This is a genomic window from Actinopolymorpha sp. B9G3 (genome assembly GCF_040120725.1).
Classification (GTDB): Bacteria; Actinomycetota; Actinomycetes; order Propionibacteriales; family Actinopolymorphaceae; genus Thermasporomyces.
On sequence record NZ_JBEEAB010000035.1, the window covers coordinates 1 to 54089 of the forward strand.

The 54089-nt window shown below is 68.6% G+C and carries 44 protein-coding genes and 1 tRNA gene; 31 read left to right on the top strand and 14 right to left on the bottom strand.

Features of this window, described 5'->3' with window-relative positions:
* The first annotated feature begins 328 nt into the window (after positions 1-328).
* The 18 genes from ABNF93_RS32575 to ABNF93_RS32660 all read left to right on the top strand — a co-directional run bounded on the left by ABNF93_RS32575 (position 329) and on the right by ABNF93_RS32660 (position 31858).
* A complete protein-coding gene (locus tag ABNF93_RS32575; protein ID WP_349332112.1) occupies positions 329-1915 on the top strand; it encodes an ABC transporter substrate-binding protein in 1587 nt (528 codons plus the stop codon).
* 19 nt (positions 1916-1934) lie between these two features.
* Positions 1935-4244 (top strand): ABC transporter permease subunit, encoded by a 2310-nt coding sequence (locus ABNF93_RS32580; RefSeq protein WP_349332114.1) that lies wholly within the window; start codon positions 1935-1937, stop codon positions 4242-4244.
* Complete coding sequence (locus ABNF93_RS32585; RefSeq protein ID WP_349332115.1) at positions 4237-7383, top strand: MFS transporter; 3147 nt, start codon at positions 4237-4239, stop codon at positions 7381-7383. The genes ABNF93_RS32580 and ABNF93_RS32585 overlap by 8 nt, the downstream gene beginning before the upstream one ends.
* Positions 7384-7387: 4 nt before the next feature.
* Complete coding sequence (locus ABNF93_RS32590) at positions 7388-8428, top strand: AAA family ATPase (RefSeq protein WP_349332116.1); 1041 nt, start codon at positions 7388-7390, stop codon at positions 8426-8428.
* Between the two features lie 58 nt (positions 8429-8486).
* The gene (locus ABNF93_RS32595; protein ID WP_349332117.1) at positions 8487-9698 is read left to right on the top strand and encodes a DUF58 domain-containing protein; all 1212 of its coding nucleotides are present in this window, start codon (positions 8487-8489) and stop codon (positions 9696-9698) included.
* Complete coding sequence (locus ABNF93_RS32600; RefSeq protein ID WP_349332118.1) at positions 9695-12637, top strand: transglutaminase TgpA family protein; 2943 nt, start codon at positions 9695-9697, stop codon at positions 12635-12637. Before ABNF93_RS32595 ends, ABNF93_RS32600 begins: the two co-directional genes overlap by 4 nt.
* Positions 12638-12753: 116 nt before the next feature.
* Positions 12754-14757, top strand: a complete 2004-nt coding sequence (locus tag ABNF93_RS32605; protein WP_349332119.1) for a hypothetical protein — start codon at positions 12754-12756, stop codon at positions 14755-14757.
* Positions 14754-16544 (top strand): ABC transporter substrate-binding protein, encoded by a 1791-nt coding sequence (locus tag ABNF93_RS32610; protein ID WP_349332120.1) that lies wholly within the window; start codon positions 14754-14756, stop codon positions 16542-16544. The genes ABNF93_RS32605 and ABNF93_RS32610 overlap by 4 nt, the downstream gene beginning before the upstream one ends.
* Before the next feature lie 77 nt (positions 16545-16621).
* On the top strand, positions 16622-17905 hold the full coding sequence (locus tag ABNF93_RS32615) for an enolase C-terminal domain-like protein (RefSeq protein ID WP_349332121.1): 1284 nt from the start codon (positions 16622-16624) through the stop codon (positions 17903-17905).
* A gap of 53 nt (positions 17906-17958) precedes the next feature.
* Positions 17959-19791: an ABC transporter substrate-binding protein gene (locus ABNF93_RS32620; protein WP_349332122.1), complete on the top strand. Its 1833-nt coding sequence runs from the start codon at positions 17959-17961 to the stop codon at positions 19789-19791.
* Between the two features lie 317 nt (positions 19792-20108).
* Positions 20109-21509: a DUF5005 domain-containing protein gene (locus ABNF93_RS32625; RefSeq protein ID WP_349332123.1), complete on the top strand. Its 1401-nt coding sequence runs from the start codon at positions 20109-20111 to the stop codon at positions 21507-21509.
* Entirely contained in the window at positions 21506-21937 is a 432-nt protein-coding gene (locus tag ABNF93_RS32630) for a hypothetical protein (RefSeq protein ID WP_349332124.1), read from the top strand. Before ABNF93_RS32625 ends, ABNF93_RS32630 begins: the two co-directional genes overlap by 4 nt.
* A gap of 55 nt (positions 21938-21992) precedes the next feature.
* Positions 21993-22841: a metallophosphoesterase family protein gene (locus ABNF93_RS32635; RefSeq protein ID WP_349332125.1), complete on the top strand. Its 849-nt coding sequence runs from the start codon at positions 21993-21995 to the stop codon at positions 22839-22841.
* A 35-nt stretch (positions 22842-22876) separates the two neighbouring features.
* Complete coding sequence (locus ABNF93_RS32640; RefSeq protein WP_349332126.1) at positions 22877-25603, top strand: outer membrane protein assembly factor BamB family protein; 2727 nt, start codon at positions 22877-22879, stop codon at positions 25601-25603.
* Positions 25600-28719, top strand: a complete 3120-nt coding sequence (locus tag ABNF93_RS32645; protein ID WP_349332127.1) for an alpha-mannosidase — start codon at positions 25600-25602, stop codon at positions 28717-28719. Before ABNF93_RS32640 ends, ABNF93_RS32645 begins: the two co-directional genes overlap by 4 nt.
* Positions 28720-28944: 225 nt before the next feature.
* Complete coding sequence (locus ABNF93_RS32650) at positions 28945-30147, top strand: glycoside hydrolase family 183 protein (protein ID WP_349332128.1); 1203 nt, start codon at positions 28945-28947, stop codon at positions 30145-30147.
* A complete protein-coding gene (locus ABNF93_RS32655; RefSeq protein ID WP_349332129.1) occupies positions 30147-30776 on the top strand; it encodes a cupin domain-containing protein in 630 nt (209 codons plus the stop codon). The genes ABNF93_RS32650 and ABNF93_RS32655 overlap by 1 nt, the downstream gene beginning before the upstream one ends.
* A 5-nt stretch (positions 30777-30781) precedes the next feature.
* On the top strand, positions 30782-31858 hold the full coding sequence (locus ABNF93_RS32660; protein WP_349332130.1) for a Gfo/Idh/MocA family protein: 1077 nt from the start codon (positions 30782-30784) through the stop codon (positions 31856-31858).
* Positions 31859-31867: 9 nt separating this feature from the next.
* Here the strand turns inward: ABNF93_RS32660 and ABNF93_RS32665 are convergent, their stop codons facing one another.
* Positions 31868-32563 (bottom strand): SGNH/GDSL hydrolase family protein, encoded by a 696-nt coding sequence (locus ABNF93_RS32665; protein ID WP_349332131.1) that lies wholly within the window; start codon positions 32561-32563, stop codon positions 31868-31870.
* Positions 32564-32577: 14 nt separating this feature from the next.
* On the opposite strand from ABNF93_RS32665, the gene ABNF93_RS32670 reads away from it, so the two are divergent.
* Positions 32578-33678, top strand: coding sequence for a DUF5005 domain-containing protein (locus tag ABNF93_RS32670; RefSeq protein ID WP_349332132.1), 1101 nt, complete (start codon positions 32578-32580; stop codon positions 33676-33678).
* A 10-nt stretch (positions 33679-33688) separates the two neighbouring features.
* Here ABNF93_RS32670 and ABNF93_RS32675 read toward each other — a convergent pair whose 3' ends face one another.
* From ABNF93_RS32675 to ABNF93_RS35125, 5 genes are all read right to left on the bottom strand, one after another.
* The gene (locus tag ABNF93_RS32675) at positions 33689-34489 is read right to left on the bottom strand and encodes a GntR family transcriptional regulator (protein ID WP_349332133.1); all 801 of its coding nucleotides are present in this window, start codon (positions 34487-34489) and stop codon (positions 33689-33691) included.
* Positions 34490-34719: 230 nt separating this feature from the next.
* A complete protein-coding gene (locus tag ABNF93_RS32680; RefSeq protein ID WP_349332134.1) occupies positions 34720-35520 on the bottom strand; it encodes an SDR family NAD(P)-dependent oxidoreductase in 801 nt (266 codons plus the stop codon).
* A 2-nt stretch (positions 35521-35522) separates the two neighbouring features.
* Positions 35523-36296 (bottom strand): RraA family protein, encoded by a 774-nt coding sequence (locus tag ABNF93_RS32685; RefSeq protein ID WP_349332135.1) that lies wholly within the window; start codon positions 36294-36296, stop codon positions 35523-35525.
* Between the two features lie 2 nt (positions 36297-36298).
* Positions 36299-37294: a mannonate dehydratase gene (locus ABNF93_RS32690; protein ID WP_349332136.1), complete on the bottom strand. Its 996-nt coding sequence runs from the start codon at positions 37292-37294 to the stop codon at positions 36299-36301.
* A 192-nt stretch (positions 37295-37486) separates the two neighbouring features.
* Positions 37487-37771, bottom strand: a complete 285-nt coding sequence (locus tag ABNF93_RS35125; RefSeq protein ID WP_502877667.1) for a helix-turn-helix transcriptional regulator — start codon at positions 37769-37771, stop codon at positions 37487-37489.
* Between the two features lie 71 nt (positions 37772-37842).
* Here ABNF93_RS35125 and ABNF93_RS32695 point away from each other — a divergent pair, with 71 nt between their 5' ends.
* From ABNF93_RS32695 to ABNF93_RS32715, 5 genes are all read left to right on the top strand, one after another.
* On the top strand, positions 37843-38223 hold the full coding sequence (locus tag ABNF93_RS32695; protein WP_349332137.1) for a phosphotransferase: 381 nt from the start codon (positions 37843-37845) through the stop codon (positions 38221-38223).
* A gap of 304 nt (positions 38224-38527) precedes the next feature.
* Positions 38528-39040, top strand: coding sequence for a GNAT family N-acetyltransferase (locus tag ABNF93_RS32700; RefSeq protein ID WP_349332138.1), 513 nt, complete (start codon positions 38528-38530; stop codon positions 39038-39040).
* 5 nt (positions 39041-39045) lie between these two features.
* Positions 39046-39738, top strand: a complete 693-nt coding sequence (locus ABNF93_RS35130; RefSeq protein WP_502877668.1) for an ATP-binding protein — start codon at positions 39046-39048, stop codon at positions 39736-39738.
* Between the two features lie 194 nt (positions 39739-39932).
* Entirely contained in the window at positions 39933-41771 is a 1839-nt protein-coding gene (gene glmS, locus ABNF93_RS32710; RefSeq protein ID WP_349332140.1) for a glutamine--fructose-6-phosphate transaminase (isomerizing), read from the top strand.
* An 88-nt stretch (positions 41772-41859) separates the two neighbouring features.
* Entirely contained in the window at positions 41860-42384 is a 525-nt protein-coding gene (locus tag ABNF93_RS32715; RefSeq protein ID WP_349332141.1) for a class I tRNA ligase family protein, read from the top strand.
* 103 nt (positions 42385-42487) lie between these two features.
* Here the strand turns inward: ABNF93_RS32715 and ABNF93_RS35135 are convergent, their stop codons facing one another.
* The gene (locus tag ABNF93_RS35135; RefSeq protein WP_502877669.1) at positions 42488-42643 is read right to left on the bottom strand and encodes an NUDIX domain-containing protein; all 156 of its coding nucleotides are present in this window, start codon (positions 42641-42643) and stop codon (positions 42488-42490) included.
* Between the two features lie 395 nt (positions 42644-43038).
* On the opposite strand from ABNF93_RS35135, the gene ABNF93_RS32720 reads away from it, so the two are divergent.
* The 3 genes from ABNF93_RS32720 to ABNF93_RS35140 are packed head-to-tail and all read left to right on the top strand — an operon-like array spanning position 43039 to position 44234.
* Entirely contained in the window at positions 43039-43314 is a 276-nt protein-coding gene (locus tag ABNF93_RS32720) for a helix-turn-helix domain-containing protein (RefSeq protein WP_349331671.1), read from the top strand.
* Between the two features lie 20 nt (positions 43315-43334).
* Positions 43335-43817, top strand: a complete 483-nt coding sequence (locus ABNF93_RS32725) for a DDE-type integrase/transposase/recombinase (RefSeq protein WP_349332142.1) — start codon at positions 43335-43337, stop codon at positions 43815-43817.
* Positions 43818-43868: 51 nt separating this feature from the next.
* Positions 43869-44234, top strand: coding sequence for a hypothetical protein (locus tag ABNF93_RS35140; RefSeq protein WP_502877670.1), 366 nt, complete (start codon positions 43869-43871; stop codon positions 44232-44234).
* Between the two features lie 66 nt (positions 44235-44300).
* Here ABNF93_RS35140 and ABNF93_RS32735 read toward each other — a convergent pair.
* The 3 genes from ABNF93_RS32735 to ABNF93_RS32745 form a co-directional block, all read right to left on the bottom strand.
* A tRNA-Arg gene (locus ABNF93_RS32735) sits at positions 44301-44373 on the bottom strand.
* Positions 44374-44445: 72 nt separating this feature from the next.
* Positions 44446-45369 (bottom strand): D-isomer specific 2-hydroxyacid dehydrogenase family protein, encoded by a 924-nt coding sequence (locus ABNF93_RS32740; protein WP_349332144.1) that lies wholly within the window; start codon positions 45367-45369, stop codon positions 44446-44448.
* Positions 45370-45404: 35 nt separating this feature from the next.
* The gene (locus tag ABNF93_RS32745; RefSeq protein WP_349332145.1) at positions 45405-46184 is read right to left on the bottom strand and encodes a phytanoyl-CoA dioxygenase family protein; all 780 of its coding nucleotides are present in this window, start codon (positions 46182-46184) and stop codon (positions 45405-45407) included.
* 120 nt (positions 46185-46304) lie between these two features.
* Between ABNF93_RS32745 and ABNF93_RS32750 the strand changes: the two genes are divergently transcribed.
* Both ABNF93_RS32750 and ABNF93_RS32755 read left to right on the top strand, forming a co-directional pair.
* Complete coding sequence (locus ABNF93_RS32750; protein WP_349332146.1) at positions 46305-46970, top strand: alpha-ketoglutarate-dependent dioxygenase AlkB family protein; 666 nt, start codon at positions 46305-46307, stop codon at positions 46968-46970.
* An 80-nt stretch (positions 46971-47050) separates the two neighbouring features.
* Positions 47051-47770 carry a helix-turn-helix transcriptional regulator gene (locus tag ABNF93_RS32755; protein WP_349332147.1) on the top strand — a complete coding sequence of 240 codons (720 nt, stop codon included), beginning with the start codon at positions 47051-47053 and terminating at the stop codon, positions 47768-47770.
* Between the two features lie 150 nt (positions 47771-47920).
* Here ABNF93_RS32755 and ABNF93_RS32760 read toward each other — a convergent pair whose 3' ends face one another.
* Both ABNF93_RS32760 and ABNF93_RS32765 read right to left on the bottom strand, forming a co-directional pair.
* Complete coding sequence (locus ABNF93_RS32760; protein ID WP_349332148.1) at positions 47921-49420, bottom strand: hypothetical protein; 1500 nt, start codon at positions 49418-49420, stop codon at positions 47921-47923.
* A 331-nt stretch (positions 49421-49751) separates the two neighbouring features.
* Positions 49752-50546 (bottom strand): aldo/keto reductase, encoded by a 795-nt coding sequence (locus ABNF93_RS32765; RefSeq protein ID WP_349332149.1) that lies wholly within the window; start codon positions 50544-50546, stop codon positions 49752-49754.
* A gap of 127 nt (positions 50547-50673) precedes the next feature.
* Here ABNF93_RS32765 and ABNF93_RS32770 point away from each other — a divergent pair, with 127 nt between their 5' ends.
* Both ABNF93_RS32770 and ABNF93_RS32775 read left to right on the top strand, forming a co-directional pair.
* Positions 50674-51690, top strand: coding sequence for an LLM class flavin-dependent oxidoreductase (locus ABNF93_RS32770; protein WP_349332150.1), 1017 nt, complete (start codon positions 50674-50676; stop codon positions 51688-51690).
* A 26-nt stretch (positions 51691-51716) separates the two neighbouring features.
* Entirely contained in the window at positions 51717-52061 is a 345-nt protein-coding gene (locus ABNF93_RS32775) for a hypothetical protein (protein WP_349332151.1), read from the top strand.
* Between the two features lie 93 nt (positions 52062-52154).
* On the opposite strand, the gene ABNF93_RS32780 is transcribed toward ABNF93_RS32775, so the two are convergent.
* Positions 52155-52928, bottom strand: coding sequence for an SAF domain-containing protein (locus ABNF93_RS32780; RefSeq protein ID WP_349332152.1), 774 nt, complete (start codon positions 52926-52928; stop codon positions 52155-52157).
* Complete coding sequence (locus tag ABNF93_RS32785) at positions 52925-53755, bottom strand: S-methyl-5'-thioadenosine phosphorylase (RefSeq protein WP_349332153.1); 831 nt, start codon at positions 53753-53755, stop codon at positions 52925-52927. The genes ABNF93_RS32780 and ABNF93_RS32785 overlap by 4 nt, the downstream gene beginning before the upstream one ends.
* Positions 53756-54089: the final 334 nt, after the last annotated feature.

Consider the following 54089-nt stretch of genomic DNA (forward strand, 5'->3'; position numbering starts at 1 on the left):
CCCCCCCCCCCCCCCCCCCCCCCCCCCCCCACTACTCCGCATTCGATCCGACTTGCCGCTGCCAGCACCCCTGTACCTCGGCTTCGTTGTCCTCATCCGGACGACAACGGCGCCACCAAGTAGCGGAGATCGACCTCAAGCACTACGGTCTGAACACTGCCATACTAGTGAACATCGGAGCGGCTCCAGAGGGAGCCCCGGCTGGACGGGTGGTGACGTGGGTAACGAGCCAGGAAGCCGACGCCGGGACGATGGCACACGGGGCGCCCGGTCCCGCCCGCATGGTGTGGCGCTGACGCACGCCGCCGTCGTCGCCGTCATCCTCGTAATGACCGCAGCGCTCGCGCTCGCTGCTCCCGCGCCGGCGCCACCGGCCACCGCCCAGCTCGCGCCCTCCTCTCGGCAGGCAACCGCCGAGCCAGAGCCCGACACTCCCACGCCGACCCCCGAGCAGACCGGCCCGGAGAACCCGTACGCAGGAATCGATCGCTCTCGCGTTCGTCGCTGTGTAGGCGAACCGCCACGCCAGACCGAGGATCCGATGTCGCCGCCGTGTGTGGCGTACTGGGACGGCGAGAACAACGGCGGCGACACTACCAAGGGCGTCACCAAAACCCAGATCAATTTGGTCGTTCCCGGCGGGCTCGCCCAACTGGGCAAGGGGATCGGTGGGATCATCGAGCACTTCAACTCCCGCTACGAGTTCTACGGGCGCAAGATCAACGTGCAGTACCTCACGACCGAGGAGTTCGTCAGCCTGCTCAACCCGGCCCAGTACGGCGCGTACGCCGAACAGATCGACACAGAGATGAACGCCTTCGGGGTCATCACGGCGGGCGGTCTCGACGGGAGCACCTCCACCCTCTACGACCTGCTGGCCGACCGGGGGATCATCAGCGTCGACGTGGCCGCCGGCTTCCGTACCGAGGAGGAACTCAGCCAGGGACCGAACGCCGACTACAAGTGGTCGTTCTCGATGTCCGACGACAATCTGCAGGAACACGTGGCGGAGTTTGTCTGCAAGAACCTCGTCGGCAAGCGAGCGATCCACGCCGGCGACGGGCTCACCGACACCACCCGACGGTTCGGGCTCATCGTGCAACGCAACCCGACCGGTGCCAGCATGACCGGCTCGGTGCTCGCGGCCGGGCTGCGGGCCTGCGACGCATCACTCGCCCCGACGGAACGGATGACCTACACCTGGAACGCCCAGCCACCCACACCGTCGGCGCCGACCGTGCTGGCCAAGCTGCGCTCGCAGGGAGTGACGTCGGTGATGTGCGTATGCACGAACCATGTCGTCGGCCAGGCACTGATCGCGTCGGAGGAACTGGGTTGGGAACCCGAGTGGATCTCCACCGGCACAGGATTCCAGGGCAGCGACAGTAACCTGGCCGCGTTCTGGCCGCAGAACCAGCTCGCGCACTACTTCGGAGTCTCGGCCGAGTCGAAGGTCAACTCCTACCCGGGTGAGGCATGGTTCGTCGCCGCCCGTGAAGGCGATCCGACCATCACAGCCGCGTACATGCAGAACCAGCACAGCAACTGGGGCCTCACCCTCGAGGCGATGTACCAGAGCATGCTGATCTTCGCCACGGGCATCCAGGGTGCGGGTCCGAACCTCACGCCCGAGACGTTCGCGGCGGCGCTTCGCGAAGCGGAGTTCACGAATCCAGGCGCGGGTGGTCCGCCGTACTACCAGCAGCGGATAGAGCTGGAGGCGGGCGAGCACTCGTTCGTCAAGGACGCGACCCTCACCTACTGGGACCCCACGATCCGGCCGTACGACGATCCGCAGCTCGGCACCTTCTGCTATGTGAACCACGGCCGCCGGTACACGTTGGGGAACTGGCCGTCCAACACCGAGGAGAAGTTCTACGGAAAGGGCAGGCCCGCCGATGTCCCCTGCCGATAGGACCCAACGGCGCCGCCGTATGCGGGACATCCCGTACACCAGTGAACTCGTCGCGCTCGTCCTGCTGCTGGGTGTGGCGCTGTTCGCCGGCGAGTCGCTCCCGCTCGGTATCACCTCGATCGGCGTGGTCAGTGGGTTCGGTGTGCTCCTGCACGCGATCGGGATGATCCTCGTCTACCGGACAGGGCGCTTCCTCAACTTCGCGCAGGTGCAGATCGGCCTCGTCGGCGCGGCACTGTTCACCGCTCTCGTCCAGGGCGAACTCCTGCTGCGTGCCGTCGACCCACTCTGCGGCGGGTGCGTGGGCCCGGATCCGTCACGGACATGGGAGATCGCGAACTTCCTGGTGGCAGTCGTGCTCGGTCTCGTCCTTTCCGTGCTGACGTCGTTGGTCATGTACTACCTCGTCGTCCAGCGGTTCGCGAACCAGCCGAGACTGGTGCTGACGATCGCCACCGTGTTCGTCGCCCAGGCCCTGGTCGGGCTGCAGAGCCAGCTCGGCTGGCTGTTGACGACCGAGGACCAACGCGAGGTCGAACGCGTCAACCCGTTCGCGGCATCGCCGTTGCCGTGGAGCTTCGCCATCCCGCTCGAGCCGGCGCAACTTCGCCTTGACGGGATCGTCACCATCGTCGTCGGCGTGGTCGCGGTCCTGGTCACGGCTGCCTACCTCAAGTACAGCTCCACCGGCGTGGCGGTGCGCGCCGCCGCCGAGAACGGCAACCGGGCACGCACTCTCGGCATCGACACGATCGGCGTCACGGCACGGATCTGGTTGCTGGTCGGCGTGCTCTCCGGTGCCGCAGGCATCCTCACCGCCTTCGGAAGCGGGTCGTCGGGGTCGGCAGCAGCGGCCTCCGGCGCGGGCTCGGGTGAGAACGTCGCCGTCCTTCCGGTGCGTACTCTCGTGCTCATCCTCGCGATCGCCGTCGTCGCACGCTTTGCCAGCTTCACGATGGCGGCACTCGCCGCGCTCGTCTTCGGCATCCTGCAGGAGTCGACGGTCTGGTCCTGGTCGTCGACGGCGCCGCTCGAGGTCGGGTTCGTCGTCATCATCGGCGTCCTGCTGGTGCTCCAGCGCTATCGCGCCAGCCGTGCAGACGCCGACTCCACCGGCACCGGCGGGTGGCGGGCCAACCATGAGGTACGCCCGGTGCCGCGCGAGCTTCGCGGCATCCCCGTTGTCCGTGCCTGGACGCGTACCGCTTGGATTCTCGCGGTCGTCGTCGTGGCCGGGCTGCCCTGGGTGCTCTCGCCGAGCCAGACCAACATTGCCAGCATCCACCTCGCGTACGTCATCATCGGCGCGTCCCTGCTGGTGCTCACCGGGTGGGCCGGGCAGGTGAGCCTCGGTCAGTTCGCGTTCGCCGCGGTCGGTGCGTTCGTCGCGGGCTTCTCGGGTCTGCCGCTGCTCGTCGCCGTCCCGGTCGCGGGGGTCGGCGGCGCGGTAGCCGCGCTGCTGGTGGGTGTGCCGGCGTTGAAGCTGCGCGGGTTGAATCTCGCGATCATGACGCTGGCGTTCGCGGTGAGTGCGACGACGCTGTTCGTCACCGGCGACTACCTCGGCAGGTTCCTGCCCACGACGATGCCGCGGCAGTCGCTCGTCGGGATCGACCTGTCGAACCAGCGGACGTTCTACTACCTCACCTTCGTGCTGGCGGCCGTCGCGGTGGCGGCGGTCCTCGGGCTGCGCCGCAGCCGGACCGGGCGGGTGCTTATCGCCTCGCGGGACAACGAGTCCACCCTTCAGTCGTACGGTGTGAATCTGCTGCGGATCCGGCTGGCCGCGTTCGTGTTCGCGGGCTTCCTGGCAGCGGCTGCCGGCGCGATCCTCGCCTCCGCGTACGGCGCGGTGACGCCGGCGGCGTTCACGCCCGAGATGAGTCTCACGCTCTTCGCGTTCACCGTCATCGGCGGGCTCGGCGGCATCGTCGGGCCGGTCATCGGGATGGTCTACCTCGCGGTGCTGACGCTGCTCAACGCCAACCCGCTCGTGCAGGCGGTCGGCTCCGGGCTCGTTGGTCTGTTCGTGCTCGCCGCGCTGCCGGGCGGGCTGGCTCAGGGGTTGTACGACGCGCGCGACGCGATGCTGCGTCGAGTCGCCGCGCGGCACCGGATCGTCGTGCCGAGCCTGTACGCCGACCGCGATCCCGCTGCGGCCTTCGAGCGCGCGCCACTGGACGAGCGGCGTGGCAGGCGCAGCGCCGCCGTCCAGGGCCGGTTCGAACCCGACGGCCAGTGGGCGCTGCAGCGCTACGGCAGCGACGGCGCAGCGACCGGGACGAACGAGCCGCGCGCGACCATGACGAAGGAGCGGATCGGTGGCTGACACGGACATCCGCCCGGGCGAGACCCGGCTCGAGGACCTGATCGCAGGACCGGCGACGCGGACCCTTGTCCCGACCGACCGCGAACGCGCCCTCCTGCCCGACCGCGCCCCCGACCGCGCCGCCGTCGGCGCCCCCGACGGCGCCCCCGACGGGGACCTGTCACGGGAGCGGCGAAGGTGGTTCAGGCGTACGACGAAGGAGTACGCACGAAGCCTCGACCTGCGCGGCACCCGCGCGCCGAAGGTCCCTCTGATCGTCTTCGCCCTGTCCGCCGTCTTCGCCGGCTGGGACGCCCAGGTGATCGGCCTGGTCGGTCCTGAGATCCGTACCGAGTTCGGCGTCAGCATCGCCGCCCTGGTCACGCTCGGCTCGGTTCTCGGCATCCTCGGGACCTTGGCCGCGCTGCCGATGGGCTACGTCGTCGACCGGGTCAAGCGCGTGTGGCTGATCCGGCTCGGCGGGATCCTCGGCCAGGTGAGCGTCGTCATGCAGGCGGTTGCCACGTCGTTCTTCGGTCTGATCGGGTCGCGGTGCGTCGGGTTCCTCGGCAACACCCTGTCCGGGCCGGCGAGTGCGCCGCTCACCGCCGACTACTTCGCGCCGCAACTGCGTGGCCGGGTGTTCGCGTTCCTCGGGGCGTGCGGGCGGATCGGCACGCTCCTCAGCATCCCGTTGGTGGGCTGGCTGATCACGGAGTACGGCTGGCGACAGGCGGTGCTCGCCCTCGCCGTCCCGGGCTTCCTCTTCGCGCTGCTCGCCTTCTTCCTCCGGGAGCCGACCCGCGGTGAGGTGGACCGGAAGTACGCCGGACTGGACGCTGAGCTGTCCAAGGAGGAGCCGCCACCTCTGAGTGCGGCGGCCTCACTGCGCGGCGCGTGGAGCATCAGATCCCTACGCAGGCAGGCGTTCGCGGGTCTCGTCAGCGGCATCGCGGCCGGACCGGTGTTCCTCATCACCGGGTTGTTCCTCGCCGACCGGTTCCTGTTGTCGCCGGCCGAGCGGGCGTGGATCCTCTGGGTCGAGGCGCTGGTGACGGCTCCCGCGCTCCTGCTGGCGGGCCCGGTCGCGGACCGGATCATGGCCCGCAAGCCGAGCATGCTCGTCCTGATCCAGGCCGGGATCATGATGGTCGGGGCGGCCAGCCTGGTCGTGATGGTCCTCGCGCCGAGCGTGGCGTACGTCGTCGTCCTCCAGGTGGTCCTCGGGTTCGCCGCCGCGACGGTCGCCCCCGCCATGGGCGTGTTGTACTCCCGGCTGGTGCCCGCCCAGTTCCGTGGCCTCGGCATGCAGATCTTCGCTCCGTTCGCGGTCGTGGGTCTGGTCCTGGCGCCGATCCTCACCGGGTACGCCGAATCGTCGTGGGGAGCCGGTGGCGCCCTCGTCGCGTTCGCGCCGTTCTTCGTCGTCGCGGCTCTGATGTTCGCGAGCTCGGCGTCGAGTGTGGCCCGCGACATCCGCGCCGCCGACCTCGCCAACATCGCCGACCAGGCGGTGCAGGCGGCCAAAGAGGCCGGCCGGAACAAGATGGTGGTCGCGCGGGGCGTCGAGGTGGAGTACGGCGGGGTCCAGGTCCTCTTCGGCGTCGACCTCGACATCGAAGACGGGGAGACGATCGCGCTGCTCGGCACCAACGGTGCCGGCAAGTCGACGCTGATGCGGGCGCTGTGCGGCCTCCACCAGGCGTCCAACGGGGCGATCTACCTTGACGGTCTCGAAGTCACCCACACGCCCGCGCACGAGCTGGCCCGGCGCGGCATCGTCGTGATGCCGGGTGGGCAGGCGGTGTTCCCGCAGCTGAGTGTGGCGGAGAACCTGCGCACGGCCGCGTGGACGTTCCGCGCAGACGCCACCGAGGTCGCCGAACGCACCGAACGCGTCTTCGGCTTCTTCCCCGTTCTCCGCGAACGCCTGCAGCAGAGGGCCGGAACCCTGTCCGGCGGCGAGCAGCAGATGGTGGCGATGGCGCAGGCCCTGCTGATGCGCCCACGTCTGTTGATGATCGACGAGCTCTCGCTCGGCCTGGCGCCGGCCGTAGTCGACCAGCTGCTCGGCATCGTCCGCGAGATCAAGGCGCAGGGGACGACCATCGTGCTGGTCGAGCAGTCGCTGAACATCGCGCTTACGGTCGCCGAGCGGGCGGTCTTCATGGACAAGGGCGAGGTCCGGTTCGACGGTTCGACCCAGGAGCTGCTCGGTCGACCCGACCTGGTCCGGGCGGTCTTCATGGGCACGGCGAGTGCAGGGTCGTCGCGGACCCGCGGCCGCGGCCCCGCCGAGCGGACGACCGTCCTTCGGGCGGAGGGCATCGAGGCGAGCTTCGGCGGCATCCGGGCGCTGCGGGACGCCTCCCTCGAGGTCGCGGCCGGTGAGGTGGTCGGCATCATCGGACCCAACGGCGCCGGCAAGACCACCTTGTTCGACGTGCTTTCCGGGCATGTACGACCAGACGCCGGAACCGTCCTCCTCTATGACGGCGACTCGAGCCGGGACGTCACGCGCCTCTCGCCCGACGCACGAGCGAGGCACGGCCTGGGAAGGTCGTTCCAGTCGGCGTTGCTGTTCGGATCGCTGACGGTCCGCGAGACGATCGCCGTCGCCCACGAACGCCGGGCCGTCCGCAGCGCCGTCCTCGGTGCGGTGTGGGCGCCGAACGTCCGCCGGAGCGAACGCCGGATCCGCGAACGCGTCGACGGGCTGATCGACCTGCTGGGCCTGGGTGCGTACGCCGACAAGTTCGTCCGGGAACTCTCCACCGGCACCCGGCGGGCGGTCGAGATCGGCTGCGTGATGGCGGCCGAGCCGAAGGTGCTGCTGCTCGACGAGCCGTCCTCCGGTCTCGCCCAGGCCGAGTCGGAGGCGCTGGGTCCGGCGCTCGCTCGCATCGTCCACGACACCGGGTGCGGCCTGCTGCTCGTCGAGCACGACCTGCCGCTGGTGATGGCGGTCTCGGACCGGCTCGTCGCCATGGACCTCGGCAGGGTCATCGCCGACGGCCCGCCGGACGAGGTGACGCGGGACCCGCAGGTGGTCGAGGCGTACCTCTCGGCGTCGGCCGACGCACTCCAACGTTCCGGCGCCGGCGTGGCATCCGCACTCGCCGAAGCGGTGCACGCACAGACTCCTTCAGAAGGGAAGTGAGCAGGTGAGCAGCCAGCCCACGCAATCGACGGGCGCGATCTCGTCCAGTCGGGCGTTCGCCGAACGGTTCGACACGATGGTTGCGAACATCGGGAAGGTCATCAAAGGCAAGGACACCGTCGTACGCCAGGCACTGGTGGCGTTGCTGTCCGAGGGTCACGTGTTGTTCGAGGACATGCCCGGCACCGGCAAGACCGTGCTGGCACGGGCGATCGGGGCGACGATCTCGGGGGAGAACTCCCGGATCCAGTGCACGCCGGACCTGTTGCCGGCCGACGTCACGGGGTCGACGGTGCTCGACCGGTCGACGGGGGAGTTCACGTTCCGCCGGGGCCCCGTCTTCGGCAACGTCCTGCTGGCCGACGAGCTCAACCGGGCCACGCCCAAGACCCAGTCGGCTCTGCTGGAGGCGATGGCGGAGAAGCGCGTGACGTTCGACGGGGTGACGTACGACCTGCCCGCACCGTTCTTCGTCCTCGCGACGATGAACCCGATCGAGCTGGCCGGGACGTTCCCGCTGCCGGAGGCGCAGCTGGACCGGTTCCAGTTCAAGCTCGTGGTGGGGTACGCCGACCGCGACGCGGAGGTCGAGGTGCTGCGCGCGAACCAGGCGCAGGCGGCGATCACCGCACTCGAGCCGGTCGTCGACATTCCCCAGGTGGTCGAGATGATCGACTGGGCCAAGGGTGTGACGATCTCGGACCCGATCCTGTTCTACATCACCGACCTGGTGCAGGCGACGCGGTCCGACCCGGCGCTGCTGATGGGGGCGAGCACCCGTGCGGCCGAGGCGCTGATGCGGGCGTCCCGGGTGATGGCGGCCTCGCAGGGCCGCGACGACGTACTCCCCGACGACGTGAAGCTCCTCGCCGACGCGGTTCTCAACCACCGGCTGCTGCTCACGCCCGACGCCCAGCTGCGGGAGGAGCAGGTCAGTGCGGTGATCGACCGGATCCTGCACCGGGTGAAGGTCCCGCAGGGCCTCCGCCGGGAGTCGTCCGTCGCGTCGGACAGCTCGACCGAACCCCTGGTGGCGACCTCCTGAATCTCCTGAGTCGCGTGATTCGCGTGGGTCGCCTGAGCCTCCTGAGGGGAGTCCGTTCATGCTTGCCGTGATCGAGCGCAAGGTCGGGTTGACGACGGTCGGAATCGCCGTCGTCGGCCTGGCCGTCGCCGGCTGGCTGCTCGGCCGGCTGCTGGAGAGCCGGGGCGTCTTCCTGCTGGTCTACGGCGGGGTGGTCGCGTTGGTCGTCTCCTGGCTGCTCGGCCGGCGCCGTCCCGCGGTCACGGCCGAGCGCGGCACGCTGCCGCCGAGGGTCCGCCCGGGTCGGCGGGTCGACGTCGACGTCTCGCTTACCGCGAGGCGCCGGGTGAGCACCATCGTGGTCGAGGACGAGCTGGACGAACGGCTGGGAACGGCGACCCGGCTGCCGGTGCCGCTGCTCGCGGGTGGCGACTCCTTCACCCATACGTACGGTTTCGTACCGGCGACGCGTGGCGTCTACCGCGCCGGGCCGCTGGTGGCCGAGTGGAGCGATCCGTTCGGCCTCACCAAACGCCGACTGACGCTGGCGGATCCGGTCGACATCGTGGTCCATCCTCGCGTCGAACGGGTGACGGACCGGATCACGACCCGGGAGTGGGAGGACCCGCCGATCCGGCCGCCGGTACTCAAGCCGTGGCCGACCGGGTTCGAGTTCTACGGTTTGCGCGACTACGTCGACGGAGACGATCCGCGCCGGATCGTGTGGCGGGCGGTGAGCCGCTACGACAGGTACCTCGTCCGGGAGTCCGAGCAGGGCATCACCGACCGGGTGAACATCCTGCTCGACACCGACGAGCGGAACCACAGCCCGGGCGAGCTGAGCGAGACCTTCGAACTGGCGGTCAGCGTGGCGGCCTCGCTTGCCGTGCACCACCTCGAGGCCGGCTTCGGGCTCAACCTCGACCTGAACGACGCCCGTCTCGCCGGGCCGTTGCGCGGCACCGCCGGACAGGTCCCGCTGCTCGACAAGCTCGCCGTGGTCGCCCGCGACCGGAGCCCGCTCAGCGCGTCGCTCGACCGGCTGGTGATCGACCCGGTCCGTGGCGCCCACAACGTCGTCATCACACCGGAGGTCGACCCCGAGGCGGCGCGGCGGATCCGGCTGTTGCGCGAACGCGGCATCGCCGTCCTGCTGATCCTCACCGTCTGGGAGGACACCGAACCAGCGACCCTGCACCGGGCGGGACTGCTCGGCTGCAACGTCGTCCAGATCCAGCAGGGCATGTCGCTGGAGCAGGTCTTCCGCCATGTCGTAGGGGCGCGCCGATGAGCACCCAGCAGATGAACCCGGAGACGAGCGATCCGCGTGTCGCCGCGCCGGGCGTACCACCAGACGAGGCGGGTACGCACGAACCCGCCGACCTACGCGACGCCAGCATCGACGAGGGCGGCGCCACCGCGGCACTGAACCCGGTGGCCACCACGGTCGCTGCGTTCCTCGCGACGGCGGGCGCGGGATGGGTCGTCGGTGGCGTGTTCGCGAGCGGCTTCGCCCGGCTTACGGCACTCGCCGGCGCCCTGATCGGCGCCGCGCTGGTCGTCCTCTCCTACCGGACCCGCCGGCCGGGGACCGTCCAGCTGCTCGTCGTCCCGGCCGCCCTTGTCGCTGGTGCGCTGCTGGTCTGGTCCGACGCCGACGGCGACCTGGGTGAACTGCCCGGCTTCGTGGTCGAGGCGCTACGCAGCGGCGGCCTGTCCACGCCGCCGGTGCCGTTCGACCCGGGCTGGCGGATCGTCGTCGTCGTCCTGGCCGCAGCGCTGGTGGCGTCGGCCGCCTCCCTCGCGATCGGCTCCGCCCGGCCGCGCCTCGCGGTCGCCGTCCCGCTCGTCGTGGTAGTCGGCGGCATGCTGGTCCACCCGGACCGGGGCGAGACGGTCACCGCATTGGTCGCGCTGGTCCTGGTCCTCGCCGGCCTGGCCGTCTCGTACGGCGTGCAGCTCGGCCGTGAGGGCGCGGGCAGCAGCCGGTTCGAACTCCGCCGGCTCGCCCGCGGCGGGACCGTGGTCCTCGTGCTCGTGGTGGGACTGGCCGGGCTGAGCCAGGTCGGGTTCCTGTTCCCCGCGACGGGCGACGACCAGGTGATCCCGCCTCGGCGCCCGGGTGTTCCGCCCGCGCAGGAGTCCCGCGTGCTCTTCACGGTCAAGGAGCCGAAGGGTTCGGACCACGTCTGGCGTACGGGCGTTCTCGATGTCTATGGAACGGACGAGAACGCCTGGCTCACCCCGCCGTACGACCCGGACCGGTTCGTCGACCTGCCCGAGTCGGGCGCGGTTCCGCGGGCCACGGCGTCGGGCGGTGCTGCGCCGGCGCCGACGGGTGAGACGCAGCAGGCCAGGGTCACGGTCGGCGACGCGGGTGGGCGGGCGCTACCGGTCACCGGTGCACCCGTCTCCGTCGCCGGCACCCCGGCCGAGTACGACCCGCGCACGCAGACGTTCCAGGCCACTTCCCGGCTGGCCGCCGGCACCTCCTACACCGTGGCGTCCGCGTCCGTCGACCCTGAGCGGCTGGCCCAGGCGCCGGCGACACTGCCGGGGTCGGAGGAGCTGGCGCCGTTCCTCGAGGCGCCGCCCGTACCGCCGCTCGTCCAGCAGCTGCTACTCGGCGCACCACCGGCCACCGAGGGTCTGCACGCGCGGCTGGAATGGGCGCGCACCAAGCTGTACGAGAACGTCGTCGCCCAGGGCGCCGGCCGGCCGGTCGACGTCTCGCCCGACCGCGCGCAGCAGATCATCGCGGTCAAGGGCACGAAGGCGACGCCGTACGAGATCACCGCCGCCGACGCGTTGCTCGCCCGATGGGTCGGCATCCCGTCCCGGATCGGCTACGGCTACTACACCGCCGGGCAGAAACCCGACCAGCAGGGCGAGATCGCGATCCGGCCAGAGCACGGAGCGACCTGGCTCGAGGCGTACTACGAAGGCGTCGGCTGGGTGCCCGTCCTGAAGACAGCGACCCGCACGCCGCCGCCCGAGGAGGCGCCGAAGAGCGAGCGTCCTGGTGTCACCGCGAGCGAGGACCGGGCGCTGCTCGTCTACGTGCCGGTACGCGTCCAGACCGTTCGACTGGCCTACGAAGTGGTCGGCTACTGGCTGCTCGTCACGCTGCCGTGGGTGCTCGGCGTCCTGGTGGTGTGGATGTGGTACCCGGCGGTGCTGAAGGTCCTTCGCCGGGGGCGGCGGCGGCGCTGGGCACACGCCCGTGGCTACCGGGAGCGGATCGCGGTGGCCTACGCCGACCTGCGCGATGTGGCGAACGACTTCGGCGTCGGTCACCCCACGCAGACGCCGATCCAGTTCCTCGACGCCGTACAAGCTGATCCCGAGCACCGCGAGCTGGCCTGGCTCGTCACCCGGGCGCTGTGGGGCGACCTCGCCCGCGACGCGCGGATCGACGACGCCGAGGCCGCTGAGGACCTGGCCCGGTCGCTGCGCAAGCGCCTCGCCCGGGCACAGACCCCGATCCTGCGGATCTTCGCGGGGATCTCACGGGTGTCCCTGCGCGACCCGTACACGCCCGAGATCCCCAACCTGTGGTGGCGGCGGCGTCCGCTGCGGGCGGCGGCCGCCGCGCTCCGCTGGCCGTTCGGCTTGCTGCGTGGGGGTTTTCGGCGTACGGCGACGGCGGGAGCGGCGGGTGTCGTGGTCGTCGGGATGTTCCTCTTCTTCGCCGGCGGATGCACCAACGTCCTCGTCAGCGGCGGGCCGCCGGACCCGGAGCGGGCGACTGAGCCGCGGGTGCCGGAGAAGATCCAGGAGTTCGTGCTCCTGCGCAGCCCGACGGCCGAGCAGGCCTACGACGACCTGGCGCGGGAGTCGCTCGTCACCGACGGGCGGGTCTACGAGATCTACCAGGGTGCGACCCGCCAGGCGCTGCTGCAGATCGCCTGGCTGAAGTCCGGCATCGACGACCCCGACGAGGCCAAGCGGCACATGCTCGCAGCGATCGAGACGGGGGAGTTCGTGTTCACCCGGATCGGTGAGGAACGCGCCTACGTCAAGCAACTCCCGGACGCGAAGTTCGTCGTGTGGTTCTCACCGGGCGACCGGTACTACCAGATGTTCGTGGCCCGGAAGGACCTCGAGATGGTCGACCTCGAACGCATCGTCAAGGGCCTGCTGGCCTTCCAGCGCGCGGACCGGCACCAGATCGTCAACGTGCCCGACGCGCCGGCCCAACCCGACCCGCTGCTGGGGAGCGCCGGATGAGTTGTCAGCGTGCGAGCCGCGCCGTGCGCAGCGTGGTGACCCACGTTGTTGGAGGTTCGTCGCCTTCTAGGGCGACGAACCTCCAACAACCCGCGCGACGAAGGGATGAGGGGCTGATGCGACGAGGTATCGCACTGTTCGCCGTCGCTGTGCTCGTGTCGGCGGGCGCGGCCTGCGCGGGACCCGAGCAGGAGATCGACGTCGACGTGCGCGGCGAACTGGCCGGGCTGGCACTCCGCGACGCGCGGGCGGCCTCCCAGGCGGTGCCACTGCCGCCGTACGTCGAAAGTGCGGGCGAAGTCGACGGAACTCCCACCGGCTGGCTGGTCAATCCCGAGCTCGCGCAGTCACCGCTGCCGTCACCTACCGGGTCCGACGAGTGTCCGTTCACCGACCCGCGGCAGGAGGTCGTCGCGGCGACCGGCGCTCCGGTTGCGCCACCGGCGGAGGCGACGTACGAGTTCTTCGCGCAGGGCCTCTTCGAGGCGGTCTCCGCCGACGGCGGGCGCAACGCCGTCATGCCCGCCTCGACGACCCGGACCGTCGCCAATGTGGAGTGGGCCCCGGGCGGTACCTACTACGACTTCGACATGGTGGTGGAGGCACCGCACGGGACGACGACCACCCGCTACCGCGTCGTCCTCGACGACCCCGAGGTGGCGAAGCCAGACGTCCCCCGTCCGGTGAACATCCGCGAACCCCCACCGCCGTTCCTCGCACCGTCGACCGAGCCACCCATCGTCGGTACGGTCCGCGTCGGAACACCGGCCCAGCCAGGGATGTACATCCTCTCCGTCCAGGCGGGCGACGACGAGCCGCTGGAGTTCAACGGCGGTGGCGGAATGCTGCTGGCCCGCTGGCCGGTGTTCGGCGGCGACACCGTGCAGGCCCAGGCGAGCGTCGGTGGCATGGCGCTGAACTACACCTCGACCGTGCTCGACAAGGGCCAGGTCGAGGCGTGTGGCGCTCTGCTCGACAGCCGCGCGGTCCGCCTCACCGGCACCGTCTCGTCCGCTCGCCGCCCGGCACCGGCGACGTTCGACGTGACCTACCACATCGCGACACAGTATGGCGGACTCGTCATCGCCGACTCCCGGACCACCACGGTCGGCAGCGACGCCACCTCCTCGGTGGTGGAGACGGTCACGGCACGGATCAAGGGCACACCCGAGCCGCCGTCGAAGGCACCCGAGCCGCCCCGCTGTCCGACCTCCGGCCCACGCTCCCCGCTGGTCGCGGCGGGGGCGTCGATCGAGACCCCGCCGGTCGAGGCGACGTACCGGATGCGGACGCCGATCGTGGACTATGCCGTCAGTGCGTACGAGGTCAACGGGATCATCTCGGACGCGGGCAAGCTGCCGACCACGCTCATTCGTACCGTTCGAAACGTCGAGTGGAAAGACGACCGGAGCTCCTTCGACTACGAAACCCGCGACGACCTCGGTGGCTCGGTCACGACGACGCGCTACCGCGTCATCCCCGAACCGCCGGGTGGTGCGGACAAGCCAGCGGAGAAGCTCAAACCCGGCTCGCCCGGCATGTATCTCGTCTCCGTGACCCATCCCGACGGCGAGCAGGTCGCCTACAACGACGGCGAGGGGATCCTCCTCGTCCCGTTCCCCGTCGACCCGGCGAGCGAGGCCAGCTACACGGTGACTGGCACGGCCGGACGGAACGACGTCGTGGCCTCGATCGACGTTCTTCCCAACGAGATCGTCCCGGGCTGCGGTGTGCGGGCAGAGGCGTGGCGGGTCGACGTGCGGATCGAGCCGGGGACGAAGCCGGGGCCCAAGCCGGCACCGGACGAGTACGTCGACACCCGCTTGCTCCCGCCGACCGAGCCGCCGCGGCCCACCGAGTCACCTCCGCCCACGCCCGCGCCCCGGCCGGAAGGCCCCGCGGAAGGGCCGCTGTCTGCCCTCGAGCTGACCCGTCCGTACACCGATCTGCTGCACGACGAAGGGCATGTCAAGGTGAGCTACGCGTTCTCGATCGCGCCAGGTCTGGGTGGGCTGGTCGTGGCGTCCAGGTCGACGACCTCGAGTGTCGACCGGCTCGACGAGTTCCAGCAGAACCTCGTCTACACGCTGACCAGCAAGCCGAAGGTGCCGAAGCCATGAGTGCGCTGACACAGGGACGCAAGGCAGGAGCCCGCCGGGTGGTCGTGGCGCTGGCCGCGGTCGTCGCGACCGCCCTCGCGGCGACGTCGTGTGTCACCCTGCCCGGCGGCATCGAGGTCGAGTCACCGGCTGCCAGCGTGAAGGCGAAGGCCGGGCAGACGATCAAGGTCGCCGTCATCCGGCCCGGCGCGCTGGACCCGGCGGACGCGTCCGACCCGAGCAGCCAGCTGATCGTCCGGACGATGTGCGACACGCTGCTGCGGACCGATCCGGAGACCGGGGAACTCATCCCCGGCATCGTGGAGAAGTGGTCGACGAGCACGGAGTCGGGGACCACCCGGATCCTCGCGACGCTCCGCAAGGACGTCTACTTCCCCGACGGCCGGCAGGTCGACGCCCGGGCCGTGGTCGACTCGTTGTCGCGGGTGGCGCGGGAGGAGACCGCGGGGTCGATGGCCGCGCTTTTCCGCGACATCGGCGGATACGAGCACATCCGCGGTACGACCGAGGAGCCACCGGACCGTGCCCGGGAGTACCTCACCGGTGCCCGCGTCTCCGATCCGTTCGGCATCGAGATCATCGTCAACGGGGAGGACGCCTCCTGGGCGCGCCGGCTTGCCAACCCCGCTTCGGCGATCGTCGACGACGAGGCGGGCCGCCGGGACCCGCTGGCGTTCGCCCGCAAGCCTGGCTGCGCCGGTCCCTACCGACTCGCTGCGTCGTGGAACCCCGGCGATCCGGTCATCCGGCTGGTGCGCAATCCGCGCTACCACGGCTCCCCGTGGGGGCTGACCCGGGACGGCGCCGGCTATGCCAAGGAGATCCTCTTCTACGTCTACGACACTCCCGAGGACGCCTACAAGGCTTACACCGACGGGTGGGTCGACATCGTCCAGCCGCCCCTCGCCGAACGCCCCGCGGCGGCGAAGGATCAGAAGAAGAGCTACGTCGGCGGCAACGGCCACCAGGCGATCTATGTCGGTCTGCCCTGGCAGCAGGGCAACCTCTTCGAGCACGAGGGTGTCCGGGTGGCGCTGAGCCAGGCGATCGACCGGAAGGAGATCGTCGCCGAGGCGTACGCGGGAAGTACCGACATCGCGACGAGCTTCCTGCCGCCGTTGGTCGGTCCCGCCCATGACCGGGACGCCTGTGCACGTGAGGCTCCCGCGTCGGCGGCGGTGGAGCGGGCGCGGGAGACTCTCGCGTCGGCGCGCGGAAGTTTGCGCGGGGAGAAGGTGCCGTTCTACTACTACGACGGATACCAGAACGCCGCCATCGTCACCGCGATCGCCGCCTCGTGGAGGAAGGCGTTCGGCCTGGTCGCCGAGCCGAAACCTCTGCCAGACAAGGACTTCCTGGCCCGAGCGAAGGGCGGGTTCGACGGACCGTTCCTGATGGGATGGGACGGCGAGCGGATGGCGTCGCCCGAGGCGTACCTGTGGAACCTCGTGGGCACCGGCGAGCCAGGAAACGTGGCGAAGTTCAGCGACCCGGGGTTCGACCGCTACTACCTGAAGGAGGTCGCGCCGTACGGTGGTCGGGCCGGCTCCGGTCTGGCTACCGAGGAGGAGCAGTTGCTCGCTCTCCGGCGCGCCGAACGGCGGGTGTGTGAGCTGATGCCGGCCATCCCGTTGACCTTCGTACGCTCCCACTGGCTGGTTCGAGACGATCGCCTGGGATCGGCGCGCGACTTCCGCCTCGACCACCTGGGCGATCCCGTGCTCCGCGAGCTGTGGGTGAAGCCCGAACCCAAGAAGAAGGAAGACGAACCGCCCGCCGAGGGATAGGGGTGGTGAGTAGGCGACTAGTATGCTAGTCCTGTGCCTTCGTCAGGAGTGCGGAAATCGTGGAGAGTGAGTAGCCGTTGAAGATCACCGACCTGCGGGCCACCACGATCACCGTCCCACTGGAAGCGCCGCTCCGCCACTCCAATGGCGCGCACTGGGGCCGGTTCGTGCGTACGATCATCGAAGTCGACACCGACGAGGGGATCACCGGTCTCGGCGAGATGGGCGGTGGCGGCCAGCCCGCCGACTTCGACGGGCTGAAGCCGTATCTCGTCGGGCACGATCCGTTCGAACTGGAGGCCCTGCGGTTCAAGATCGCCAATCCCACGGCGTCGCTCTACAACAACCGCTCCCAACTGCTGGCCGCGATCGAGTTCGCCTGTCTCGACCTCTGCGGCAAGGCGCTCGGTGTCCCGGTGCACAACCTGCTCGGCGGGAAGATCCGCGACAAGGTGCCGTTCGCGAGTTATCTGTTCTTCCGGTACGCACATCCGGTGACGGGTGCCGGGGAGATCTTCAGCCCGGACGGACTGGTCCAGCATGCCAAGGAACTCAAGGAGAGGTACGGATTCGCCACCCACAAGCTGAAGGGCGGCGTGTTCGAACCCGCCCATGAGCTGGCGTGCTTTCGGGCGCTGGCCGAGGCGTTTCCGGGGGACCGGGTCCGCTACGACCCCAACAGCGTGCTGTCGGTGGACGAGGCGATCAGGTTCGGGCGGGCGATCGAGGATCTCGACAACGACTACTACGAAGACCCGACGTGGGGCCTGCACGGCATGCGCCAGGTGCGGGACGCGGTGGCGATTCCCCTTGCCACCAATGCGGTCGTCGTCAACTTCGAGCAGCTCGCCACGAACCTGCGCGATCCGGCGGTCGACACGATCCTGCTGGACACGACGTTCTGGGGTGGAATCCGCGCCTGCATCAAGGCGGCGGGCGTCTGCGAGACGTTCCAACAGCAGATCTGCGTCCACTCCTCCGGTGAACTGGGTATCCAGCTCGCCACCATGCTCCATCTCGGCGCGGTCCTGCCGACGCTCACGTTCGCGGCGGACGCGCACTACCACCACCTCGTCGATGACATCATCGTGGGCGGCAAGATGACCTACCACGATGGCGCGATCGCGGTGCCCACCGGACCAGGCCTGGGTGTCGAGCTCGACCGCGACCGACTGGAGCACTACGCCGAACTCTTCCGTCGGCTCGGTAGCTATGCCTACGACCGCGACGCGCTGCGCCCGGGCTGGTTCCCCCTCATTCCCAACAGCTCCTGGGCGCGGCCGGAAGCTGCGGACACCTCCTCCATCCCCGGGCTGGCCGAACTCTCGGACCTTCCGCCAGCGCCACCGTCCACCACCTGACCAGGCGTCGCCCGAGGGCGTCGTCACCACGCGATCTTGCAAGGAGACTAGTAATGACTGTGGAACGCATCGCCGGCACGGGGGACGAGAGGTTCGAAGGCATCACCCGCCGCGGCTTCCTCCATCGCGGTGCCGCCGCCGGCGTCGCACTGAGCGGGGTGGCGGGACTGCTCGCCGCCTGCGAGGGCGCCGGGCCCTCGCCGGGAACCGGCGCGGTCGACAAGGACGATCCGCGCGCCAAGGTCGTGATCTGGGACATGGCAAGCCGGGTGCAGTCGCCGGACCTGTGGAACCCCATCGTGCCGGGCATGCGGGACGACAACGGGTTCGAGTCCGCGCTCATGGAGCCGCTGTTCATCCTCAACTACGAAACCGGTGAGATCGAACCCTGGCTCGGCGAGTCGCTGACTCCCAACGACACTCTGGACGTCTGGACGCTGAAGATCCGGGACGGCGTGAAGTGGTCCGACGGGGAGGACTACGACGCCGATGACGTCGTTTTCACGATCACGCTGCTCAAGGACGGCCCGCCGGAGCTGAGCAACGCGGCTGCCATGAACGAGTGGGTGAAGGCGGTGGTGAAGCTCGACAAGCTGACGGTGGAATTCACCCTGACGAAGCCAAATCCGAGGTTCCAGCTCGACTACTTCTCGGTCAAGATCTTCCGCAATGTGCCCATCCTTCCCGAGCACATCTGGCGGGGCAAGGATGCCTTGACGTTCAAGAACTACGATCCGGAGAAGGGCTGGCCGGTCTTCACCGGGCCGTACAAACTCGCCAGCACCAGTCCGACGAAGTGCGCCTGGGAACGTGACCCGAACTGGTGGGGTGTCAAGGCCAAGTTCAAGCCGTTGCCCAAACCGGAGCGGCTGGAGTTCGTCGTCGCCGAGACCGAGGAGGTCCGGGTCGCCAGGGCGACCAACAACGAGGTCGACGTCCTCGACGACATCACGACTGGTGCCTATGAGAGCCTGCACGGCCGCAACGAAGCCTTCGTCGCTTGGAATCCCGAGAAGCCTTATTCCTGGGCCGATCCGTGCACCCGACTGCTGTCAATGAACAACACCGTCCCGCCCTGGGACGACCGAGACATGCGGTGGGCGGTCAACTTCGCCGTTGACAAGGACGAGATCGTTCGGATCGCGTACGAAGGGTCGACGACGAAGGCGCCGATCTTCTTCCCACCATACAAAGGACTCAACGACTACGTCGACCTACTCGAGGCCGAAGGGCTCTTCGAGGAGTTCCCGATCATGCGTCATGACCCGGACAAGGCACGCGAGACGATTGAGTCCAAGGGCTACACGGCCGATGGTGACGGGTTCTATCGCAAGGACGGAAAGCCGCTGCGTATGCGGATCGACGTACCAAGCGAGGGGACAGAGCTGTCGCGGTACGCCGAGGTCATCGGCGAACAGTTGCAGGCGATCGGGATCGATGCGACGGTCCGTAAGCTCGCATTCGGCATCTTCGCCGACAACCTGTCGAAGGGAAAGTTCGAGGCGGCGGCCGACTTCTTCGCCTGCGGCTCGGTGAGCGAACCGTGGTATTCGATGAATCTCTTCCACGAACGCAACGTAGCGCCGGTCGGCACGGACTCGGCCGGCAACAGCGTGCGCTGGAAGAACTCGGTTTACAGCAAGAATGTCGATGCCATGGCAGGGCTGCCGCTGGGCGACCCGCGGATCGACGCGCCGTTCATCGCGGCGGCACGGGAGTGGCTCCGCGATCTGCCGTTCTTTCCGGCGGCACACGCGAAGAAGCTGTACAGCTTCAATACCCGCTACTGGGTCGGATGGCCGAGCATCGACGACCCCTACATCCACCCGCCGACGGTGTGGAACTCCAGCCACCGCATCATCCACAACCTCCGCCCCGCGACGTAGGCGGCACTTGCCCCTTGAGGCGGACCTATGGGATGAGAGCGCCCACGCTACAACGGCCTGTGTGAGAGCGCGCTTGCCGCGACGGCCCATTCGTTGAGGGTGCCCTCGAGGCGAACTTTTTGGATGAGGGGCGCCCTCATCCAACAGAGTGGGCCGCGGCACTCCAGGGCTTGTTCGCCTCCCACGTGCAACCAATGTGGACGGATCACTGGCCTTTCGGCGTACTGCCATACTAGTCTACTGCCTTATTGCACGGGATGGCCTTGCCCTGGAATCGGACGTGGTCGTAGCCGCGGCCCGGAGGAGGGAGTGGCGTGATGCGCGGACCGTATCGACTCCGCTCGGGGGTTCTTGTCTCTGTCGTGGTGGTTCCGCTCATCGGGTTCACCTCGGTGGCTGCAGCCACAAGCCCGTCAGCACAGGGGCGCTCGGATCTGATCGCCGGAAATCACGCGGACGCCGCTCCCGCGGCTGCGCACGCTGGTGGACCCGCTGACGGGCCCCGTGGTGGGCCCGCGCCTGCGCACGCTGGACCGACCGACGCGTCGTCGAACGGGTGGCCGACGCACTGCCTCGACCGCGTACCCAGGTCACCGGCCGACTATCAGGAAGTCTTCGACCACCGCACCGACGGCTGGGCGGGCGCTGATGGCGCTGGCCCGATCAAGCTGCCCGACGGTCGGGTGCTGTGGATGTTCGGCGACACCCTGGCGGGCCAGGTCGACGAGAACAACGCCCTGCGTCCCGGCTGGAACATGCCGCACAACAGCTTCCAGCTCCAGGACGGCAGGTGCTTCACGCCGCTGATCGGCGGTACGCAGGACAACCCGTCGTCGTACATGCCCGACGAGGACGGGATGGTCTTCTGGCCGGCCGGCGGCTACGTCGACCAGAGCGTCGAGCCGGCCGTCCTGCGGATGGTCTCGACCGGGATCTGTATCGAACCCGACGGCTGGCGGGCCTGCGAGATGCGGGTGCACACGATGTCCCTTCCGGACCTCGAGGTGATGTCGGTCGACCCGGTGCCGTTCGACGCCACCGTTCCCGACATGCCGGCGTTCGGGTTCTGGGTGTTCCACGACAAGGGAATGGTCTACCTCTACGGCCCGGGCGGCGGCTTCCAGGCCGGCGGCCCGAGCGAGGACGGACAGTATCCGCCCGGCATCTATCTCGCTCGCGTCAGGGCGGAGCGGCTGGTCGACGGTCCCTGGGAGTACTGGACCGGGTCCGGACCGAAGCCCTGGTCGCGCGATGTCGGCAAGGCCGACGCACTGTCGTTCGACGAGCCCGCCAACCCCAGAGACCTGTCCATTGGCGGCGTCGTCCGCTGGGGCGCGGGCTACCTGCTGACCGGCAAGATGGGCTATCTCTGGGTCTTCGGCACCGAGGTCTACGGCTGGTACTCCGAGAGCCCCGCCGGACCCTGGAAGGTCGTCCGCGTCGACGGTGAGCCCGCCGACCTGGTGCCCGAGGACGTGTCGTTCCCGCAGGGGCGCTGGATCTACGGCGGTTTCCTCGTCACGAACGTTCCTGGCACGTCGCCGCGCAAGCCCATGGTCGTCTTCAGTACGAACGGCCTCGGCTGCGACGGCGAGGAGTTCCCGTGCACGCCGGACAACGACATCGGGCTGAACGTCCTGCTCTACGGCCCGCACCTGTACACGCCACGCAATCTGCCGCCGTGGACAGGCCCGAAGGCCACTGAGGACGACTCATGACCCAGCCCACCATCGAGCACCTGGTCACGACCTGCCAGCTCGGCGACATCGGCGCACCGTCGGAGACGCATGTATTCGTGGCACCGTTCCCGTGTCGCCTCGCTGCTGGCGGCCTCGTCACCACGAACGACGTCATGGAATCGGAGGAGTCCTTCCTCGAGGTGAGCCTGATCGGGCGGCGCTTCGGCGACGAGCGGCAGATCGTGACCAAGACGACGAAGGTCGAGACCGGTGAGGAGATCAGCGCCGGCACCTACTGGCACTTCGACGTCTGTGAATGGGATCGCGAGGCGCGCCACCTCGCGACAGGTGCGGTCGTGTCGCTTCGGGTACGGCCGGGAGGCCGCGAGACCGGCGACCAGGACGACAGGCCCGCCGTACCGGCGTTGACCGGGGTCCTCGTCGCCCTGCGCCACGAACCGACCTGACGCACGCGCCCACACCTCGTGCGTACGAACGAACGACCATGAAGGGCTGAGGCCGATGCCGACCAAGGCGTATCTCCCGCCACCGGAGTCGACGGTGCACCTCATCGGTGATGTTCACATCGGCGGCATCTCACCAGAGCGTTGTCAAGCGGTCCTTGACGACCTCGACAAGGAGATGGTCCCCACGACCGTCGCGCACGTGCAGCTCGGCGATATGACCGACCTGGGTACGCCCGAACAGGACGCACTCGCCCTGGAGTGGCTCAAGCAGCTCGACGCCCCGTGGTACAACGTGCTCGGCAACCACGACAACTTCTGGCGCGACGCGTCGGAGTGGGCGGCGGTCTACGGCTGGCCGTCACAGAACTACACCGCCGACCTGGGATTCGCCAAGCTGATCGCCGTCGGACCCGGCGAACCATCGTGGGGCAAGCTGCTCCGACTCTCCGACGACACGCTTGCCTGGCTCGACAACGAGCTCACCCACGCGCGCGGCACCGACTGCCTCATCGCCTGCCACGCCCCGCTCGCCGAGACGGTTCTCGGCGACGACGAGATCCACTACACCTCGCGCACGCCGGGCTTCCAGATCCACGACAACGCGGCGATCCTCGAGGTCCTCGCCGCACACGACAACGCCACGGCGTGGATCTCCGGCCACACCCACTCGCCGATCGATGTGCCCGGCCTCGTGACCACCAGGGTCCTCGGCGGCCACACGCTCGTGGCGATCAACACCTCCGCGCTCTACTACGTCGGCAAGCGCATCACCTGGACCGCCCCGCTGATCACGCTCTACCTCACCTGGCTGGGTGACCGGGCGCAGGTCCGGTTCCGCAACCACGGCGCAGGTGTCTGGGACGGCCCACACGGCCTGCGCGTCATCGACATCGACCTGTCCTGAGTGCACCGTCCGGTGCGTACGAGAAGGGGCTTTCCATGGAACCACTTCCTGAGCTGAACCGGCGCCGCCTCCTCCAGGCCGCCGGACTGGTCGCCGCGTCGGCATCGATCGAGGCGTTCGTCGGCCTGCCGCCAGCGAGCGCAGCGCCGGCGTCGCGCCAACGCCGGGCCGTCGCCCCAGGCAAGGCGCTGGTGTGGGGTCACGTCTTCGCCGACGCCAACCACAACGACACTCTCGACCCTGGTGAGCGCGGCATCGCAGACGTCGCAGTATCCGACGGTCTGACGATCGCCGTGACCGGCGCCGACGGCCGCTATGAGTTGGAGGTCGACCCGGCCCGTCGTAGCACCGGCCTCGTATTCGTCAGCGTTCCGTCCGGCTGGGCGGCTCCACCCGACGCCGGCATGATCCCGACGTTCTACCGCCAGGTCACCCTCGCCGTGGGCGGCGAGCATCGGGTCGATTTCGCCCTTCGCCGCGACCCTGCCGCCGACGACCGTGACTACCGCTTCCTCGCGGTGAGTGATCCCCACGTACGTCCCGACCAGGGTTTCGGGTTTCCGTTCGACCCCGATCCGCTCGGCCGTTGGAAGGGCCAGGTCGGCCAGTTCAACGACCTGATGGCCGACGCCGTCGCTTCACACGGCCGCGACAGCGCTCCGCGCTTCCTCTGTCTGACGGGTGACGAGACCGAGTGGGGGCTCGCGACGGAGTTCGAGTCGTTCCGCACCGGGACCGCCGGCAGTGCCGTGCCGGTGTGGCCCGTCGTCGGCAACCACGAGTATCCGCTGGCCTGGTGGACCGATCCCGACTGGACGTACGACTGGCTGGTCGACGGCTATCGCAAGGCGCTCGGCCCGGAGTGGTACTCCTTCGGCTACGGCCGGCAGCATTTCGTCGCGCTCGACAACATGGTCGGCTCCGGTCAGGACGAGCAGCTCACCTGGCTGAAGGCCGACCTCGCGCTGCACGGGCGGGGGCGCGAGGTGGTGGTGATGTTCCATGCGCCGCTGCCGGAGCTCGACTGGTGGATCGAGCGCTACTACCCCGAGCACGCGCCGGTCGCGCAGGCGTACCTCGACGTGCTGAAGCCCTACGACGTACGCCTGGTCCTGTCCGGCCACGCTCACGTCAACCGGGTCGACACCCGGATCCTCCACGGCATCCCGCACGTCAACACCACCTCGTCCTACTACAGCCTCGATCAGACCCCGCTCGGCTTCCGCGTGGTCGACCTGAGGCCTCGCCCGGTCGAGGCGCCATACCGGATGTACGGGGTCCGCAACGCCCTTACCCTCGTCCATCCAGGTCCGGGCACGAGCGTGCCGCGCGGCACTCTCACCGCGCAGGCGAGCGCGTACAACACCACGTGTCTGGTGAGTGCGGCCCGCTACCGCGTCGACGGCGGCCAGTGGCAGCCGATGAAGGTCACCGGCGCGCGCACCTGGACCGCGCCGCTGCCGGCTCTGCCGCTCGGCGCCCACGCCTGGCAGGTGGAGGCGAGCGACGAGCGCGGGAGGACGTGGAGCCGCGAGGCGGAGTTCACCGTCGTGCCGGCCAACGTGGTCGAGACGCCCCGGTCGGACACCCCGTGGGCGCAGTTCCACGCCGGCGCGGGCCGCGGTGGGCACACCCCTGATGTCGTACGCCCTCCGCTGCGGCTCGCGTGGAGCCATCCCACGGGCGGGACGATCCTGTCCGGTTCGCCGACCGTTGCGGGGGACACCGCCTACATCGGCGTACGCAACGAAGACGGTGTGGACGGCTGCGGCGTTGTCGCGGTCGACCTCGCGACCGGAGCGCGGAAGTGGCGGTCGAAGGCGGACAGCCTGGTGGAGGGCGCGCCAGCGATCGCGGGCGGACTGGTCCTCACCACCTCGCTCTCCGGCACGCTGCAGGCACTCGACGCGCACGACGGCGAGGTCCGCTGGCAGCACCAGGTCGACGACGGCGACCCGATGGCCTACGCCTCCGCCTACTGTTCCCTCGCGGTGGCCGACGGCGTCGTGCTCCATGCGTACAACGTCAACGGGGGTGGGCGGTCGGCGATCGTGGCCCGCGACGTGGCCACCGGAGACGAGCGGTGGACCTTCCGCAACGACTTCTTCTTCACAGCCACCGACCACCGGCCGGTCGCTGTCGGCGACGGCCGGGTCTATGTCAACCCCGGCTTCGGCTTTCCGTGGGCGATCGACCTCGCGACGGGCAAGCTGACCTGGACGGGCAAGCTCACCCTGCCGCCCGGCGACAACGCGGTGTCGGCCGGCCAGGGCCCGTGCGTCTACGCCGACGGCCTCGTGCTGACGATCCTTCGGGACGCGAAATCGAAGTCGTCGAACGCGGTCGAGGCGTTCGACGCGGCCACCGGCGAGGAACGGTGGCGGCACATCGGCCCGACCAAGTGCCTGGTCGCCAGCAACGTCGACGGTACGGCCCCGGCGGTGGCGGGGGACACGGCCTTCGCATCGCTGCCAAGCGGGGCCGTCGTCGCGCTGGAGCTGACGAGCGGGGCGTTGCGCTGGCAGGCCGATCTCGGCACCGCGCTGCTGTCCTCACCCGCGGTGTCGGGGGACTGCCTGTACGTCGGTGGCAACGACGGCCGGCTGTACGCCCTGGACACCAGATCGGGCGAGGTGCTCTGGAGCTATGACCTGGGCTCGTGGGTCGCCAGCTCGCCGGCCGCCTCCGGCAACACGGTCCTGGTCGGCGCCTGGGACGGCAACCTGTATGCGTTCACGGCCGAAGGAGGGTCTCCACGATGACTGTCAAGGACGCGTTGACGCGGTTGCGGACGGCGGCGGACACGGCCGGTTCGGGGTGGTCCCCGGCGGTTTGGCGGGTGCCGGAGGAAGACGGGGAAGTACGCGACATCGAACGCCTCGGCCAGCTGGATCTGCGCGACGGCGAAATCCGGATCGCCCGGTGCTCACTCGACCTGCCGGCGACCCTGCACGGCGTCGACCTGCTCGGGGACACGCTGGAGATGACCGTCACCAGCATCTATCCGATCGAGGTCACCGCGGGCGGCACCGTACTGGTCAAGGAGTCGGTCCCTCCCGTCGCGACGGGGCCGGCCCTCGTCGATGTGGTACCCGCGATCCGGGAAGGCGGCAACGGCGAGCTGGAGGTGGCCATCACGGCACTCGAGGGGCAGGCCGGCGCCTTCGTGACCTGGTTGGGCCTGTCCTTCACGACGCCGCGACTGCGGGCGCGTCGTGACACGCTGGACCTCGCGTGGGCGCGGCTCCACCTTGCCGATGAACTGGCCGCAACCGCAGAGGAGCGCCGAGCGGTGGAGGCGTCGGCTGCACTTGTCCCGGTGGAGCTGCTCGACACCGAAGAGACGGATCTTGCCACGGCCCTCGACGCGATGGCCACAGCACTCGTACCTGTCGCCGAGCGGGTCGCCGCGATCGACGTCCACGTCATCGGGCACTGCCACATCGACCTCGCCTGGCTCTGGTCGTGGGACGACGCCCGCGAGGTGATCAAGCGCGACATCCGCAGCGTGCTGGCGATCATGCGCGACTACCCCGAGGTGACCTTCACCCACAGCCAACCCGCGGGCTACGAAGTAGTCCGGACCGAGGAGCCCGAGCTGTTCGCCCAGATCGTCTCCTACGTACGCCAGGGCCGCTGGGAACCCGCCACCACCCAGTGGGTCGAGGGTGACACCAACCTGGCGTCCGGTGAGGCGATGGCGAGCCAACTGCTCGAAGGAGTGACCTTCACCCGCGAGCACCTCGGCGTGAGCCCGAAGGTCTTCCTCGCGCCCGACACATTCGGACACTCCGCCAATCTGCCGCAACTCGCCGTGGACGCCGGCGCCCAGGTCTACTACCACCACCGGTGCAACCCGGGCGCGGAGTCCGGCCGGCGCTGGCCGGCGTACTGGTGGGAAGGCGTCGACGGGACCCGGATCCTCGCCTGCTCGACCGACAGCTACAACGGCAACCTGAGCGCGGGCGCGATCGCCCGGGCCACGGCCGAGGCGGCCGCGGCCGGCCTGCCGGCGGCGCTGCTCTTCGTCGGGGTCGGCGACCATGGTGGCGGCCCGACCCGGCAGGGCTACGACATCCTCCGGAGCCTCACGGGAACCTTCGGCCTGCCGACCGCGCGGTGTTCGACACTCCAGGCGTACGCCAGACAACTCGTGAGCGCCGGTGTCCAGCTGCCGGTGCACCGCGGCGAGTCGTCCACGATCTTCGAAGGCTGCTACACGAGCCACGTCGATGCCAAGCAGACCAACCGCGACGGCGAGAACCGGCTCGCGACCGCCGAGGCACTGACTGCGCTCGCGGGAATCCCCCGCGATCCCGCGCTCACGCAGGGCTGGCGGGACGTGTGCTTCCACCAGTTCCACGACATCCTCGACGGGTCGGCGATCGCCGAGGCGTACGTCAAGACCCGCGAGGACCACGCCCGGATCGTGCGGGAGACGGACGCCGTCATCGATCGGGCATTGGCCGTGCTGGCCGACGCCGCCCAGGAGGGCGCCGTGGTCGTCGCCAACCCGCTGGGCCACGACCGTGAAGACCTGGTGATCGTGCCGGGCGTGGCCGGCGACGTCGTCCGTCCAGTCCTGGTGGACCCCGGCGGTCGGCGTACGCCCGGGCAGCACACCGATGACGGGCTCGCCTTCGTGGCACGGGTTCCGGCGTACGGCACAACCACCTACCGCGTGACGGAGGCGACTGGAGACCAGTCGCCCCAGCCCGAGCTGTGGGACGGACCGGACCCTGCACTGGCAGTGCGGCAGGAGGGAGGCAGCGAAGAGGACCCGCGCTACCTCCGGATCGAGACACCCCACTTCCGTGTCGCCCTACGCAGGGACTGCGGGATCCTCACGTCGTTCGTCGACAAGCGAACTGGCCGCGACCTCGTGGCGTTCGGCATGCAGCGGATGAGCGACTACGGCGATACCGCGCGGCCCGACCTGGCGCTCAACGTGTTCCAGGTCGTGGACGAGCGGCCGCACTTCATGTCCTCGTGGCAGTACCAGGAGGTCGAGACCGAGCGCAGCTTGCTCGCCGGCGCGACCAGCGAGGTCCTGGAGGAAGGCCCCGTCCGCGTCGTGGTCGGCGTCACGCACGAGTTCCGGTCGTCGCGGATCGTCGAGCGGCTGTCGTTCTACCGCGACCTGCCGCGGGTCGACTTCGCCGTCGACGTCGACTGGCAGGAGCCCGGCGACGAGGACCATGGTGTGCCCAACCTCAAGCTGGCATTCACCCCGGACGTCGACGAGTGCGAGGCGTGGTTCGAGGCGCCGTACGCCGCCGTTCGCCGCCGGTCGAACGGCCAACAGGTCCCGGCTCTGCGCTGGGCCGACGTGGGCGGCGCCGCCTACGGCGTCGCCGTGCTGAACGACTCGACCTACGGCCACGACGTACTCGGCAGCCGGGTGCGGCTGACGCTGGTCCGCACATCGTACGTCCCCGACCCGCGCAGCGACCGCGGCCGTTACGCGTACCGGTTCGCATTCGTACCCCATCTCCGCTCATGGCGGGAGGCCGGCATCCCGCACCTGGCGGCCGGCTTCAACCAGCCCCTGGTCGCGCGTGTCGCGTCCGTGCATACGCCTGACACGGCAGAGACCACCCTCCCGGGTTGGCGGTTACGGGTGGAGCCCGCGGTAGGCGTGTCGAGCGTCGTACGCCTGGCAAGGACCGGCGTGGGCACGGTGGTGCGGATCGCGGAGACCTCGGGGCGGGCGGTCCGTACCACGGTCAGCGGCCTACCCGCGGGGGCGCAGGTGCGGGAGTCCGACCTGACCGAGACCCGCGGCCGGCCCATCGGCTCCGGGGGGACGGCGGTCGTCGACCTCCGGCCCTGGCAGGTCCGCACCCTGCTTGTCGACGCCGGCAGGCTGGAGCACTAGTATGGCACACCACGCACACGCACGCGAATGACCGCATCCCCCAGGTGAGGTGAGTCCATGGCGTCCGCACCCCGACCCAGGCGAAGGATCCGCTCGCTCGTGCTGGCTGGATGTACCGCCGGCGCGATCGGTCTCGTCGGGACAATGGCGTCGACCGCTGCCACGGCGGCACCGCGCCCCCCCGCCACGGAGGCGGGGACGTGGAGCGCAGCCGGGGAACTGGCCGTGAGCACCGCCGGCCGCGGCGATCGGGGGAGACCCGCCAGTCCGCTCACGCGACCACCCAGTGTCGTCGAGCTAGGCACACTGGAGCAGCCCGACCGCGGCAATCCGTCCTTCATCCGGGACGGTGGGATGAGCGGCCCGGTCGGTGGCAAGCTGCTGTGGCTCTTCGGCGATGCGATCAGCCCACACTTCGGCCTGGTCGACAACTCCGCGGCGCTCGGGCCGTCGCTGCCGGTGTCGGCGGCCGCCGACCTCACCCGGACGGACGAGCAGACCGATGCAGACGGCAATCCCGTCCCGTTCATCCCGATGACGGCGGCCGAACAGAACCCGCCGGAAGGTGACCGCTTCGCGCTGTGGGCCGGCAACCGGATCGTTCCCACCGCCGACGGCAGCGGTGATGCGTGGGTGTTCTTCCACCAACTCCAGATCCCCTGGGACTTCGACTCCCACCCGTGGTGGACGAGCGCCGGCATCGCCCGCATCCATGCGCCCGATGCCCGGCACCGCTATCCATACGTCACCCGCGACAACCCTGTGGCTTGCAATCCGACCTGCCTTTTCACCGCGCAGGTCGACCCGCACCAGTTCAACGGGACGGCGATCGTCGACGACGGTTATCTCTACCTGACCCACGCCGGCTCGAACCCGCCGTACGGCCGCCCGCTATTCGCCACCCGTGCCGACTTCTCTGCCCTCGATCGGCTGCTGACCGAGGGCGACGGGCCGGGCGACACAGAAACCGCGGCGCAGATCAAGGCACTGTTCCGCTACTGGAACGGCGGACCCGGCGCCGACCCCGCGTCCTGGGTGGACGACATGACGCAGGCCGCGTCGATGGTCGGCTTCGAAGAGGCATGGGGTGGCCATCACTCCATCTCGTGGAACGCCTATCTGAGCTCCTACATCGCCGTCTATCTCGACTGGGACCGCAAGCTGAAGATCCGCACCGCACCGACGTACGTGGGTCCGTGGTCCGCACCGATGGAGCTCTACGACACCGCTTCGGCGTGCACCGACAACGGCACGCTCAATCTCTACTCGGGTTGGGATCATCCTGACCTCGCCACCGCGAATGGCCGCTCCATCGTGGTCAGCTACTACTGCGGCAACTCCGTGGGCTCGAGCGTGCCTGCACAGGTGCATCTGCTCCGGGCAACCTTTCCTGAGCCGCATCGGCTCTCGAAGAACAAGGAGAAGTGATGCCGGTCCTCCACGGAGAGATGAGCCGACGACCGGAGTGGTGCGAACTCGAACACTTCGAGATCGTCACCATTCCACCGTCCGGCCGAGTCCTCTGGAACGCAGCCCACAAAGCCAACAAGGTTGTCTTCGTCGAGGGTGAGGGCAAGGTCGCCTTGACAACGGACATGCGCGCGGTGAGCCGCGGCGGCAGCCTCGACGTGTCGGCGGGCTCGTACGCCATCCACACCGAAGGTCCGGCGACTGTGGTCACACTCGGTGGGCACTGGGGAGAGGACTGCGGTGGTGCCGGAATTTTCGGCGTGCAGCGCGCCGACAAACCGGGAGACATCGGTGATCCCGTCACCTATCCCAAGCACACGGCGTTCGATCGGCACTATCACGACTGCGACGAGTACTGGATTCTCGTGTCCGGACGTGGGACGGCGTCGTCGGAGGATGTGCTGTACAGCGTCGGTCCAGGGGACTGCGTCGCCACCCGGATGGGTCACCACCACGACTTTCCACAGGTCGACGGTCCCGTCCTCGCCGTCTTCTTCGAGACGACGATGCGCGGTGCGAAGCGGCGCGGCCACCTGTGGGAGCACACGCACGGACCGGCAGTGCCGGCAACAGGAGAAGGTGAGTGAAGGACATGATCTATCGCGTGATCCAGGTCGGCACCGGTGGGATGGCCGGCTTCTGGTGCGGTGCGCTTCTGCCGCCGTTCGTCGCCGAGGGTCGGATCGAGGTGGTCGCGGCCGTCGATGTCAACCCTGACGTGCTTCCCAACGCCCAGAAGGGGCTTGGCCTGGGTGCGGACCGCTGCTACACGGATCTGGCCAAGGCACTCGAGGACCACCCTGCCGACTTCTGCACCATCGTCGTACCCCCCGCGTTCCACGAGGACGTCGTCGACGCCGCCCTTGAGCACGACCTGCACATCCTGTCGGAGAAGCCGATCGCCGACACGCTCGCGGGCAGTGCCCGCATCGCGCACAAGGTCGAGCGGGCAGGCAAGAAGATGTCGCTCACGATGAGCCACCGGTTCGATCAGGACAAGACGACGTTGCGGGAGGAGCTTCGGGCCGAACGCAACGGCCAGCTGGACTATCTCGTCGGCCGGTTCACCTCGGCAAACCGCAAGCGCGATTCCTGGGGCGTCTTCCGGCACCAGATGGCGGACCCCCTGATGATCGAAGGTGCCATCCACCACCTCGACATCCTGGTCGACCTCGCCGGTGGCCGGTGCACGCGTGTCTCCGCCAAGACCTGGAACCCCACCTGGGGTGAGTACGACGGCGACTCACAGGGCCTTGTGCTGTTGGAGTTCGACAACGGCGTTCATGCCTTCTACGAAGGTACGAAGAGCAATGCTGTCGGACTTAACGGCTGGGGCCACGAGTACGTCCGGGCCGAGTGTGAGAACGCCACCCTGGTGATGAACCGGCGCAAGGTCTCGCGCTACACACCGGAGGGAGCGGTGGGAGCGGCACCGACCGACGGGCCGCGCCCGGATCCCGTCCCCCTGCTGGAGCGGCCACGTTGGGGGCACTTCACGTTGATCGAGGATTTCCTCGACTGGCTCGACGGTGGACCGGCCGCACCGACCGCAGTCGATGTGAATCTCCACTCGACCGCGGTAATGTTCGCGGCGATCGAGAGCAGTCGACGTCGCCAGGCCGTCGACGTGGCGGAGCTTCTCGGCGAGGTGCAGTCGCAGCTGTCCTGAGGACCGGCGTTACCAGCCGATGACGTCGAGCAGGGCGTGGGCGATGACGAGGTGGCCGGACGGGGTGGGGTGGACCGGCTCGATGCCGATCTCGTCCAAGGGCCGGAACCTCAGCTGTTCCTGGAAAGCCTCGTGCGTACGCACATGCAAAGTGCGGAACTCCTTGACGAGATCGCGGATGATCGTTCGGTAGTCGGCCAGCAGGTCGAGCGTCCGCTGCTGCAGATGGCCCGGCTCGTCCTCGGGCCACATGTAGAACGGTTCGAGCAGGACGATCCGTACATCCGCCGCCTTCGTGCGGGTGAGGATGTCGCGGCAATTGCGTTCGTACGCCTCGGGAGGTACGGCCAGCTCGTGGTCGGCGATGGTGAGATTGCAGTCGTTGATGCCGATCATGACCGTGACCCAGTCCGGCCGGCGTGCGAGGACCTGCTCGTCCCACAGCTCGACCAGGTCGACGCTGGTGATCCCGCCGATGCCGGTGTTGTGCACCTGCAGGCCGTTGTCCGGATAGCGGGCATCGATGAGGCCGACGGTGTTGCGCACGTAGCCCTCGCCGAGGAGCCGATCACCGATCTTGCCGATGTCGAGGGTACGTCCGGCGTCGGTGATGCTGTCACCGGCGAAGACGATGGACTGTCCCTGGGTGAAGACGAATGTCACGACGAGAGTCCCCTCCCGGGTCGCCAACCTGGAAGCTTGCATACTAGCATCACAGGATGAACGCGACAGATGCGTGGAACCTGACACCGCACAGCGGCCGGGCCTGGCCGGAGGCCGACAGGTTGTTTCGTACCGACCCGCACTGGGTCGGCGGCGACGGGTCGTACTCCCTCCAGGTCGGCAACGACCGGGTGGTCTGGATCTTCGCCGACACCTTCATCTCCCTTGCCGGCAAGGGGCGCCGGGAGTCCGGCGACGCGGTGATGATCAACAACTCCATCGGGGTCCAGCATGGACTCGATCCCACCTCCGCGCGCATGACGTTTCACTGGCGTACGTCGGACGACGGCCGGCCGTCGTCCGTGTTCGCCGACGACGGCGAGGGGTACTTCTGGCCGGGCAACGCCGTGCTGCTCGATGACCGGCTGCTGATCTTCCAGGCGCGGGTCCGCACGCCGAAGGGGACACCGGAGGAGCGGGCGAACTCCCTGCCGGTGTGGGGATTCGAGCAGTACGGCTGGGCCGCACTCATCGTCGACAATCCCTACGACGAACCGGACGACTGGCAGATCCAGTTCATAGGTGATGACCACCTCGAACCCGTCCACTCCCGGTTCGCGACAATGATCGGTTTCGGCGCAGTGTGGTGCGACGGCGACCACGTGTACGCCCATGCCGCCGCCCGTGACGTGGACAGAGGGCAGTACCTCGCCCGCTGGCGGGTCGCCGATGCCGCGGCGGGCCGGTTGCGCGATCTCGAGTGGTGGTGCGGGACCGACGATGGATGGCGTACGGAGCCGGAGGTGCCCGGGAAGCCCGCCTTGACGGTGGCGGAGCCACAGAGTGAGTTCACCGTCCACCGCGACGAGGCGACGGGCCAGCTGGTCTGGGTCCAGACGAACCGCCTCTATGGCGCCGACATCGTCCTACGCCACGGCCAGCGACCCGAAGGACCGTGGTCGGAGTTCGCCACTGTCTTCCACCCAGCCGAGGGCGACGGTGACGGCGGATTCGTCTACGGCGCCAAGGCCCACCCCGAACTGCGCGGCGCCGGTGACGATCTCGTGCTGACCTACAACAACAACTCCGAGCGGCCGACTGGCCTGATGGATCAGCCGGCGCTGTACTTCCCCACGTTCGTTCGGATCCCGCGCTGACTGCGGGTGCTCAGCGGCGGCGTCGAGACGCCGCCTTCGTGGCGGTCCGTTTGACTGGCCGCGGTACCGGCGCCTCCCTCACCTCGTCCTCCTCCTCCTCGTCGAGAACGAAGTAGTCGGGGTGCTCCTGCTCGAGCGGTTCGAGGATGTCCAGCGCGATCCGCAGATGGTGGCTCAGTACCTCGTCGGCCTTCTTGCGCTGCTTGGAGGTGACGAAGTCCACGATGGCGCGGTGTTGGGTGAGGAGTTCGCCGAGGATGGTCGGATCGGGCAGACTCAACATGCGTACCCGGTCCAGGTGCGCCTTCGCCGACGACACGATCGGCCACACGCGCGGGTGGCCGCCGATCTCCAGCAGAGTCCGGTGCAGGGCTTCGTCCGTGGCGAACCAATGGTGCAGGTCGCCCTTGCGTCCGGCCTCCTCCTGCTCGTCGAGCAGAGCGCGGAGGTAGGCCTCGTCGGTGGCGGTGATGTTCTTGATCGCGTGCGGAAGTGAGGCGCGTTCGAGGGTCTCGCGGATGAACTGGATCTCGATGACGTCGCGCACACTGATCCTGGAGACAAAAGTCCCTAGCTGGGGTGCGACCTCCACGAGGTTCTCGTCGGCGAGCCGGATCAGTGCTTCACGTACCGGGGTACGGCTCACGCTGTGTCGGGCGGCGAGCTCGTTCTCCGACAACGCCTGTCCAGGAAGAAGATCGAGGGAGACGATGGCCCTGCGGAGCAGCGCGTAGACCTGTGATCGCGTGCTTGCGCTGCGGAGCACGTCGAGCTGTGCCCGTCGGGGACTGCGCAGCGCCCGTCCGGCCATGAGGTCGAGCCACCTTTCCGCTGTACCGCGTTCTCCCCTGGCGATGGTAGAGCACCACACTGGGTGGCTCGCCGTCAGCCGGCTCGTCGCAGTGCCCCGCTCATCGCCTCGACGTCAAGACGATCTTGCCTCGCGCCAGCTGTGCGCGGGTGAGCACCGACGACCGACCAAGGCTTCGCTAGATGACCAATTCCAAGGGGAGTCGCCTGACTCGCGGCTCCCCGCGTCATCTAGTGCACCGTCAGAACGCCGCCCTGGCTGGCCGCCATCCCGCCATCCGCTGCGTACGTCGCGCCGGTGACGTAGGACGACGCTCTGCCGGCGAGGAACGCCACCACCTCGGCGATCTCCTCGGCCCGGGCGATCCGCGGTTGGGGCGTGTCCGGAAGATCGGCCGGCCGGTCGGGTTCGGCGGGCGGCTCCAGGGCTGGGGTCCGACCGGGATCGCTGGCTAGTAGCAGGGGAGTGTCGACGGGACCCGGTGCCACCGCGTTGACCCGGATCCGGTCGGATGCGTGATCCACCGCCATCGAACGCACCAGCGCGTCGACACCGGCCTTGCTCACCGAGTAGCCGAGCACCCGGCGGGCGGGAGCCCGGCCCTGCACCGAGGAGATGGCGACGATGGTGCCGCCGCCGCGCTCACGCAGGAGAGGGATGGCGAACTTCGCCGCCCGGTAGATGCCGGAGAGGTTGACGTCCAGGACGGCGTGCCAGTCCTCCTCGGTCGTGTCCTCCGCCGTGCCGTAGGTCTGGATTCCCGCGCTGCAGACGAGGATGTCGAGCCCACCATGGCGTTCGACCGCCTCGGACATCAGCCTGCGCATGTCGTCGGCCGAACGGACGTCGGCGACAACTCCGATCACGTTCACGCCTTCGACATCGGTCGCGGTCACCGTCCGCGGGTCGTGGCTGCAGTAGACCACCGACGCTCCACCGGCCGCGAGCCGGTCGACCACGGCCCGGCCGATGCCGGTCGATCCGCCGGTGACGACCGCGACCATCCCCTCGAAGTCTTTGACGTCTGGCATGTCTACAGCACCCCGAACTTGCGGTAGACCTCGTCGACAGACATGCCGGCAGCGATCTCCGCGCGCTCGGCGTTCTCCACCTCGTATGTCTCCTCCACCTGGAGGAGGACTTCGTCGACGTACGCCTCGGGGATGAGTTGCACTCCGTCGTTGTCGGCGAAGATGAAGTCGCCAGGGGTGACGCGGACGTAATGCGTGAGGTGTCCCCAGAGATAGATGGGCTTGTCGACGTCAGTGATGATCCATCCGCCAAAGGCGTTTGGCCGGGTGCCGAAGCTATAGACTGGGAAGTCCGGCATCTGTAGAACGTACTGGGTGTCCCGGCAGTTTCCGGCGAGCAACATTCCTCGGCACCCGTGCGCGTAGGCGAGCTGGCAGCTCATCTCGCCGAAGTGAGCCGGCTGCCGGTCGCCTCCGGTGTCGAAGCAGAGCACCGTGCCGTTCTCTCGCGACGCGACGGTACGCATCATCTGCTTCTGCGGATGGCCGCCCGCCGCTTCCCAGCGGGCCTCTTGCGCCATTGTCTCCTCGGGTGTCAGGTCCTGGTCGGCAAGGGAGTGCACCTTGACCGGCAGGGCCCGCCCGACCAACACCATGCCCTGGCGAAGGGGACGGAAGTCCGCGGAGAGGACGGTGTCGGTGACGCCGCACTTCCATAACGCGTCGGACACATTGCCGCCGTAGCCCGCGCGGCGGAACCGTTCGATGCGTTGGAGGTCGGTGACGTCGAGCCGGCGTGGGTCGGTGCGGGCATCTGGGTGGGACGTGGACGGCATGCCTACTCCTTGTCGCGGTTGTTCGTGGCGTCGATCAGCCCACGGACATAGCCGATCGCGAAGAGGCGACCGAGGGTTTCGTACCCCGGCTTTTCGTTGGACTCGCCCGCCATCGTCGGTACGTGGTCGACACGAAGGTAGCCGTCGAAACCGACGTCGGCATAGGTGCGCATCGCCGCTGCCATGTCCGTCTGGCCTTCGTCCTGGAACGTTTCGACGAACCTTGCCGGCCCGCCGAGGACATCACGGAAATGGACGAAGAAGATCCGCTTGGCGGCACCGAGCAACCGGATGGCGGCCGGGACATCGACCCCCATGGAGGAGACGGTTCCCTGGCAGAGGGTGACGCCATTGGCTGCACTCGGCACCAGGTCGATGACGCGCTTCATGGCCTCGGGAGAGGTGAGGATCCGGGCGATGCCGCGGATCGGTGAGATCGGCGGGTCGTCGGGGTGGACGGCGAGCTTCACGCCCACGCGTTCGGCGACGGGGACGACCCGCCGCAGGAAATAATGCATGTTCTCCCACAGCTCGTCCGCGGTCACTTCGCCCCAACGGGTGAGCGGTGCGTGAGCGAGCAGGGAGTGGTCGTAGCCGGTGACTAAGGCTCCGCCGCGGCCGGTCAGGTGCATCGACGTGCGTTGCCAGCTCAGTCCGGCCATCCAGTTGTGGCAGATGACCGCGATGCCGAGTCGGCCCATGTTCTCGATCAGCTGGCAGAAGTGGTCGATGTGGATGTCGCGGTCGGGTGCACCGAGCTTGATCGGCTCCTGGATGGCCGCGGGCGCGGACTCGATGACGCTCAGCTTTAAGCCCGCGTCGGCGAAGCGTTGCCGTAGTCGGAAGAGGTGGTCGAAATCCCACGGCGGTGGGTGTCCAGGACCTTCTGGCACGCTCGCGACCGCGTGGTCGACGCCGAGCTGGCGACACAGGTCCCACATCTGGGACCGCTCAGCTGGCAACGCGTCGGCGAGCTTGATCGATAACGGCACGGCCACGACTCTCCTTCAACGGGGAGAGGCGCCTCCCCAACAGCCTGTTCCACGCCATGCTAGTATACAACAATATGATCGTAGTCGACGTTCCGGCGGTGCGCCCGGTACCCGTTCCGCGTCAAGGTTCCTGGCAGGGTCGTACGTGATCCTGGTGTAAAGCACCTGCAGATCGTGCGCAGCGAGTTGGGCGAACGGTCAACGGCGAAGCTCTCCCGGCGATCTCCGCCACACTGACCTGATGTGCCGGCTGAGATGACTCGGCGAGTGGAACCCACAGCGCGCTGCGATAGCGACCAGCGGCAGGTCGGAGGTTTTCAGCAGGGTTACCGCGTGTGCGAGACGGATCTGTCGTAGTCGCGCGGTGGGCGACATCTTTCGTACGGTCTGGAAGTATGCACGAAGGGTGGAGGTCGACACCCCACCGCGCTCGTCGGGGAGAACTCCCGTGCGTTGCGACCGACTCCATCGGCGGGATCGCACCGTTGCGAGAGCATGGGCTTATCTCACAGTCCCTCCTGTCTCGATGTGAAAGCGTTTGGCGGGATCGCTACGTGATCCTGGACGACCTGGACCGACTTCCGCTTGTCGTGTCTCACGGTGACGCGCTACCGAGGAACATGCTCCGCCGAGAACAGGAACATGTGCTGGAGGTCGACTGGGCGCAACTCGGCTACAACACGGTTGGCTCCGACCTAGCGAGCCTCTACCTCTACTCGTCTACCGAGATCGACAACCTTGTAAGGGCGTATGTCGACGGTCTCGCGGGCGCTCAACAGATCGATGGGAGGCTGGTCAGATACGCGACGATTCGTGTAGCGGCGCTGATCGCTGTCTTGCGGGCTTCAAGAGCAGTTGCGGCCGAGCATGGCATCGATGGTTACATCGGGCGCCTCATCCGAGCCGAGCTCCTGCTAGCCGAGGTGTCCCGATGACCAGCGCCCCGTAGCAAGCCCCGTCGAGCGGGCTAAAGCGGGATTGCGGACGCGGCTCACGCTCCGGGCGTTCTTGCCGACCTGGCGCACGCCCTCGGATCCGTACTGCTCGAACCGCTCGACTGTCGCGGAGTAGAGGAAGCGGTCCCTGCGCTTCGCAGAGCGGGGGAGGGCCTGACGCAGGTAGCGTTCGTCTCGGATGTTGCCTTGCCGTTCCGCGACAACCCGTCGACCAGGGTCCACCTGATATCGGTAAGCCGTTTCCGCGAGGTCGCCTCGGCCGTACCCGGAGGGATGAAGCTCTTTGGCAGCAACACGAGTGCTGGACGCGTCAACGGTCGACATCGTTGAGTCGCATGCCGTCGAGCTGGTCTTCGAATACATGGCAGCCACCCAGCAGGAAGCCGGCCGGCATGTACCCGCACGCGTCGACCAGCTGCCGGCCGGGTTGCGCTCGGAATGTGAGAATCTCTCGGCGGTGTTTCGGCCGCCGGGTGCCCTCCTGCTCGCCTACGACGCCGAGCGGCCCGCAGGCTGCGTCGGGCTTCAGCCTCGGAAACCGACTGGAACCGCCGAGGTCAAGCGGCTCTATGTGCGCCGGTCGCATCGCAGAGATGGGATCGGCCGGATGCTGATGGGCCACGTGCACGAACTCGCCGCACAACGCGGCTTCGACAGGCTCGTCCTCGACGTCATGCCCACTCGCAGTCAGGTCATCGATTTCTACCGACGCCTTGGCTATACCGAGACCGAACCTTTCGCCACTGAGTCACCCGACCCGATGATCTACATGGAAACGCAGGTGGTGCCTGCATAACTGTTGTGGGCTGTTCTCCGAAGACAAGGGGCAGCTCAGATCCGGGGACTGCAGTCACAGAGCGCAACCTTATCCATCGCGTCGCCCGACGATCCGGGGCCGCCGCACAAGCTGCGATCGGCGCTGCGGCGCGTGAGCTGCACCTTCCCACCGTCCGCGCAGAAGCCACCCGGCTGGCCGAGATCGCGGTCCGGGAACGCCAATCATACTTGGCGTTTCTCGCCGAAGTACTCGCAGCCGAGGTCGACGAACGTGCCGAACGACGACGCACCAGGCGAGTCGGCGAAGCGAAGTTCCCGCGCATCAAACGCCTTGCCGAGTTCAACCTCGACGCCGTCCCGACCATCGCCCCCGCGCAACTGGCCACCCTGGCCACCGGCGCCTACATCGACGCCGGCGAGCCCGTGGTCCTGCTTGGCGATTCCGGCACCGGCAAGACCCATTTGCTCGTCGCGCTCGGCCTGGCCGCCTGTGAGCAAGGCCGCCGAGTCCGCTACACAACTACCGCTCAGCTGGTCAACGAACTCGTCGAAGCCGTCGACGAACGTCAGCTTTCTCGAGTCGTTGGCCGCTACGGCCGCCTCGACCTGCTCCTGCTCGATGAACTCGGCTACGTCCAGATCGACCCACGGTGCCGAGCTGTTGTTCCAGATCATCACCGAACGCGAGGAACGTGCCAGCATCGGGATCGCCCCTGAACCGTATCGCCGCCTATCTCGCTGGTGAGGTGACGGAGCGCGGTGGGCAACCTTACCGAACACAGGGTCACCACCCGGACGGCATTCTCACCACGAGTGAGGGGGCACGGGCGGATACTGAGCCTTGCCCCCGCGCTTCCGGCAGGGGACCGGCAGTCGGCATACCCGGATTGAGCAGCACTGGAGGACCCTCTATGTGTGGAATCGTCGGAATGATCTCCACCCACTCGGTGACCCGCTCCACGGTGGAGCGCCTGGCCACGCTCGAGTACCGCGGCTATGACTCCTACGGCGTCGCCGTGCCCGCCGACGAGACGTTCGCGGTCACCAAAAGCGTCGGCTCGGTCAGCCGCGCGCTGGCGGTCGGCGCGTTCGATCAGGTCCCGGACGCCACGCTCGCACTCGCGCATACGCGCTGGGCCACCACCGGCGCGGTGACCGACGACAACTCCCATCCGCACCTATCCTTCGACGGCCGGGTCGCGATCGTGCACAACGGTGTGATCACCAATCACGCCCAGATCCGCCGCGAACTGGAAGCCGACGGCATCACGTTCGCTTCCGACACCGACAGTGAGATCGCCGCGCACCTCATCGCCTGCCAACTGCGGGACGGGCACGACGTGCCGACCGCGATCGGGCTGGCCACCAACGCGCTGGAAGGCGAATACGCGCTCGCGGTCCTGACCCTCGATGACCCGCACGCGGTGTATGGGGCCAAGCACAAGTCGCCGCTGGTGCTCTGCCACGACGGCCAGCAGGGGGTGCTGGCCTCCGACCAGATGGCGCTGGGCGAGATCGACGCCGATCTGCTGTTCCTCGACGACGGCGACATCGTCCGCCTCACCGTCGACACCGCGCAGGTCGTCACCGCCGGACCCGACGGCACGCCTATTCCGGTCGAACGGTCCTACACGCGGCTGGACGAGCGGACACAGACCGTCGAGAAGGGCGACTACCCGCACTGGATGATCAAGGAAATCCACGAGACCCCGGCCGCCGCGCGGACCGCCGCAACCATGCGCGACGAGCAGTTCACCGGCGTGCTAGACCCTCACGCCGACCGCTCGGTCACCCTGGTCGGCTCCGGCAGCGCTTACTACGTCTCCCACCTCGGCCAGTACTTCCTCGCCCAACTCGCCGGTGTCCGGGCGATCGCGTTGCCCAGTGACGAAGCCGAACCGCTTGCGCTGCTCAAGCCAGGGGACAGCCTGATCGCGGTCTCCCAGTCCGGCGAAACGTTCGACACCCTGGAAATCTGCCGAGCCGCCGTGGCCACCGGAGCGGTGGTGACCTCGATCAGCAACACCCCCAACTCCACCCAGGAACGGCTGTCCAGCCACGTCATCCGCCAGGGCAGCGGCCCAGAAATCTGCGTGCTGTCCACCAAAAGCATCATCTCCCAAATCGTGCTGCTGGCCCGCCTCGCCCTGGAAACCGGACGCGCCAACGGCCACCTCGACCAACAGCGCTACCGCGACCACCGAGGCTCGCTGGACCGGCTGCCTGAGACCCTGCGCGCCCACATCGGCACCGCCGCCGGCGCGATCCAGGAGCTCGCCACGAAATACAGCCACGTCTCCGACTGGTTCTTCCTCGGCCGCGGCGCCCTGTTCCCCGCCGCGTGCGAATCCGCGTTGAAGTTCAAGGAAGTCTCCTACCGCCACGCCGAAGGCGCCGCGGCCGGGTTCTTCAAGCACGGCACGATCAGCCTGATCGACGCCGACTTCTACACCGTCGCCCTGCTGCCCGAACGCTCCAGCGACCCCGACCGCCACGCCGCGACAATGGCGGCCGTCAGCGAGATCGGCGCCCGCGGCGGACCGGTCATCGGCATCGGCCCCACCGACATCCACCCCGACGAACGCCGGGCCTTCACCGAATACCTGCCACTGCCCTACCACGGCGACGACCCCGCCGACATCGTCCTCCAACTGGTCACCGGCCAACTACTGGCCTACTACTGCGCACTCGACCTCGGCCGCGAGATCGACCAACCCCGCTCACTGGCCAAATCCGTCACCGTCCGCTAAACCGCCACGCGCATGGTCACACGGTGACCCTTACCCGGAACTGAGGTGATCCGTGTGACCACGCCCCAGCGCTGGCTCCCCATCCCCCATGCAGCCGACTCCCAACGGGCGGCTGCACCTGGGTCACGGCGGCGGCCCCTGCCTGCGCGCCGACCCCCGAGCCCTGCGCCGCGACGGCCACACCGCCCACATCGTCACCGGCACCGACGCCTACGAAAACTGGATACTCGCCGACGCCCTGAACACCGGCCGAAGCCCAGAACAAACCCGCAGGCACTACCACGCCGGGATCGCCGACGATCTCACCCACCTCGGCATCCGGCTCGACGACTGGATCAACCCCCTCGACGCGGAACACCGCGACGCCTACCAGCGACTGCACCACGACAAACTCGCCGCGTTACAAGCACTCGGCCGCGCCCCCCAGGAAACCGAACCCGTACCGATCGGGCAGCACACCGGGCGGGTGATCTCCGGAACGTTTCTCGCCGGAACCTGCCCCGCCTGCCACGCACCTGCTGGCGGGCCATCCACCCAGACCCTCCCAGCGGGACAACCCCGAAGGCGCGGTGGGGCCAACATTCACGACGACCGATGGGGCCAGATCACTTGACGAAACTCATCGCCGGCTTGGGCGGTTGTCTGCGTCGTGGGTGCGGTCGCGTGGAACACAACGACCAAAAGAGTGCCACGATCAGCCACTGCGATCAGGTCGCCTATACGTGCTTCGATGCGGTTTTCTCGAACACCTCACGTCGCGCAGTCTGGGTGAGCTCCTCGCCCGGGAGCGCCATCCCGCCGGGCAACGCCCAGAGTCGTAGCCCGTAACTTTGCCGCACTAGCAGCACACGACCGTCACTGTCGCCGACCAGCTAGGAGTAGGTCTAACGAGCAAGTTTTGAGTCTTCTGTCCTCGGGACTGGACGCTCTCGATACTCGAGGTGGACCTGCAACGACACCGACCCGGGAGCACGCGCCCGTCCGCAGCGGGACCATCGGCAACGGGGTACCCGCGGCGCGGGCACGATACGGGCACAGATAGCCGGGACCAGCCGGTGTCAGCCGGAGCTAGCCGGACAGCCGATGATCAATAGCAGCTGCAAACCTGCAGGTCAGAGGCCAGTTCGAGGAGGCCAGGTGGGGTGCCCCCGGCAGTGTGCTGGCTCAGGACATCGGAATGGGGTGTCTCACGACATCGGAATAGGAATGTCTCGGGTCATCGGCATGGCGGGTCAAGTGCCGCTGGCCGGTTGGCAGAGGCTGCCCGGTGTCGAAACGTCGTCTTGTCATCACCGCCGTCCTCGCCGGCGCATCACAGTCCGAGACCGCCCGCACCTACGGTGTCTCCCAGAGCTGGATCAGTCGTCTCATGGCCCGCTACCGCGCGGCGGGCGAGGCCGCGTTCGAGCCGGACTCGCGGGCACCAAGGACCAGCCCCGCCTCGGCCGCCGAGGAGACCGTCCAACTCGTCCTCGAACTACGCAAGAAGCTCGCCGAGCAGGGTCTGGACGCCGGCGCAGACACCATCGGCTGGCGCGCCTGACCCACCACCACCAGATCACCGTGTCGCCGGCCACGATCAACCGAATCCTGGTCCGCCACGGCACCCTCACCCCCGACCCGTCCAAACGGCCGAAGTCGTCATACATCCGCTTCGCCGCGGAGCAGCCCAACCAGTGCTGGCAGTCCGACGTCACGCACTACCGGCGCACCAACCCCGACGGCACACCCAGCACGGATGTGGAGATCTTGTCCTGGCTCGACGACCACGCCCGCTATGCCCTCAGTGTGACCGTCCACCCCCGCATCACCGGCCAGATCGTTGTGGCTACCTTCGGTCAAACCGATACCCAGTATGGGATTCCGGCGTCCACGCTGAGGGACAACGGCATGGTCTTCACCACCCGGCTACCCGGTGGCAAAGGCGGCCGCAACGCCTTCGAGACCGAACTCCGCGCCCTGGGCGTGATGCAGAAGAACTCCCGCCCCAACCACCCCACCACGTGTGGGAAGGTCGAGCGATTCCAGCAAACAATGAAGAAATGACTGCGCGCCCAAGACCCCCAACCGTCCACCATCGCCGACCTCCAGACACTCCTGGACGCGTTCGTCACCGCCTACAACAACAACCGGCCACACCGGTCCCTACCGAACCGGGCAACCCCGGCCACCGCCTACACCGCCCGCCTCAAAGCCACCCCCGGCAGCCGCCACACCGACACCCACCACCGCCTCCGCCACGACCGCATCGACAAAGCCGGCAAGATCACCCTGCGCCACCAAGGAACGCTCTACTCCATCGGCATCGGCCGAACCCACACCCGAACCCGCGTCCTCGTGCTCGTCCAAGACCTCGACATCCGCATCATCGACGCCGCCACCGGCGAACTCCTCCGCGAACTCGTCCTCGACACATCCAAGCGCTACCAACCCACCGGACAACCACCCGGACCAACCCGCTAAACAACAGACGGCCGAACCCACCACTATTGGGTTCGGCCGTCCGGGATGTCGTGAGACATCACAAAGCGCCCCCGGCAGGATTCGAACCTGCGACACACGGTTTAGGAAACCGTTGCTCTATCCCCTGAGCTACGAGGGCTGGCTCGGCGCTGGCCCAGCGTATCGATGAACCAGCCCCGGTCCGGCGTCGGGCACGCCGACGTGCCGACGCTCAGTAGCCGCGCTCGACCTCGATCACGCCGACGAGCTCCTCACCTGCGATGTACCGACGTACGTTCTCGCCCACCCGTTCGGCCAGGCGAGGCATCAGCAGATGCGAAGGGTTGGCCGAGTGCGGGCTGATCAGCGCCCGCGGCTCGCTCCACAATGGATGGCCGTCGGGTAGTGGTTCGGGGTCGGTCACATCGAGCCCGACGCCGCCGATCGTCCCGGCCGCCAGTGCCTTCACGACGGCGTCGGTGTCGATCAACGATCCGCGCGCGATGTTGACGAGCCACGCGTGGGGCTGCATGAGCGCCAGCTCCCGTTCCCCGATCAGCGCCTGGGTCTCAGCGGTGGCAGGCGCGCCGATCACTACGACGTCCGACGCGGAGAGTACGCCGTCCAGCCCTGCCGGCGTGACGGTCGACGCCGCGCCTGGTACGGGCGTTCCCGATCGGGTGATCGCCAGCACCCTCACCCGGAACGGCGCGAGCAACGGGATAAGCGCCCGCCCGATCCCGCCGCACCCGACGATGCCGACCGTCTTGTCGAAGAGCGTCCCGACGTTGGGCCGCGTCCAGGTCTGTGCACGCGCCAAGGTGTGCAACTGCCGTACGCCGGCGAGCATGAGCGCGAGTGCCTGTTCGGCGACGGTCTCGGCGTAGCTGCCGACCGCGCTCGAGTAGATCTTGCCCGTACGAAAGACGTCGGCGGCGAACCACGACTCGACCCCAGCCGATGGGAGCTGCACCCACCGGATGCCCTCGTGGTCGACCTCGGCAAACTCGGCCGGCGAGCCACCCCACCAGACGATCGCCTCAGCGGCGGTACTCGTCTCGGTGGGTTCGCCGCCGGCGTTCTTGACCGCCTCGATCAGCTCCGGCGTCGCTCGGGGGCCGACGTAGATCTTCCGAGTGCGCGCTCCGTCAGTCATCTGACCATTATCTCGGCCCAGCTCCGGGCGGCCGCTCACGGGTACTTGATGTCGACCTCGGTCACGTCCAGCAGATAGTGCTGCGCCGAGTTCAACCGGTCGAACGTCGAACGCCGCAGATAGGCCTTCTGGTCCAGCTGTTGGGGGATGTCCCGCCGGCAGAACGCCGAGTGCATCGCCCGCCGCGGCCGGTCGGAGCTGTTGAGGGTGCCGCCATGCCACAGGTGACTGTTGAAGACCACGACGGTACCGGCGGGTGCGAGAAGCTGCACCTGGTCGGGGTGGTCGTCCGCGGGATCGGCCATCGCCTGGCCGGGGAGTACGCCGCCCAGGTGCGACCCGGGCACGACCCGGGTGGCGCCGTTCTCGGCGGTGAAGTCGTCGAGCAGCCAGATCGAGTTGCACACGCGGTAGTCGCCCGGCTGGACCGGCTCGCCGTAGTCGGTGTGCAGGCCCTGACGTCCCTGACCAGGCAGCGCCGCCCTGCTGTTGAGAGAGAACATCTTGAACGTACCCAGGACGTGATGGATCGCTGCGAGCACGCGAGGATGGGAGAGGCACACCTCGAACATCGGGTCCTTGTTGACCAGATCGGCCAACCTGTCCGTGCCTTCCTCCTGGTGTACCTCCAGACCTGCTTCGGCGCCCTCGGCGGCAGTGAGTTCGGTCAGTCGAGCATTGAACTTGTCGACCTCGCCTTGCGTCAGAATCCCGTACAGGGGCAGGAATCCGTTGCGGTCCAGAGCTGCCTTCTCCTCGGCCGAGAGCGTGTCCTCTGCTACGCCGAGCTCGCGTAGGGCGGCGGTGATGTCCATGGGCGTTCGCTCCTTCCACACACCTTCCTCGCCGAAATTATCGCCAGGGAAGGGCCCGCGGGCCATGCAGGACGCGACGAGCCCTATGCACAGAACGCCAGATCTGGGCAAGCTAGGGCCATGTCCGCGCTGCTCCCGCGATCCCAGGCAAAGATCGCCCCGGGTGCCGTCCACGTCCCTGACTGGCTCGACCTGGACACCCAGCGGCAACTCGTCCAGGCGTGCCGGGAGTGGGCCACCGGTCCGGCCGGCATGCGGGCGACGCGGCTGCCCAGCGGTGGCGTGATGTCCGTACGCACGGTCTGTCTCGGCTGGCACTGGGTCCCCTACCGTTACACCCGCACCGTCGACGACGGCAGCCCGGTACGGGAGTTCCCGGACTGGTTGGGGGAGCTGGCTCGACGCGCGGTCGGGGAGGCGTACGACGATCCGGCGGCCGCGGAGGCCTACCAACCCGACATCGCGCTGATCAACTTCTACGACGACAACGCCCGGATGGGCCTTCACCAGGATCGCGACGAGCGCAGCTTGGCTCCGGTGGTGTCGCTGAGCCTCGGTGACGCGTGCATCTTCAGGTTCGGCAACACGCGCAACCGCAACCGGCCGTGGACCGACGTCGAACTCCGGTCCGGCGACCTGTTCGTCTTCGGCGGCCCGTCGCGGTTGGCGTTCCACGGCGTACCCAGAGGACTGGTCAATCCGCAGCCACCCGACGGCGTGGGTGGGGAGATCGGGCTGGGCCACGGCCGGTTGAACATCACCATCCGCGAGTCGGGTCTGCGCTGATGCCTCCACGTCGAACGAACGCGGGCGCGCGGGCCGGGAGCAGCGCGAGCGACGATGCCCCCCGACTCCTCGGAGCGGGCGTGCACGTGGCTCCCCGCGGGCGGCACTTCCCCGTCCACGCGCACGGTTCCTGGGAGCTCGTCTACTACCTGCAGGGGCGGGTGCGCTGTCCGATCGGTGAGGAGTGGTACGACGCGATGCCTGGCACGGTGCTGGTCACCCCGCCGGGAGTGCCGCACGCGGAGTACACCGACGCGGGCTACACGAACCGGCACATCCAGGTGCAGGCGCCAGCGAGCCAGGCCTGGCCGCGGGTGTGCTATGACGACGGTGACCGCTCGCTCGGCCGGATCTTCGACGCTCTCACCCAGGAGGTGGCGCACCCGGGACCGGATCGCGACGACATGGCTCGTCTCCTGCTCGCCGAGCTGGACCTGCGGCTGCGGCGGGCCCGAGCCACTGTGGACGTGCCCTCCGGGGAGCGGTTGGTGGCTGGGGCCGAACGCCTTGTCGAGGAACGCTTCGCCAGCCGGATCCGGATCGCCGACATCGCCGCCGAGCTGGGGGTGTCGCCGTCGGGGCTCCGTGCGTACTTCGCGAGGTTCCGTGGCACCACCCTGAGGGCGTACCTCCATGCGGTGCGGCTGCGACACGCGATGGGTTACCTGCGCAACTCCACGTTGACGCTGCAGTCGATCGCGGAGTTGACGGGGTACGACTCGGTGAGCCACCTGAGCCGTCACGTCAAAGCGGCGACGGGCGCGTCACCTGGAACCCTCCGCGGCCCGCAGCGTTCCTGATCCCGGTCGAGCACAGGGCGCCGGAACGAGTGGAAGGCCCGGTGGCAAGAAGAAGCCCGCCGGTCAGTGTGAGGGAGGGATTCCCCACACCGACCGGCGGGCGGTCAAGCGCCGAAGCGCTCGGATTCTGCTGTGACGACCGTCAGGTCGTCAGTGCCGGATCAGGCGACGGAGCTTGAAGCCGGCGAGGCCGACTCCAGCCAGCATGAGCGCGATCACAGCGCCCCAGCCGAACGTCGCGAGCGGCGCCTTGTTGGACGCAGGTGCCAGGTCGGCGTTGACCGCACCCTCGCCCTTGACTCCGCCAGCCTCAGCACCGGCCTTCACACCGGCACCGTCGGCCTCGACCTGCGCACCAGCACCGGCCTGCGGAGCTGCCGCGCCGGCCTTGACACCCGGCTCGGACACAGCAGCGACGTTGCTGCCGCAGTCCACCTTGCCGAGCTCCAGGTCGACGAGACCCGGGTAACCTGTCTCGACACCGAGGGCGGTCACGCTGATCTGTCCGGCCTTAGCGGTCTGCTCGCCGACCTGCAGGTTGGCGAGGCGCACCGCGTCGAGCTGGTCAGCCGGAACCGCGGCGAGAACCTGGTCGAGAACACCGGTGACCTCGACCGGCAGCTGGCTCTGAACCTTCGACAGGACGTCGGTGAGGTTCAGGTCCAGGCCCTCCGGCGGAACGCTCGCCACCGGAATCTGCTGTCCGTTCACCACCGCGACGACCTGGGCCTCAACCGGGCTGGCCTTGCCGAACGTGTCGCTCGGCGTGGACAGGCAGTTGGCCGTGATCGACTTGCCGACCACCATCAGCTGGATGTCGGGCAGACCACCGGTCGGCAGGCTGCCGAGGGCCGGCAGGCCACCGAGGGCGGGAAGCTCCCCAAGGCTGAGGTCCGGCAGCGCCAGGTCCGGAGACTCGACGTCAGGCACCCCAGGAATGGGCAGCGTGCTGGTCAACGGCAGGTTTCCGGTCAGGTCGCCGGTCGACGGAACCGCCGGCAGGAGGCCACCGGTCGACGCCAGGTTGCCACCGAGGCCACTGAGCAGGCCGTCGGCGAGACCGTCGGTCAGGTCACCTGTCGCCGGAAGACTCGGCAGCGCCGGAAGACCCGGGAGCTCTCCACCCAGCAGGGCGGTGAGGCCAAGCGCGTCGAGCGTCCCGAGCGACACCTGGATCTGGCCATCGCCACTGACCAGGCAGCCATTGTTGGCACCGAGCTGGACGACACCGTTGGCACCGACCACGCCCGCGCATGCGGCGGCGTACCCATTGGGAGTCGTGGCGGCGTCCTGTCCGAGTGCACCGACGAGCGCGACCTGCTGATCACCGATCATCGGCAGCTCAGGCGCCTTGACACCCTTCACAGTTTCCAACGCGCCATCATTAACCGAGAGGTAACCGCCACTACCGGCAACCTGTCCGCCCACGCTGACGTTGAACGAGTTGGCCTGCGCGCGGCTGACCGTCTCTCCAGCAGCGATGTCACTGCCATTGCCGCCGCCCGCGCTGGCTGCAGCCGGAGCCGCGGCAAGTGCCGACACCACGGCAAGGCTCGCGCCGACGACCGCGGCACGTCCTGCCCATGCTCCAGCTCGGATGAGCTTTTCCGGGGACGACCCCGGTCCACGCATCACCATCGACGCTGTCACGTCCCTCCACTATGCGGAAATTGCCATGCCCCCCAAGGCACTCTTGTGGCCCTGGCGTTATTTCCCTTGTGTGCTGGAGGAACGAGTCATTAAGGGGGAAGTTACGCCTTCTGCGGTGAATTTTCCGATTAGGAACGATTCACGGGACGCCGCTGGCTGGGTCGGCGGTGCCTGCCCCGCGCGTACCACGGCCAGGGGTGGCGTGTCTTGGTCCCGTTCCGGTCCTCGGGCCGCATCGGCAGGCCCCCATGCTGCACTGTGCGGGTGGCACGCGTCATGGAGGGCCCCTGGGTTCGCCCGTCGGCCCTGGTCAGGCGTTCGCGAGCTGCGTCTAGCTCTCGCTCAGGCCGTCGATCGTAGCCATCTCGGCAGAGGTCAGCTCGAAGTCGAGTACGTCGACGTTGGACTCGATGCGTTCGCGTCGGGCCGACTTGGGGATCACCACGATGCCATGCTGGACGTGCCAACGGATGATGACCTGCGCGGCGGTCTTGCCGTGTGCCCCGGCGATCTCGACGAGGGCCGGGTCGTCGAGCCGCGCCGCCCGGAACGGGCTGTAGCCCTCGAGCACCACTCCGCGTTCGCGCATCGCGTCGAGTACGCCGCGGTCGAACTGGAACGGGCTCCACTTGATCTGGTTCGCCGCGGGCGCCTGCCCGGTCGCCTCGATGAGCTCGTCGACCTGCGCCACGGAGTAGTTGCTCACGCCGATGGCACGGGCCAGGCCCTGCTTCTGCGCCTCGACGAAGACCTGCCACGAGTCGACCCCGGCCGTTCCACCGGGTGGCCAGTGGATGAGCCACAGATCGACGTACGGCGTACCAAGCTTCTCCAGGCTCTCCTCGAGCGTCTGGCGTTCGCGTCCCACGTGGTCCGGCGGCATCTTGGTCGTGACGAAGATCTGGTCGCGGGGTACGCCGCTGTCACGCAACGCGGCGCCGACCTGGGACTCGTTGCGGTATCCGGTCGCGGTATCGATGTGCCGGTAGCCAATTTCCAGGGCCGTCTGCACGGAGTTGCGAGCCTCGTCGTCGCGAAGCTGCCAGGTGCCGAAACCGAGGAGCGGCATGCGCCCGCCGCCCGGAAGGGCGGCAACGAGGTCGGAGGTGAGGCCGATGTTAGTCATGGGTCAGGTCCTACCCCGTCGACCGGGCGGCTGCCAAGTGAGGGGTCGCGGCGCCGCCCGGCGCTGGCCGCATCCGGTCCGCCGTTGAGTCGGGAACAACAGTGGGGACGTCCAGGTTTGCACCGGCGTGGCTACCGACGTCGCGCACGTTCCGCTGTCCGTACTCGACCTCGCCCCCGTCGGGTCGGGCCAGACTACGAGCGACGCGCTCCATGCCTCTGTCTCGCTCGCCCGGCGGGTCGAGGAGCTGGGCTATCACCGCTACTGGGTCGCCGAGCACCACAACATGCCCGGGATCGCCTCGACCAGCCCGGCGGTCATGATCGCCCATGTCGCGACCCGCACGTCCCGTATCCGGGTCGGCTCCGGCGGGGTGATGCTGCCCAACCACGCTCCGCTCGTGGTGGCCGAACAGTTCGCGATGCTGGAGGCGCTGCATCCGGGTCGGATAGACCTCGGGATCGGTCGTGCTCCCGGGACCGACCAGGCGACCGCGGCAGCGTTACGTCGTACGCCGGAAGGACTGGGAGCAGAGGACTTCCCGCGCGAACTCGACGACCTGCTGGCGCTCCTCGGTGACCCGACCCGGGAAGAAGCGCGGACTCTACGGATCACAGCCACCCCGGCGGCACTCTCGTCGCCGGCGGTGTGGCTGCTCGGGTCGAGCGGCTACAGCGCCCAGGTCGCGGGCACGCTCGGGCTGCCGTTCGCGTTCGCTCATCACTTCAGCGCCCGGAACACCCTGCCGGCGCTCGATCTCTACCGCAGCGCATTCCGGGCGTCCGAGGTGCTCGACAGGCCGTACGCGATGGTCACGCAGGCAGCGTTCGTGGCCGACACCGCCGAAGAGGCCGAGCGGCAGGCCCAGCCCGCGCGGTTGGCGCAGGTCTCGCTGCGCGCGGGCCGACCGCGCGCGTTGCCGAGCCCGGAGGAAGCGGCGGCGCACGCGTGGACCACTGCCGAGCGCGAGATCCTCGCCGCCTCGCCCGGCCGGCCGACGGTAGGCGACCCCCAGGGGGTACGAACCGAACTGGCGGAGCTGGTGGCGGCGACCGGCGCCGACGAGCTGATGATCACGTCCATGACCCACGGCGTCGACGAACGGCTCCGGAGCTTCGAACTGCTCGCGAAGGCCTGGCAGTGAGCGCGAGCGGGACAGAGACTGGAGAGATGACGCCAGCCAAGTACCCAGCCGACGGGCCGGACGACGGAACTGCCCCGGAGTCGGGTGCGGAGTTTGCGGAGTCGAGTGTGGAGTCGGGTGCGGAGTCGAGTGTGGAGTCGGGTGCGGAGCCGGCCGACGGACTTGGCGGCCAGCGGGTCCACGAGCGGGACGACCGTAGTGACCCGGAGCCGGGGGGCCAGCGGGTGACGCGATCGTCGGTGTCGCCGGACCGGATCGGACCGCTGCTTCCGGCCCGGGCGGCCGAGGACGATCCGGCGTCCTGGGGCGATCGCGGGGACGATGACGACGAGCGACTGCGGGCCGACGTACCACCCCACCACGGCGCCTGACCTCCCACGCGCTTCCCGACGACCTCGCCACCAGCCGCCGGCGCAGGCCCCTCGCGTCCGCCGCTCACGTGACCCGGTGACGCCCAAGGCGGGTCACGTGGTGGGGGAACCGCGCAGCACCAGGGACAGGCGAGCGGTCACGGCAGCCCGCGCCAGGTCGGCGGCGACCTCCGGCGGCACCGCCACGACAACGAGACCGCCCTCGGCACCGAAACCACCACCCACCCCACCTCCGCCACCCGCGAGCGCGGAGTCACCCGACAGCAGATCGCCGGACAGGTCACCGCCGCTCGCACCCGAACCGTCTCCGTTCCCGGCAGCCAGCCGCCCGTCTCCCGTACCGGGGAGCACGAGCACTCTCGCCTCGCGCACGACGTACCGGGCCGGCGACCCGGCGTCCTCCGCATCGGTCTCCGCGGCCAGCAGGTCGATCCGGTCACCCACCCGGACAAGGGCCAGTGCGCCAGCGTCGGCCACCCGCACAGGGGCCGCGACCAACTCGCCCTCGGACCGGTCGTGGAGAAGGCCGGGGCCTACCAGGTCGACATCGGTCAGGGGCGCACCCGCGCGGACCGGCCCGGCCAGGATCCGCCCGGTGCGTGGATCGCCTGGCGTCAGGGCGCCGGCGGGTATGACGTCACGGGGGAGAGCGACCGTGCGAACGTCGGAGTCGGCGAGGCGGGCGCCGCCGGGCAGGTCGCGTGCCGCCGCGAGCACCGTGGCGGTCGGCGCCGGTGCGGGTTCTGTCAGGTGGAGCGCCACCGCCATGCCGGCCGCCGCCAGCCCTGCCGCGAGCAGCCGCCGGTGCCACGACACCGCCCGGCGCAGGTCGCGCCCGAACCGTCTGGTCGTCAGCATGTCGATCATTCCGGCAGGGTGAGCGGGATCGGCAGCCCGTCGAGGGCCGTGGCGCACGGGCAGGCTCGCACGGACGGGAGGTCGGGGATCACGGAGTACAGCACCTTGCGCAGGCGGTCCAGGTGGGTGGCGAAGAGCGCGAAGACCTCCGCCTGGCTGACCCCCTCTCCTTCGGTGACACCGGCGTCGAGGTCGGTGACCAGGGCGATGGCGGTGTAGCAGAGGCCGAGCTCGCGCGCCAGAACAGCTTCGGGGTGCCCGGTCATGTTGACGAGCGACCAGCCCGCCGCGGCGTACGACCTGGACTCGGCGCGGGTCGAGAACCGCGGCCCTTCGATCACCACCATCGTCCCGCCACCGGTGGCTCGCCAGCCCGTTCGGTCGAGGGCGTCGAGGACGACCCGGCGACCGTCGGGACAGTACGGATCGGCGAAGCTCACATGGACCGCGCCCGTGTCGTAGTAGGTCTGGATCCGGCCCGACGTCCTATCGACCAACTGGTCGGGGACCACGACGCTGCCCGGGCCGAGGTCGGCCCGCAGGGAGCCGACCGCGCACGGACCGAGGACCTGTCGTACGCCGACCGACCGCAGTGCCCAGAGGTTGGCGCGGTAGTTGATCCGATGGGGTGGGTGCCGATGATCGCGCCCGTGCCGCGGCAGGAACGCGACAGCGCGGCCGCCGACGGTGCCGACGACCAGTGGATCGGACGGCTCACCGTAAGGCGTCGTGACGGCGACCTCGGTGGTGTCGTCGAGAAAGGCGTAGAAACCGGAGCCGCCGATGACGCCGATCTGCGCCCGCGGGGGCGGCGAGGAAGGGGGAGATGCGGTCATGCGGAGAGGCTAGGGAAATTCGGTGGACCCCGAGCGAGTTGTCCACATTCGCAGCCGATCGGGCACCTGTGGACAAAATCTGGCAGTACGCAGCGTCCAGCGCTCGTTGATCGCGGCGGTGTGGAGGGTGGCTCCGTCGCAGGCGGCTAGCTTGTCAACGTGGTCGCCATCGCTCGGCGGCTAGGGCGTGTCTCCTAAAGATGTGGCGTGTGGTCGGCCAGTATTGGTTTCATGATCCGTTCAGGTGTGATCGACGATGGTTTGTGGTCTGTGATCGAGCCGGTTCTTCCTTGTGGGGATGGGCGTCAGGGGCGTCCATGGAATGACCACCGGT

Excerpts from the sequence above, each read along its gene's own strand:
- ABNF93_RS32575 (WP_349332112.1), top strand. The coding sequence starts at position 329 with ATGACCGCAGCGCTCGCGCTCGCTGCTCCCGCGCCGGCGCCACCGGCC.
- ABNF93_RS32580 (WP_349332114.1), top strand. The coding sequence starts at position 1,935 with ATGCGGGACATCCCGTACACCAGTGAACTCGTCGCGCTCGTCCTGCTG.
- ABNF93_RS32595 (WP_349332117.1), top strand. The coding sequence starts at position 8,487 with ATGCTTGCCGTGATCGAGCGCAAGGTCGGGTTGACGACGGTCGGAATC.
- ABNF93_RS32600 (WP_349332118.1), top strand. The coding sequence starts at position 9,695 with ATGAGCACCCAGCAGATGAACCCGGAGACGAGCGATCCGCGTGTCGCC.
- ABNF93_RS32605 (WP_349332119.1), top strand. The coding sequence starts at position 12,754 with ATGCGACGAGGTATCGCACTGTTCGCCGTCGCTGTGCTCGTGTCGGCG.
- ABNF93_RS32610 (WP_349332120.1), top strand. The coding sequence starts at position 14,754 with ATGAGTGCGCTGACACAGGGACGCAAGGCAGGAGCCCGCCGGGTGGTC.
- ABNF93_RS32620 (WP_349332122.1), top strand. The coding sequence starts at position 17,959 with ATGACTGTGGAACGCATCGCCGGCACGGGGGACGAGAGGTTCGAAGGC.
- ABNF93_RS32625 (WP_349332123.1), top strand. The coding sequence starts at position 20,109 with ATGCGCGGACCGTATCGACTCCGCTCGGGGGTTCTTGTCTCTGTCGTG.
- ABNF93_RS32630 (WP_349332124.1), top strand. The coding sequence starts at position 21,506 with ATGACCCAGCCCACCATCGAGCACCTGGTCACGACCTGCCAGCTCGGC.
- ABNF93_RS32635 (WP_349332125.1), top strand. The coding sequence starts at position 21,993 with ATGCCGACCAAGGCGTATCTCCCGCCACCGGAGTCGACGGTGCACCTC.
- ABNF93_RS32640 (WP_349332126.1), top strand. The coding sequence starts at position 22,877 with ATGGAACCACTTCCTGAGCTGAACCGGCGCCGCCTCCTCCAGGCCGCC.
- ABNF93_RS32645 (WP_349332127.1), top strand. The coding sequence starts at position 25,600 with ATGACTGTCAAGGACGCGTTGACGCGGTTGCGGACGGCGGCGGACACG.
- ABNF93_RS32655 (WP_349332129.1), top strand. The coding sequence starts at position 30,147 with ATGCCGGTCCTCCACGGAGAGATGAGCCGACGACCGGAGTGGTGCGAA.
- ABNF93_RS32660 (WP_349332130.1), top strand. The coding sequence starts at position 30,782 with ATGATCTATCGCGTGATCCAGGTCGGCACCGGTGGGATGGCCGGCTTC.
- ABNF93_RS32665 (WP_349332131.1), bottom strand. The coding sequence starts at position 32,563 with ATGCAAGCTTCCAGGTTGGCGACCCGGGAGGGGACTCTCGTCGTGACA.
- ABNF93_RS32670 (WP_349332132.1), top strand. The coding sequence starts at position 32,578 with ATGAACGCGACAGATGCGTGGAACCTGACACCGCACAGCGGCCGGGCC.
- ABNF93_RS32675 (WP_349332133.1), bottom strand. The coding sequence starts at position 34,489 with ATGGCCGGACGGGCGCTGCGCAGTCCCCGACGGGCACAGCTCGACGTG.
- ABNF93_RS32680 (WP_349332134.1), bottom strand. The coding sequence starts at position 35,520 with ATGCCAGACGTCAAAGACTTCGAGGGGATGGTCGCGGTCGTCACCGGC.
- ABNF93_RS32685 (WP_349332135.1), bottom strand. The coding sequence starts at position 36,296 with ATGCCGTCCACGTCCCACCCAGATGCCCGCACCGACCCACGCCGGCTC.
- glmS (WP_349332140.1), top strand. The coding sequence starts at position 39,933 with ATGTGTGGAATCGTCGGAATGATCTCCACCCACTCGGTGACCCGCTCC.
- ABNF93_RS32715 (WP_349332141.1), top strand. The coding sequence starts at position 41,860 with ATGCAGCCGACTCCCAACGGGCGGCTGCACCTGGGTCACGGCGGCGGC.
- ABNF93_RS32740 (WP_349332144.1), bottom strand. The coding sequence starts at position 45,369 with ATGACTGACGGAGCGCGCACTCGGAAGATCTACGTCGGCCCCCGAGCG.
- ABNF93_RS32745 (WP_349332145.1), bottom strand. The coding sequence starts at position 46,184 with ATGGACATCACCGCCGCCCTACGCGAGCTCGGCGTAGCAGAGGACACG.
- ABNF93_RS32750 (WP_349332146.1), top strand. The coding sequence starts at position 46,305 with ATGTCCGCGCTGCTCCCGCGATCCCAGGCAAAGATCGCCCCGGGTGCC.
- ABNF93_RS32765 (WP_349332149.1), bottom strand. The coding sequence starts at position 50,546 with ATGACTAACATCGGCCTCACCTCCGACCTCGTTGCCGCCCTTCCGGGC.
- ABNF93_RS32775 (WP_349332151.1), top strand. The coding sequence starts at position 51,717 with ATGACGCCAGCCAAGTACCCAGCCGACGGGCCGGACGACGGAACTGCC.
- ABNF93_RS32780 (WP_349332152.1), bottom strand. The coding sequence starts at position 52,928 with ATGATCGACATGCTGACGACCAGACGGTTCGGGCGCGACCTGCGCCGG.
- ABNF93_RS32785 (WP_349332153.1), bottom strand. The coding sequence starts at position 53,755 with ATGACCGCATCTCCCCCTTCCTCGCCGCCCCCGCGGGCGCAGATCGGC.